Origin of the sequence: Aestuariibaculum marinum (genome assembly GCF_014596975.1) — a bacterium.
Lineage (GTDB): Bacteria > Bacteroidota > Bacteroidia > Flavobacteriales > Flavobacteriaceae > Aestuariibaculum > Aestuariibaculum marinum.
Genome location: NZ_JACVXD010000010.1, coordinates 57,672 through 105,868 on the forward strand (window position 1 = coordinate 57,672; position 48,197 = coordinate 105,868).

Consider the following 48,197-nt stretch of genomic DNA (forward strand, 5'->3'; position numbering starts at 1 on the left):
ATTCATTTTATGAGCGAAGGCCGAAGTGACGATTTTCAAAAACACTTTTGCGGAACGCATTTTTTCAATCCGGCTCGATATTTAAAACTTTTTGAAATCATCCCAGGGCCTAAAACATCTAACGAGGTTTTAGAATTCCTAAATGGCTATGGCGAACAGTTTCTGGGAAAAACCTCTGTAGTTGCTAAAGACACACCTGCATTTATTGGAAATCGAATTGGAATTTTCGGCATTCAGAGTTTATTCCATCAGGTGAAAGAATTAGGTTTAACCATAGAAGAAATCGACAAATTAACGGGGCCGGTAATTGGAAGGCCTAAATCAGCAACCTTCCGTACGGTTGATGTGGTAGGTTTAGACACCTTAGTACACGTTGCTAATGGCATTTATGAAAACTGCCCAAATGATGAAGCTCATGAGCTTTTCAAACTTCCGGATTTCATCAATACCATGATGGAAAACAAATGGCTGGGTAGCAAAACAGGACAAGGGTTTTATAAAAAAATAAAAAATGAAGATGGCTCAAGTGAAATACTATCGCTTGACCTCGACACTTTAGAATACCGTAAAAAGAAATCGGCTAAGTTCGCTACACTGGAACTTACCAAAACTATAGATAAGGTTATCGATCGCTTTTCGGTTTTAGTTAACGGAAAAGATAAAGCGGGCGCTTTTTACCGTAAAAACTTTGCGGCTATGTTTGCCTATGTTTCTAATCGTATTCCTGAAATATCAGACGAGCTCTATAAGATAGATGATGCCATGAAAGCCGGCTTCGGCTGGGAGCATGGCCCGTTTCAAATCTGGGATGCTATTGGTGTAGAAAAAGGTATCTATATCATGAAATCCGAAGGTTTAGAACCTGCGTCTTGGGTTAATGAGATGCTCACATCAGGAAATACATCATTTTATTCCGTTAAAGAAGGAGCGACGTATTTCTATAATATTTCAAGCAAATCTCAGGAAAAAGTTCCGGGACAAGATGCCTTTATCATATTAGATAACATTAGAAAGTCGAATGAAGTCTTCAAAAACACTGGTGTTGTCATTGAAGATTTAGGCGATGGCATTCTTAATTGTGAATTCCAATCTAAAATGAACACAATTGGAGGCGATGTCCTCGCCGGTTTAAACAAAGCCATTGATATTGCTGAAAAAGATTTCGATGGACTCGTTATCGGAAACCAAGGTGCAAATTTCTCAGTTGGCGCTAATATTGGCATGATTTTCATGATGGCTGTCGAACAGGAATATGACGAATTAAATGCGGCTATTAAGTATTTTCAAGATACCATGATGCGTATGCGCTACTCAGCTATCCCAACCATTTCAGCGCCTCACGGCATGACACTTGGTGGTGGTTGTGAACTATCAATGCATGTGGATAAAGTTGTGGCTGCGGCCGAAACCTATATCGGTTTAGTTGAATTTGGCGTTGGTGTGATTCCGGGTGGTGGCGGTTCTAAAGAAATGGCTCTGAGAGCTTCAGATTCTTTCAGAAAAGGTGATGTGGAATTAAACACATTACAGGAATATTTCTTAACCATTGGTATGGCTAAAGTATCAACATCGGCTTACGAAGCCTTCGATTTAGGCGTGCTTCAACCAGGAAAAGATATTGTTGTGGTAAACAAAGACCGACAAATAGCAACAGCAAAAGCTCACGCCAGACTACTAGCGGATGCCGGCTACACACAACCTATAAAACGCAAGGATGTTAAGGTTCTTGGTAAACAAGCCTTGGGTATGTTTTTAGTCGGTACCGATGCTATGGAAGCTTCGAGATACATTAGTGAACATGACCATAAAATAGCTAACAAATTAGCCTATGTAATGGCTGGTGGCGATTTAAGTGAACCAACTCTGGTCAGCGAACAGTACTTATTGGATTTAGAACGGGAAGCCTTCTTAAGTTTATGTACCGAACGTAAAACTTTAGAACGTATTCAACACATGCTAAAAACAGGTAAACCATTAAGAAACTAAACTAAAATGAAACAAGCATATATAGTAAAAGCATATAGAACGGCGGTTGGAAAAGCCCCTAAAGGTGCATTCCGCTTTAAACGAACCGATGAATTGGCTGCTGAAACCATTCAGTATATGATGAAGGAATTACCACAACTTGACAAATCCCGTATTGATGATGTTATTGTAGGTAATGCCATGCCTGAAGGGTCTCAAGGACTTAATATGGCCCGATTCATTTCTTTAATCGGTTTGAATAGTGTGGATGTTCCTGGTGTTACCGTTAACCGATTTTGCGCATCTGGTATTGAGACCATCGGCATTGCAACAGCTAAAATTCAAGCCGGAATGGCCGACTGCATTATTGCCGGTGGTGCAGAAAGTATGAGTGCCGTGCCTATGACAGGCTTTAAACCAGAACTAAATTACGATACCGTTAAAGCTGGTCACCCAGATTATTACTGGGGCATGGGAAATACAGCCGAAGCTGTTGCTAATCAATTTAAAGTGTCTCGTGAAGATCAGGATGAATTCGCCTACAATTCACATATGAAAGCTCTAAAAGCTCAAGCTGAAAACCGTTTTCAGGATCAAATTGTACCAATCGAAGTGCAACAAACATATATCGACGACAACGGTAAAAAAGCAACAAAAAGCTATACAGTTACAAAAGACGAAGGACCTCGTGCAGGAACCAATTTAGAAGCTTTAGCAAAATTACGTCCTGTATTTGCTGCCGGCGGAAGCGTTACAGCAGGTAACTCTTCTCAAATGAGTGATGGTGCGGCCTTTGTTATGATCATGAGTGAAGCTATGGTTAAAGAGTTAAATCTTGAACCTATTGCGCGTTTGGTAAATTATGCAGCTGCAGGTGTAGAACCGCGCATTATGGGTATTGGTCCTGTAAAAGCGATTCCAAAAGTGTTAAAGCAGGCTGGTTTAAAACAAGACGATTTAGAACTTATTGAATTAAACGAAGCTTTTGCATCACAATCTATTGCAGTCATTAGAGAATTAAATCTCAACCCAGATATTGTCAATGTAAACGGAGGCGCCATTGCGCTTGGTCATCCATTAGGCTGCACCGGAACCAAACTTTCGGTTCAACTATTTGATGAAATGCGGAAACGTAATATGACTGGTAAATACGGCGCAGTAACCATGTGTGTCGGCACAGGTCAAGGTGCCTGTGGAATTTTCGAATTTTTAAACTAAAAAGAACTTAATACGATTTATTATGGAATCTACTAAACAAGATATCATTCGGGGCGGACAATTTTTGGTAAAAGAAACCAACTGTGAGGATGTGTTTACGCCCGAAGATTTTAACGAGGAACAACGCATGATGAAAGATGCGGTTACCGAGTTTGTCGATCGTGAACTTTGGCCTAACAAACCGCGTTTTGAAGCCAAAGATTATGCTTTAACTGAATCCTGCATGCAAAAAGCTGCCGAAATGGGATTCTTAAGCATATCGGTTCCTGAAGAATACGGTGGTATGGGCATGGGCTTTGTAGACACCATGTTAGTCTGCGATTACATTTCAGGTGCTACAGGTTCCTTTAGTACAGCCTATGGTGCACATACAGGTATTGGAACGATGCCCATTTTATTATATGGCACCGAAGAACAAAAACAAAAATATGTTCCTAAATTAGCTTCTGGTGAATGGTTCGGATCGTATTGTTTAACAGAACCAGGTGCTGGTAGTGATGCCAACTCTGGAAAAACCACCGCTACCCTTTCAGAAGATGGAAAAAGCTATAAAATTAACGGTCAGAAAATGTGGATTTCCAACGCCGGATTCTGTAGTTTAATGATTGTTTTTGCCCGAATTGAAGACGATAAATACATCACTGGATTCATTGTAGAATACGATCCAGAAAACCCAAATGGTATTACCATGGGCGAAGAAGAACATAAATTAGGAATTCGGGCTTCATCAACACGACAAGTATTTTTTAATGATACTGTAGTTCCCGTTGAGAATATGTTATCCGAAAGAGGGAACGGATTCAAAATTGCTATGAATGCCCTAAACGTAGGTCGCATTAAATTAGCAGCAGCCTGTTTAGATGCACAACGTCGCACCATCACCGAATCGGTCAAATATGCAAACGAGCGCATTCAGTTTAAAACGCCTATTTCAAGTTTTGGGGCCATGCGACAAAAAATTGCTGAAATGGCAACCAACTGCTGGGTAGGAGAAGCGGCAAGTTATCGTGCAGCAAAAAATATTGAAGACCGTATTGAAATACGAAAAGCTGAAGGTAAAGACACACATCAAGAAGCAGAATTGAAAGGTGTTGAAGAATACGCCATTGAATGTTCTATTTTAAAAGTAGCGGTTTCAGAGTTTATTCAACATTGTACCGACGAAGGCATTCAGATTTTTGGGGGCATGGGATTCTCTGAAGATACGCCTATCGAATCGGCTTGGCGAGATGCCAGAATTTCAAGAATTTACGAAGGAACCAACGAAATCAACCGGATGCTTTGCGTAGGTATGTTGATAAAAAAAGCAATGAAAGGCCATGTTGATGTACTCGGTCCTGCTATGGCGGTTAAAGATGAACTTATGAGTATTCCTTCGTTTGAATCTCCAGACTATTCAGCTTTATTTTCAGAAGAGAAAAACATCATTAAAAATCTTAAGAAACTGTTCTTAATGGTGGCTGGAGCTACACTTCAAAAATATGGCGAAGACATCGATAAACATCAACAACTCATGTTGGCAGCCTCCGATATTTTAATTCAAATTTACCTAGCGGAGTCAGCTATTCTACGTGCCGAAAAAATGGCTAATAAAGACGGTGAAGACAAAGCTAAAGAACAAATAGCGATGGCCAAACTGAATTTATTTCATGCCATCGATGTGATTGAAACCGCAGGTAAACACTCCATTATTTCAATTTCAACCGGCGATGAACAACGCATGATGCTAATGGGACTTAAACGTTACATAAAATACGTCAATATGCCTAATATCATCGAATTAAGAAACGTCATTGCCGATAAAGTAATTACTGAAAACAAGTACTGTTTTTAAAAATATCTCGTGACTAATTCAATTTATAAAGGCGTTTCAATGTAATTATTGAGACGCTTTTATTATTTTAAGTATTTTAGTAAAAATTAAAACTTATGAAATTATTCTACTTCATCTTAATACTTTCGTGCTCATCATTTTCACACGCCCAAGAGGAAATTGTATTAGAACCAAAATTAGAAAATATAGCCTGGATTTCTGGTAACTGGAAAGGTGAAGCTTTCGGTGGAAAAACAGAAGAAAACTGGAGCTTACCATCTGGAGATTCCATGATGGCAGTATTTAAATTAATAAATGATGATAAAGTTTCATTTTACGAAATTGAAATCATCCGCCAATTAGAAAACACCTTAGTGCTTCAACTCAAACACTTTTCCAACGATTTAAAAGGTTGGGAAACTAAAGACGAAACCATTGATTTTCCGTTAATAAAAATCACATCTACAAAAGCCATTTTTGAAGGCATGACTTTCGAAAAAATTAATGATAATGAAATGAATGTTTATGTAGATATAAAAGACAAAAAAGGAAAGGTTGAAACAGTAAAATTCAATTACAAAAAATAATCCCTATGAAATTTACACCTTTGTTTGTAATCCTAACACTCTCTCTATCCGGTTACTCTCAAACCAATCAAAAAATCTATGACATTATCGATGCTATTTCTGCCGAACGTATTGAAAAGGACATTGAAACTTTAGTGAATTTTGGAACACGAAACACCTTTAGTGATACCATTTCAAATACCAGAGGTATTGGTGCTGCGAGACGATGGATCAAACAGGAATTTGAAAATATTTCCAAAGGTTGTGATGACTGCTTAGAAGTGTTCTATCAAAAAGATTATGTGACCAAAGCGGGTAATAGTCGTGTGCCACATGATGCTTGGGTTGTTAATGTGATAGCCATACAAAAAGGAACCAAATACCCAAACAGCTATATTATTATGAGCGGGGATATCGATTCACGTGCCAGTGACACTATGGATTTTACAACCGATGCTCCTGGTGCTAACGATAACGCTTCTGGAATGGCAGGAACCATTGAAGCCGCAAGAGTATTATCTAAATACAAATTCGAACACAGCATTGTGTACGTTGGTCTTTCCGGTGAAGAACAGGGATTATTTGGAGGCAAAGGTTTAGCCAATTTTGCCCAAGAACACAACTGGAATATCGTTGGCGTTTTTAACAACGATATGATTGGAAATATTAAAGGGGTTGATGGGGTTATTGATAACCGAACCTTTAGGGTTTTCTCAGAACCCGTTCCTGCCAACGAACCTGAAAAAACCAGAAAACTGCGACGCTTTTATGGTGGTGAAGTTGATGGCAACTCACGTCAGTTGGCGCGATACATTCACAAAACAACCAAAACCTATATGCCTGAAATGAACCCGATGATGATTTACAGGTTAGACCGCTTTGGTCGTGGAGGTCACCATCGTCCGTTTAACGACTTAGGATTTCCTGCCATTCGCATTATGGAGGCTCATGAAAATTACACGCAACAACATCAGGATGTTCGCGAAGAAAACGGCATAAAATACGGCGATGTTTTAGAACATGTAAATTTTGAATACGCAAAAAAACTAACCGCGGTTAACGCTATTAATATGGCAAGTTTAGCTTCAGCGCCTCCTGCCCCTATTGAAGTTGCTATAGGTGGCATTGTTGAAGCCTCGGCAAAATTAAAATGGAGTAAAGTTGAGGGGGCCAAAGGTTATAAAATATATTGGCGCGACACCACCTCTCCTACCTGGGATTACAGTCGATACGTCGGTGATATTTCTGAATTCACCTTAGAAGGCGTTGTGATTGACAATTATTTCTTTGGCGTTTCAGCAGTTAATAAAGATGGCTTTGAAAGTGTAGTCACATTTCCCAATAGTATCATTAGAAATTAACAAAGCTTTAGTAAGCTTTTAAATCTGTTTTTAATTAATTTACGGTTTAAACATAAACTAATGAACACCCGTTTTTTACTATTTTCAATATCCTTTTTAGCTTTATCGTTTTCGGCGAAAGCCCAGTTAATGACCGATAAAACTGTATTCACACAACAAGACACGCTTCGTGGTAGTATTACGTCTGAGCGCGTTTGGTGGGATTTAACCTACTACCATTTAGCTGTGGAAATCGCTCCTGATCAAAAGTTTATTTCCGGAAAAAACACGATTCAATATAAGGTTTTAAATCAGCAGTCGGTCATGCAAATCGACTTACAAGAACCGTTAAAAATCACCAAGGTGACTCAAAATGGAAAACCTTTAAAAGTCGAACATAACGGCAACGCACATTTTGTTACCTTAAAACAAAAGCAAACTGTGGGAACCACAAAAAACATAGAAGTATATTACGAAGGACATCCTAAAGTCGCGGTTAAAGCACCTTGGGATGGTGGTTTTTCATGGAAAAAGGACAAACACGGCAATCCGTTTGTAGCAACCTCTTGTCAAGGTTTGGGAGCTAGTGTTTGGTGGCCATGTAAAGACCATATGTACGATGAAGTTGATAGCATGGATATAAGTGTAACCGTTCCAAAAGGATTAATAGATGTCTCAAACGGACAATTTGCAGGTAAAACAGAAAATGAAAAAACAACCACTTACAATTGGACAGTAAAAAACCCAATCAACAACTACGGTGTTAATGCCAATGTTGGCGATTACGTGCATTTCTCTGAAATCTACCAAGGTGAAAAGGGACCTTTAAATATGGATTACTATGTCCTTAAAGATCATTTAGAAAAAGCCAAAGAACAATTCAAACAAGCCCCTAAAATGATGAAGGCTTTTGAATATTGGTTTGGGCCTTATCCGTTTTACGAAGATGGTTTTAAAATTGTTGAAACGCCTTATTTAGGTATGGAACACCAAAGTTCGGTAACCTATGGAAATGGATTTAAAAACGGTTACTTAGGACGTGATCTTTCTGGAACAGGCTGGGGATTAAAATTCGATTTTATTATTATTCATGAATCGGGTCATGAATGGTTTGCGAATAACATTACTTACAAAGACGCAGCCGATATGTGGATTCATGAAAGCTTTACAAACTACTCTGAGTCACTGTATTTAGAATATTACTTTGGAAAAGAGGCCGCTTCAGAATACGTTATCGGCATCAGAAAAAATATTTTAAACGACAAACCTATTATCGGACCATACAATGTAAATAAAGAAGGCTCTGGCGATATGTACTATAAAGGCGCTAATATGATTCATACGCTTCGCCAATTGATTGAAGATGACGAAAAATTCCGCGATATTTTGCGCGGTATGAATGAAACCTTTTATCATCAAACCGTAACAACGCAACAAATCGAAAATTACATCAGCAAACAAACCGGTTACGATTTACAGGAGTTTTTCGATCAATACCTGAGAACAACAAAAATTCCAACACTAGAATATTCTGTTAGCGACAAAGAGCTTAAATTCCGTTGGACGAATATTATTGAAAAATTCGATATGCCAGTACGTGTTTCTCTTAACGGAAACGACCAATGGATTTACCCAAAAGCAGAATGGAAAACAATAAAACTAGATGATTCTGAAAACATCTTTAAGGTCGATCCTAACTTTTATATCGAAACCAAAAAACTATAAACGATATGTTGTCTGAGCTTTACTTTAAAACGGATAAGGAATGGCGCAACTGGCTTCATGAAAATCATAATACAGCATCTGGTATTTATTTAATTTTTTTCAAGGTAAACCATGAAAAGGATAGCATGCGATGGGAAGAGGCTGTTAAAGTAGCGCTATGTTATGGCTGGATTGATTCTACAGTTAAGAGTTTAGGCGATGGCAAACGCCGACAATATTTTACGCCTAGAAACCCTAAAAGTGTTTGGAGTGCGGTCAATAAAAAATATATTGAATCATTACTTGCTGAGGGTTTAATGCACAAAAGTGGTCTAGAAACCATTGAAAAAGCTAAAGAAAATGGCAGTTGGTCGGCATTGGACGATGTTGAAAACGGCATTATCCCTGATGATTTACAGATGGCATTCAACGATAATTTAGAAGCCTACAATAATTACCTCAATTTTGCGCCTTCCTACAGAAAGAGTTATTTATACTGGCTGAATCAAGCCAAACGTGAAGAGACAAGAAAAAAGCGCATAACTGAAATCATTCAATTATGCGCTGACAATATAAAATCTAGAGGCTCTTACTAAACCATATTAATTAATAAATACTGGATTCTGCCGAACGCTGATTAATAGAGCTATTAAATATTGATAAAATACGTTTTGCTATTCCTGTCCATCCAAAATTACGACGTGCAAAACGCGCCCCTTCAACCGATAATTCGTTTCGCAATTTAGGGTATAATAACGGCATCGACATCATTGCTCCAAATTCTACCGGACGATGCGGATCGGCAAATAACGCCTGATTACCAAAATCAATTAAATCGTATAATCCGCCATGAACAGTAACCACACTTGGTGTACCACACGCCATAGCTTCAATAGCTACCATTCCGAAGGGTTCATAACGCGATGGCATTGCAAAAATATTCGCTGAGCGATATACATTGGCTAAATCTTCGTCGGCTACGTAACTTTTCCAGGTAATTTTATCTAATATCCCTAATTCTCCTGCCAGTTTTTTAAGTCCTGCAACCCCTTTATCATCTTGCTTTGAGTTATCTCCTCCAATGGCTGCCACAAGTCGGGCTTCCGGACAGAGTTCAAAAACAGTAGGTAATGACTGAATTAATAAATCATACCCCTTGTTATGAGCCATACGCCCTAAAGCCAAAATATCGGTTGGCTGAATATCGTACTTCACTCTTATCTTATCGTTTTCTTTAGATGGTACCGGGAAGAATCTATTCTCATCAATTCCTGGAGGAATCATACCACAATTACGTGGCAACACATCGTATTGTTGTGTTAATAAATCGACTTGCGGTAAGGTGGTTGCAATAACATAATTACACATTTGATATACGAAATACTCCTTTCGAATACGTTCTTTAAAACGATATTTCTTTTCCATGTCCTCTTCCTCCATATCACTTCCCATGGTATGCTGTTTCCACCAACCTAAAGAGTGTGGCGTATGCACATGACAAATACCTAATTCTTCAGCAATTTTTTGTCCTGCCCAACCAGCATCCCAGTAATGGGTATATACCACATCATACTTTTTTCTTTCTTTTTTAATTGCCGCAAGACAGTTAGTCACAAACTTTTTGAGGTGATCGTGCATATCTTCCTTTCTAATGAATTTTTTACCACCAAAAGGAATACGCCATACACTGTAATTCTCATCGACGTGATCATATTCTGGTTGATCTTCAAATTGTCGGGTTACCAAATCTACCTTTTTTCCTAATCGACTAAAACGTTCTGCGAGCTCTAAAACATAAACTACTTGTCCTCCGGTATCAGGCTTTCCTAATTCGGCATTAGCACCAACGTATCCGTGCAAAGAGATCATTAAAATTGACTTCATATTTTTATATTTTAGTTATTAAATTACTTTTAAATCGTTACAAGCAGAAATGTACTGTGCTGCAGACCAAGCCTGATATGCCTTACCCATAGCCTTACCTGATGTACCATGAGCCCACTCAGTAAACTCCCATTCTTCGGTAAGCCCTTGTTTGTTAATTAAGGCGAGCTTGTATAATTCTGAAATAGCTACTTCGCGTAAGCCCAACTTATTCACAAACTTCACCCAGAACCCACCAACGAAAGGCCAGATACCTCCATTATGATAGTGATGTGGCAGGTTTAAAAGATTTACTGTATAATATGGTCTCCAATCCGGATCTCCCGGTGTTACTACTGGATACACATTTCGAATAGGGAACGGATCGTTCACCCCAACTCCCAAAATAAATTTGAAGGTTTGATGCGCTTTTTCGGCATCTACTGTTCCGTGAAGAAAAGCTAAAACATTTCCAAATACATCACAGCGCCAGCTAAAATCGAACGGTGTGGTTTGAGCTATTAAATAAGAGGTATCTCCAAGTGTAAACTGACGTTCGGCAAACGATACCGACTGAAATAATTTCTGTTGTGTAGACGGCCAGAAGTTTTGAAGAATTTCCTTTTTAATAACCTGAGACCATCTGATATATTCTCCGGCTTCCTCATAATCACCGAGCATTTCAAGCATACGTCCGTAGCATACATTGGCACGATACCATAAAATTTCGTCGTACAAAATGTTATAACTTCCGCCGAATAAATCGGTCCAGTCTCCTGCCTCAGGAATCTCCAGTAAAGCATCATTATTACTATCGTGCGCACCAAGCCAACGCATGGTTTCTTTAATATCTGAAATATACTTACGAAGAAAATCGATATCCTTCGTGACATTGACATATTCGTAAAAAGCAATCACGACCCAAATACCGCTATCGATAGAACAAATACCTCCTACCCCAGAATAATCGGCTACATTATCTTTAATGCGAACGTTTGATGGAATTTGTCCGTTACGTGAAATATGCTCGAAAAGCGTTACTAAAGTTTGCCTTTGACATTTATGAATCTCTTCATCATGAATAAGTGATAAAGACCCAATAACGGTAATTGCACCATCACGAGCCCAGACACTGTGATAATTTTCATCGGTACCACTAGGGACATTATCTTTTATAGAACAGGCTGAAAATCCGAGCGGCGTTATATTCTTCTTTAACGCAATAATGGCTTTATCATAGCCTTCACGGATTAGTTCTAATTTTTCCTTGTCGTCATCTTCAGCAATATGACTCAACTCCTGCTGAATAAAATAATCATCTGTATGATCTTCTTCTAAGCAGGTTTTTGCTTCTTCAGGTAAGACTTTATAATAAATTAGACCTTCTACAACTCCATTTCCATGGTCTCCTTCAGAATGATAAACCTGTCTGTATTTAGTAAACTTATACAGTTCTTCATGGGCATTTGCAACCACAATACCACGAATACCTTTCATATTAAACATAGCCGAATCATTACCGCTATCACCAGCAACCAAAACATTTTCTGGTGTTAAATCTAATTTAGAAAGTAACCATTGTAGCGCATTGCCTTTATTCGCCCATTTTGGTAATACATCCAAAAATTTATTTCCGGAATACACAATATTCACCAACATGTTAGCTTTTGCAAAATCAGCTTCAATACTTTCAATGAGTTCATCATTAGCATCGTGAAAAAAGTAGCTTCGTTTGTAAGAATGTTGAAATTTTGCAGGCTGATCACTAATAGGATGGTCTATACTTTGAATTAGCTTTTCTACAGCATCTAAATCCCAACCTTCATCTAATACATCATTAAATTCTTTAACAACACACCCTTTGTTGCAATCGTAAATAAGCGTTCCAACTCCTCCAATAATATAGTCTGGTTTCGGGAGTACTCCCTTTTTAATAAGCCGAAGTACATCATCAATTAACCGCCCTGTATTATAGGTGAGTATAATACCTTCGGGTTTATATTTTTTCCAGATTTTTTTAAAATTACTTTTAAGTGTGTGAAATTCTATTAATGTGTTATCAATATCGAAAGAAAGGAGCTTGATAGGACTCTCATCTGTAAGGTTTGTTTCCATATTAAGAAATTCTGAAGCGTTTTATTTGTTTTTATTTAAAAAACCACGAAAAACACATGGTTTTTGCTTAATATACGCAAAAAATCACGAAAAACTGCCCAAAAAAGTTCTTTAGAAAACCTGTCGAATAATTTTTTATTGGAATAAAAAAAATTGGTGGTTTAAAATACAGATTTGAAAATTAAACCACCATATACCATGAATATGAAAATGAGAAAAACGGTATTAAATACCACTTATAAAACTGCCGTACGGATCTTTAAATTGCATGCCTTCGGTGAAACGATGCTTACTTAACTGGTTAAATTCGGCAAGTCCCCAAAGCACAAATTCTTTTACGAAATAGCTGTCTGTTTGATCTAAATTTGGCTGATATTTCCCTAATAAATCGTTTAGAGGACTCACTCCTTCTAGCAGACTTTTATATTCTTTATCTCTTAAACTATCTAATAATTCAAAACCATCCTTCTGATTAAAAAACCATGAAATGATATCATCGTATGGTGTTTCTTCTTCTTGCTTCTTTAATTTTTCAATTTTCGGGAAGTATTGAACAAACAAACTTTTAACAGCTTCTCCTATTAAATTATAAGCCACCACAGCAGCTCCTTCCTGCTCACCTTCATAAACCAACTCTACTTTTCCTGTAATAGAAGGAATGACTCCAAGAAAATCTGATAAACGCACCGTTGTTGTTTCATCTCCTGCAAACAGTGCTCGGCGTTCTGCTGTGCTTAACAAATTCTCTAACGCCGTAATACTTAAACGTGCACTCACGCCACTTTTGGCATCTATATAATCACTTTTACGAGCTTCAAAAACAATTTGTTCTAATAAATCGCGGGCTAAATCCGGTACGACAACAGTTTCCTTTTGGCTTTCTACCAGTTTGGCTTCCTGCTCTGTAATTTGACGAGCCGTCTCGATATTTACCGGGTAATGTGTTAAAATTTGAGAACCTATTCTATCTTTTAATGGGGTAACAATACTCCCCCTGTTAGTGTAATCTTCAGGATTGGCAGTAAAGACAAACTGAATATCTAAAGGTAAGCGCAATTTAAATCCACGTATTTGAATATCACCTTCCTGCAATATATTGAATAAAGCCACCTGAATTCTGGCTTGTAAGTCTGGCAACTCGTTAATTACAAAAATAGAACGGTTAGCACGAGGAATCATACCGTAATGAATAACTCGATCGTCGGCATAGCTCAACTTTAGGTTTGCTGCTTTAATCGGATCAACATCTCCTACAATATCGGCCACAGTCACATCTGGAGTAGCTAATTTTTCAGCAAAACGCTCACTTCGGTGCTGCCATGCTATGGGAGTCGCATCACCTTTTTCTTTAATCAATTCCGTGGCATATCTTGAAATAGGCTGAAACGGATCGTCGTTAATCTCGGAACCTTCAACATAAGGAATATACTCATCTAACAAATTCAACATTAAACGCGCTAAACGCGTTTTGGCTTGCCCGCGTAATCCTAAAAGGTTGATATTATGACGCGATAGAATAGCGCGCTCCAATTCAGGAATAACGGTGTTTTCATAACCATGTACTCCTTCAAAAGTTGTTTCCTTCTTTTTTATTTTCTGAACCAGATTATCACGTAACTCATCTTTTATCGATTTACTTGTATAACCTGAAGCTTTTAATTCACCTAATGTTTTTATATTTTCAATATTCATAAGCTATCCTCTAATTCTTTTTTTTCTATTGGTTTCGTAATCTTCAAAAATCATCTCCCCTAGACCTTTAATACCTGTATAAAAGGCTTTGCCTTGATTAGCATAAGTAAACTCCCTAACAAACTGCATCAGGTAATTATCTTTAGCAATCATAAACGTGGTGATAGGTATGTGCAGACGACGGGCTTGCTGTGCCATAGCGTAACATTTATTAACGATGTTAGGGTTTAACCCAAAACTATCCTTAAAATACTCACCATTAGACAACCGCAAACAACTAGGCTTACCATCGGTAATCATAAAGATTTGTTTGTTGGTGTTACGTTTTCTTCGAAGTAAATCCATCGCTAATTGTAACCCGGCTACGGTATTGGTATGATATGGTCCGACTTTTAAATAGGGCAAATCTTTAATTTCAATTTGCCAGGCATCGTTACCAAATACTAAAATATCCAAAGTGTCTTTTGGGTAACGCGTAGTAATGAGTTCGGCTAAAGCCATCGCCACCTTTTTTGCCGGCGTAATACGATCTTCACCATATAATATCATACTATGGCTAATATCGATCATAAGTACCGTACTCATTTGCGATTTATGGAGCGTTTCTTCAACAACCAAATCACTTTCCGATAGGGTAAAATCTGAAATGCCATGGTTGATTTGAGCATTTCGTAAACTCTCGGTCATGGACACCTTATCGAGAGCATCTCCAAATTGGTAGCCTCGAAAATCGCCGGTATGCTCATCTCCAATACCTAAACCTTTGCTTCTGTGATTTCCTTGACCACTCCGTTTAATTTTCCCGAAGATTTGATCTAAAGCCTGCTGTCTTATGGCACGTTCGGTTTTAGCAGTTATAGCCATACCGCCATTACCATCAGGGTCTATTTCTTCACGAATAAATCCTTTTTTAATAAGGTCTTCAATAAAATCGTCAATAGTGTATTCGGGCGTTGTTAGCTTATATTCCTTATCAAGCTCGCGCAACCAATCAATCGCTTCATCAAAATCGCCGGAGGTATGTGTAATTAATTCTTTGAAAATTTCGAATAATGTTTCAAATGGCGATTGAGACGGCGCTTGGTACGACTTAAAAACAAAACCCTTTCTTGTAGTAATATCTTGTTTCATAGCTGTATAAAAATACTATAATTTTACACAACAAACATGATATATCAATTAGAAATATCTATGGCACATAGAGGAATGTTGATAGATTCTATTCTACGCGCTTCAATCCTTCTAAATCTTCAATCTTGATTTTTTTACCTGATGTAGAAATTAAGCCTTGTTTTTTAAACTGAGATAATACGCGAATAGCAGACTCTACTGCCGTACCAACAATATTAGCATAATCCTCTCGAGATAAAATTACACTTAAAGTTTTATCTGGATTAGTACCGAAACTTTCATACAAATACACCAAAGTTTCTGCTAAACGCTGACGTACGGATTTTTGAGCCATATTGACAATAATATCATCGGCTTGTCTTAAATCGTTAGCCATATCTTTTAATACATCTAAGGTAAAATTGGTGTTTTTTTGAAGATCACTAATTATTTCAGATTTTGGAATAAAGCACACTTCCATATCGTTTAAGGCCACCGCACTTAAATTAGCCGTTTCTTCGGTTACCAACGAACGTTGCCCTAATAAATCACCTTTAACTACCAACTTAACAATTTGATCTTTACCGTTAGCACTTAATTTTGATAATTTACAGACCCCATCGCGAATACAAAAAACGCCATTTACCACATCGCCTTCTTCAAAAATAACTTCTCCCTTTTTGATGACTTTTGAGGTTTTACAACCAGAAATACGCACCAATTCGTCTTTGGTAAGCGATTTTAAAGAATTAAACTGCTTAACAATACACTGTTCACATTTACTCATACCAGAAATTTCTAAGTCGTGTAAAATTATGAAAAATCATGATAAAAGTCATATATTGTAAGGAGTTCTTTTGAGAATTTTGTTACAGGTATAAAAATGAGCAAATTGTATGGATCAAGAACATTGTTTCCACTGCGGTGATATTTGTGAATCTCAAACAATCACATTCAACGACAAAACCTTCTGTTGTAATGGATGTAAAACCGTATATGAAATTTTTTCTGAGAACGACTTAACCTGTTATTATGACTTACAGGCTGCACCGGGTGCAACACCTAAAGACATTGAGGGTAAATATGATTTCTTAATGCAGGAAAACATTATTGAAAAACTCACCGAATTTAATGACGGAAAAACCCAGATTGCGACACTTTACATTCCACATATTCATTGTAGTTCCTGCATTTGGATTCTTGAAAATCTCAATAAACTAAACCCGGGTATTTCTGCGTCTCAAGTGAATTTCGGCAAAAAAAATGTGCGGGTTACCTATAATTCTGAGATTACTTCTTTAAAGGAAGTTGTAATTCTTTTAAGCAGTATTGGCTATGAACCGTACATCTCACTCGATGATTTTAAAACGGGCAAAGCTCAGGTTAACCGCTCGCTAATCTATAAGTTAGGCATCGCAGGTTTTGCTTTTGGGAACGTCATGTTTTTATCTTTTCCCGAATATTTTGAAGTGGGTGAATACTGGTTAGAACAATACAAACACTTGTTTCGATGGCTCATGTTTTCCTTTTCTTTACCGGTAGTATTTTATGCAGGGCAAGACTATTTTATTTCAGCATATAAAGGCTTACGCAAAGGACTTTTAAATATAGATGTCCCAATAGCCTTGGGTATAGCAGTCCTTTTTATCCGTAGCACCATCGATATCATTTTCGATTTAGGTTCAGGATTTTTCGATAGTTTAACAGGGTTAATATTCTTTTTATTACTTGGAAAATTTTTCCAGCAAAAAACCTATTCATTCTTATCCTTTGAGCGTGATTATAAATCCTATTTCCCTATTGCTATTACCAAAATAGAAAACGGAATTGAAACGCCAATACAGGTCTACGACATTAAACAAGGTGACCGATTACTGATAAGAAACCAGGAATTAATTCCGGCCGATGGTATTTTAATTAATGGTAACGCCCAAATTGATTACAGCTTTGTCACTGGTGAATCGAAAACCATAAGTAAAGATTCTGGGGATAAACTTTTTGCCGGAGGTAAACAAACTGCGGGACTTATAGAAATGGAAGCTTTAAAATCGGTAGAGCAAAGTTACCTAACGCAATTATGGAGTCATGATGTCTTTAACACAAATAAAGAAGATCATTTTACAACCTTAACAAATGCTATTAGTAAGCGCTTTACTATTGCAGTGCTAACTATTGCTATTTTGGCAACCACCTATTGGTTGTTTGTTGATGCTTCTAAAGCCATGAATGTATTTACCGCAGTCCTTATTATTGCATGCCCTTGTGCTATTGCTTTAGCCGCGCCGTTTACTTTTGGAAATCTGCTTCGCATTTTTGGGAAGCTGAAATTCTACGTAAAAAACGCTTCGGTTATTGAACAATTAGCCGAAATAAATACAGTTATTTTTGATAAAACAGGAACCATAACATCTAATGAAAAAAGTATAGCCACGTATGAAGGTGATGTATTATCGACTTCCGAAGAAATTCTTTTAAAAAACACGCTTCGTGGTTCTAATCACCCATTAAGCAGGTCGCTTTACGATATTCTTGATGAACATCATATTATTTCCTTAAATCATTTTGAAGAACATTTAGGAAAAGGTATTGAGGCCTCTTACCAAAACGATAATATCAGAGTGGGCTCTGCTAGTTTTGTTGGTGGTAGCGAGACTTCGGTATTAAACACTTCTGTACATATTAGTACCAATAATAAATACAAAGGAAAATATACCTTTTACAATAGCTACCGAAAAGGCTTATCTAAATTATTCAATAATCTAAAAAAAGAATATGATTTAGTCATTCTTTCGGGTGATAATGCCGGTGAACAGGAAAACCTAAAAAAGCTTCTGCCAGCAAAAACCAAATTGATTTTCAACCAAAAACCAGACGATAAACTCGAATACATAAAATACCATCAAACCGAAGGCGCCAAAGTTCTTATGGTTGGTGATGGGTTAAACGATGCCGGAGCTTTAGCACAAAGTAATGTGGGGATTGCTCTCTCTGAAAATGTAAACGTCTTCTCCCCGGCTTGCGATGCCATTTTAGACGCTTCAAAATTTAATCAACTATACAATTTTATTAAAGCCTCTAAACAGGCAATAACTATAATTAAGTGGAGTTTTTTACTTTCTTTTATTTACAACAGTATCGGACTCTACTTTGCAGTAACCGGCCAATTAGCCCCGGTTATTGCAGCGATATTAATGCCATTAAGTTCTATTAGTGTCGTGGTATTTACCACGATTGCTACAAATTTTATAGGTAAGAGAATAAAATAACGGTTAATTCCTTAAACATGACAAAAGTCATGTTTTAAGAGGTTTTGCCCGGTTAACTTTGAACCGTAACTTCAAATAGGTATGAGTGTTATATATATGTTATTAGGAATTAGCATCGGGGTGGCTATTGTCTTCTTCGTTGCTTTTATTGTTGCTGTTAAAAAAGGACAGTACGATGATGATTACACCCCTTCGGTACGCATGCTTTTTGAAGACGAACTAGTAAAAGACCAATCGAAAACAACCATTAAAAACGAAAAGACCAATTAATTACTATGGAAGTACAACAATTTTACTACGACAACAAGATTGTTAAAAAATTCTTATTTGCGACCATGCTTTGGGGAGTTGTAGGAATGCTTGTAGGCTTGCTCTTAGCCTTTTTATTTTTGTTTCCAAACATGACCGACGGAATTCCGTGGTTAAGCTTTGGACGACTAAGACCCTTACACACCAACGCTGTTATTTTTGCCTTTGTAGGTAACGCCATTTTTGCCGGTGTGTATTATTCCTCACAACGCCTTTTAAAAACCAGAATGTTTAGCGATTTGCTTAGTAACATCAACTTCTGGGGCTGGCAATTAATTATTGTGGCAGCAGCAATCTCTTTACCTTTAGGATTCACAACATCAAAAGAATACGCCGAACTGGAATGGCCTATAGATATTGCTATTGCCTTAATCTGGGTTGCCTTTGGAGTGAACTTAATTGGTACTATTTTAAAACGTCGTCAACGTCACTTATATGTTGCTATCTGGTTTTATTTAGCAACCTTTGTTACTGTAGCAGTACTTCATATTTTTAATAATATCGAAATTCCGGTGAGTGGTATGAAAAGTTACTCGGTTTACGCCGGTGTTCAGGATGCCTTAGTGCAATGGTGGTACGGACATAATGCCGTAGCTTTCTTCCTAACTACACCGTTTTTAGGGTTGATGTATTACTTTGTACCAAAAGCTGCAAACCGACCAATCTATTCATACCGATTATCGATTATCCACTTCTGGTCTTTAATATTCATTTATATCTGGGCAGGCCCTCACCACTTACTTTACACGGCTCTACCTGAGTGGGCACAAAACCTAGGTGTTGCCTTCTCTGTGATGTTATTAATGCCATCTTGGGGTGGTATGATTAATGGATTACTAACACTGCGTGGTGCCTGGGATAAAGTCCGCGTTGACCCGGTTTTAAAATTCATGGTGGTAGCACTTACCGGTTATGGTATGGCCACCTTCGAGGGGCCTATGTTATCCCTTAAAAATGTGAATGCCATTGGACACTTTACCGATTGGATTATCGCTCACGTACACGTTGGTGCCCTGGCATGGAACGGATTTCTTGCCTTTGGTATGATTTACTGGTTAGTACCAAGATTATTTAAAACACAATTATACTCTATAAAATTAGCCAATGCACACTTCTGGGTAGGTACTTTAGGGATCATTATGTATGCCTTACCGATGTACGTTGCCGGATTTACTCAGGCGAGTATGTGGAAACAGTTTAACCCCGACGGATCCTTAGTTTACGGTAACTTTCTGGAAACCGTAACCGAAATCATCCCAATGTACTGGATGCGTGCTATTGGAGGTTCGTTATACATCTTCGGAATGTTTATCCTGGCCTACAACATCATTACAACTATTAAAAGATCTAAAAATGTCGTAACCGACGAATTAGCTGAAGCCCCTGCTCTAGAGCGTGTTTCTAAGCACCGAGTTGCAGGTGAAGGATGGCACACATGGTTAGAACGTAAACCAATTAAATTAACCATTTATGCAACCATTGCCATTTTAATTGGTGGTATTGTACAAATTGTTCCTACTATAATGGTGGAGTCTAACATCCCAACCTTAACCAGTGTTAAACCCTATACACCTTTGGAATTAGAAGGACGTGATATTTACATCCGCGAAGGTTGTGTGGGCTGTCACTCCCAAATGGTCCGTCCGTTTAGAAGTGAAGTAGAACGCTATGGCGAATACTCTAAAGCCGGAGAATTTGTTTACGACCATCCGTTCTTATGGGGTAGTAAACGTACCGGACCTGATTTACACCGTGTTGGAGGCAAATATTCAGATAACTGGCACTTAAATCACTTGTATGATCCTCAAAGCACCTCTTCTGGATCTATCATGCCGGCTTACCAGTGGTTAGTTAAAAATGAGCTGGACAAATCGAAAACAGAAGACAAAATGCGCGCTATGGTTAGCTTAGGCGTTCCATATACCGAAGAGGAAATTATCAATGCACAACAGCATATGTTAGATCAGGGAACTCAAATTGAGAAAAACCTGTATACCGATCCTGATTTTGCAACAACTTACGAAGCTGACAAAAAAGCTGGTGGAGCAGATTTTGTTGAAATGCGTAATCGTGAAATTGTAGCCGTTATTGCCTACCTACAGCGCTTAGGAACCGATATTAAGGTTAAAGATTCCGAAATGTCTTCAACTAATAACTAAACGTCATGATGAAATTTATAAAAAACCATATGGAGACCATTACCGGGGTGGAGATCTACCCCATCATCTCCCTGCTTATCTTTTTTATCTTTTTTGTAGTGCTATTCTGGTGGGTTGTAACTGCTAAAAAAGATTATATAAAAACTGTTAGTCACCTGCCACTAGAAAACCAAAACGACCAAACATTATGAGACAATCTTTCCCTTCATGGCTAAGAGTTCCAATTATATTCTTTGCAATATTCTTCTTAGCAGAATATCTTATCGATTCCGGCGATAAACCGGCTTTTGTAGAATATCCGCTTTTAGCATTATTCTTACTGCTTATTCTATTCATTCTAATTGCAATGGAAGGCATTGTAAGTTCAATGAAATCTATACTTTATCACAGTTTAGACGAAGAAGCCAAAGCGCGTTTTGATGCCGAAAAACAAACATCATCAAAATTCATCCAATGGATTAAAAAGACCTACAAAGCACTTGCAGGAACCAAACCCATTGAACAAGAACATGAAATTATTCTGGACCACAATTACGATGGTATACAAGAGTTAGATAACGACTTACCACCTTGGTGGTTATACGGCTTCTATGCCTCTATTGTTTTTGCCGCTATTTATTTATTACGTTTCCACGTATTTAATGGCGAAGGACAATACGAAGAATTAAATACCGAATATGCCGAGGCGCAAAAAGCGATAGAAGAATACAAAAAAACAGCTAAAGACTTAGTAGATTTTAATACCGTTGAATTATTAACCGATGCTTCAGATTTAAGTAACGGTAAAAAGATATTCGATGCCAACTGTGTGGCTTGCCATAAAGCTGATGGTGGTGGTGGTATCGGACCAAACTTAACCGACGAATACTGGATTCTTGGCGGTGGTATTAAAAATGTATTTAAAACCATTTCTGAAGGTGGCCGTGATGGAAAAGGTATGATTGCCTGGTCTAAAAACGGATTAAAACCATCAGAAATCGCACAGGTATCAAGCTATGTTTTAAGCTTTCAGGGCACAACCCCTGCCGAGCCTAAAGCTGCTGAAGGAGAAATTTGGAACGACGAAAACTAAAACGTTAAACACCTAACAAAAAACCTAAAACCAAAACAACTTGGAAGCACCAAATAACGAATCGTTTAGAGATAGTATTGGCACCATGACCAGCGAAGGGAAGCGTGCCTGGGTGTACCCTAAAAAACCTAACGGCAAACTATACGAGTACCGCAAGATAACAAGCTACGTATTGCTGGCCTTTTTGTTTGCCGCTCCGTTTATTAAGGTCCAAGGAAATCAATTTTTGATGTTTAATGTTTTAGAACGTCGTTTCAATATTTTCGGTTTTCCATTCTGGCCACAGGATTTCTATTTGTTCGTTTTGTCCATGATTATAGGTGTCGTGTTCATCACCTTATTCACTGTGGCATTCGGGCGCGTGTTTTGCGGTTGGGTTTGTCCGCAAACCATATTTATGGAAATGGTCTTCAGACGTATTGAATACTGGATTGAAGGCGATCGTAATAAACAACGCAGGTTGGATAACCAAGAATGGAATTCCGAAAAAATAAGAAAGCGTAGCTTAAAATGGTTCATCTTTTTAGTCATCTCATTTCTTATTGCCAACATCTTTTTAGCCTATTTAATTGGCAGTGATAAACTATTACAATACATAGGAGAAAGCCCGTTTAATCATTTAAGCACACTTATTCCACTTATTATTTTCACTGGGGTATTCTACTTTGTTTTTGCCTGGTTTAGAGAGCAGGTTTGTATTATAGCTTGCCCTTACGGAAGATTACAAAGCGTACTTCTCGATAATAAATCGATAGTCGTGGCGTACGACCATAAGCGTGGCGAAGGCGAAAATGGCAGAAAGAAATTCAGAAAAAACGAAGACCGTCAGGCTTTAGGTCACGGCGATTGTATAGACTGTTTACAGTGCGTTCACGTCTGTCCTACCGGAATTGATATTCGTAACGGTACGCAGTTAGAATGTGTAAACTGTACCGCTTGCATAGACGAGTGCGACCACATTATGGAAAGCATCAACCTACCTAAAGGGTTAATTCGTTATGCCAGTGAAGACGAAATAGAAAAGAAACAAAAATTTAAACTTACTGCCCGAATGAAGGGCTATATCGCTGTTTTAACTATTTTAATAGGCGTATTTACAGGGCTTCTGCTTCTTCGAAATGAAGTTGAAGCTACTGTACTGCGTTTACCTGGACAGCTTTACGAACGTAAAGGCGAACATGTTATAAGTAATATTTTCACCTACAAACTGGTTAACAAAACAGTTAAAGAAATAGAGCATGTTAACTTTAAACTCAGAACGTTTAAAGGGGACATAAAACTGGTTTCGGCCAGCGACAATTTTAAAGTACCTAAACAAGGTATAGCCGAAGGCACTTTATTTATAGAGATTAACCAAAGTGAATTGTCTGGCGATAAAAACAAACTAACTATAGATGTTTATAGCGGCGATGAGCTTATTGAAACAACGAGTGTAAACTTTCTAGGACCTAGAAGTTATAATTAAAAAATTAAGACGAATGAAATTCAATTGGGGAACAGGCATAATCTTAGCCTTTGTGGGCTTTATAAGCTTTATCATGTATTTTATCATAACCATGAGTGTTGATAAAAAATATGATCACGATTTAGTAACTGAAGATTATTACGGGCAGGAACTGGAGTTTCAAAACGACATAAATAAAGAAAATAACGCTAAAAATTTAGCTCAAAATATAACTTACGACATATCGACAGAGGGGTTGATTATTAAATTTCCTAGTGACCTAGATTACACGAAAGTTACAGGCACAGTGTTCCTATACAGACCATCTAATAAACAATTCGACTTTGAAACGCCTATTTCATTGTCAAACTACAATTTGCTCATACCTGACAAACGTTTATTGGATGGTCGCTGGAACATTAAAGTTGATTGGAAATATAACGAAAAATCTTATCTCTATAAAAAAGAAATTGTATACTAATGCTTTGGTCGGCAATCATATTCGGTATTTTAGGAAGCTTCCACTGTGTTGGTATGTGTGGTCCTATTGCCTTTATGTTGCCTGTAGACCGTAGCAACTCTATTAAAAAAGTTGCTCAAATTTTCTCCTATCATATCGGACGTCTACTTGCTTATAGTATTATAGGCTTTCTTTTCGGTTTAATAGGAAAAAGCTTTTATCTGTTTGGCGTACAACAACAATTATCAATTGCTATTGGTGTTTTAATGATTGTAGCCATTCTTATTCCTACCAAACTATTTAATAAATACAATGCTTCAAAACCTATTTATAAAGGTGTTAATAAAGTTAAATCGGCTTTAGGAAAAGCCCTGAAAAAGAAAACAGCCGACACCTTTTTAACCATTGGTTTCCTTAACGGATTTTTGCCTTGCGGTTTGGTTTATATGGCGGTATTCGCTGCCATTACTATGTCATCGGCGCTTCAAAGTAGTTTATATATGATGTTGTTTGGTTTAGGTACTATTCCACTTATGACCTCTGCCATCTATCTTGGTAAGTTTTTAAACAGTAATATCAAGCAACGTATACAAAAAGCCGTTCCTGTGTTCGTAGTGATTATAGGACTATTATTTATTCTGCGTGGTTTAGGTTTAGGCATTCCTTACCTATCCCCTAGCCCTGTTATGGAGCTTGCCACCAGTTCTATAGATTGCCATTAACAATCCTTATTCAAAATTGTAACCAACTGATTTTAATCATTTTTCACCTACTAGGTATTCTGTAATTTTAAACATGGTAAATTCTTGTGTTGAAAGATGAATGTTCCCTGAATCGACTTTACTCGATAATCGAGATTTAATTATTTTTGAAGTTTACTTCTAAATAAACCTTTTAACCTTATTATCACCTCTAGAGCTTTGCTCTAAGGTAGATTTCTATAAACGCATTAATGAGCCCGCCAGATTAAAAACCAATAAAACTAATGCTCATGGAAACTTTAGATTTACAAAAATGCGAGTACATTTTACACAACAATTACGTTGGTCATTTGGCCTATATTTACAATAACCGACCTTTTGTGGTACCCATTACATACCTATACAATAAAGACCGCATTATAATTGGATATTCAGGTGAAGGTCATAAAATTCAAGCCTTACGGTTGAATCCTAATGTGGCTTTAGAAGTTTCTGAAATCGATGCGATAGACAAATGGAAATCGGTTGTAGTTCACGGTACTTACGAAGAACTTTCTGGTAGTGGTGCTAAAGCTATGTTACATGAATTTTCGTTAGGTGTAAAAGAAGTGATACTAAATAACGAAGGACGTGATTTAGATTATATTCAGGAATTTTCGGCTAAGGTAGAAGAAGATTCGCCTGTTATTTACGCCATAAAAGTCGACGAAATAACAGGCAAACTCAGAATATAGTCACCACTGATAAATAACAAATTCTAAACAGTCATTGAAAACAACTGGGTGTCTGGTTGTTTTCGTTGTAATAGCACATCAAAAGCCATACATACATTTCTAACAAAAGGTTTGCCTTTTGATGTTACAACAATACTGCTCTTCTTAATTTCTATTAACCCATCGCGTTCCATTTCTGCCAGACGACTTAAAGCCTGGGGTAATTCTTCAAAATATAAAGTATCATCTGCCCAACTGGTTTCAAACTGACACATCAGGTTTAAAATATGTTTACGGATGATTAAGTCTTCAGTATTTAAAATATGTCCGCGATATACGGGAATACTATTTTCTTTTAATAATTGATAATACGCCTCAAGGCTTTTTTCATTTTGTGCAAACCCGTACCAGCTATCACTAATAGACGAAACTCCTAAGCCTATCATGGCTTGTGTTTTTGATGAGGTGTACCCCATAAAATTACGGTGCAATTTACCGTTAATCATGGATGCGTAAAGGGTGTCTGTTGGTAAAGCAAAATGGTCCATCCCTATTTCGTGATAGCCGATATTGGTAAGCAATTGTTTTCCTAATTGATATTGTTCGCGTTTCAGTTCTGCCGAAGGCAAATCTTCATCGTTAAATCCGCGTTGTCCGTTTCCTTTTATCCAAGGCACATGGGCGTAACTGTAAAACGCCAAACGGTCGGGCAATAAAGCCTGCGTTTTTAAAATGGTTTCTTTAACGTGGTCTAAAGTTTGAAACGGCAAACCAAAAATAATATCATGACCTACCGAAGTATAGCCCACTTCTCTAGCTAATTCGGTAGCCCGTTTTACATGTTCGAAAGGTTGAATTCTATGAATCGCTTTTTGCACGGTTTCATTATAATCCTGAACACCATAACTCACGCGTCGAAATCCTACATTGTATAAAGCTTGCAAATGCTCTCGGGTTGTGTTATTCGGATGGCCTTCAAAACTAAACTCATAATGTTCTGCAACCTCAGCGTGTTTTAAAATTCCTTTTATTAAATAAGTTAAATGTTCAGGAGAGAAAAAGGTTGGTGTGCCACCACCCAAGTGAATTTCTTTAATTACCGGTTTTTCATCAAACAACTCCAAATATAATCTCCATTCTTTTAAAACCGCATTAATATAATCAGGTTCAACGCTGTGTTGTTTTGTAATTCTCTTATTGCAACCACAAAATGTACATAAACTTTCACAAAACGGTAAATGTATATACAAACTCAAGCCTTCGGTACTATTACTCGCTTGAAATGACTGCACTAAGGACGATTTCCAGTTTTTTAAAGAAAACGTATCCTGATTCCAGTAAGGTACCGTTGGGTAACTTGTATACCTTGGTCCGGCTACATTATATTTATTGGTTAGTTGTTTTAACATAGTTGTTTTTAAAATTCAAAAGTATCCTTATTCTTTTGTTAAAAACATGATATATGTCATGTATAAACATATGCAATTAGTATATTAGTGCTAAATTTCACATCAAAAAAAATTCTGATTACATGAAAAAAATAAGTTACCTGATTATTGTTTTGGCTTTAAGCATTGTAGCCTGTAAAGACAATAAAAAAGAAACAACAACCGAAGGCAACATGGAAGTTGCTGCAAGCGAAAAATTTGTAGCTAAACCAGAAGCAACTTCTGTTAAATGGACCGCTTACAAAACAACCGATAAATTACCTGTTGGTGGTGAGTTTACGGTTTTAAAATTCGATGAAAAGTCTGGAGCTACAGCCGAAGAAGCTTTAAACAATTTAAACTTTTCAATTCCGGTTAGTAGCTTATTCACCAAAGATCCTTCCAGAGATGCTAAATTAAAAGAATCGTTTTTTGGGGCTATGCTGGATACCGACCTTATAAACGGAACTATTAAAGTGGCTAACGGTAACTACGTAGCTACCTTAACCATGAACGGGGTGACTAAAGATTTACCGCTTACTGTTGAAATTACCGATGAACGTCGTGTAAAAATGACCGGAACCATGAATTTAGCTGACTGGGATGCCCTTGGCGCTCTTGAGAGCTTAAACAAAGTATGTTTCGATTTACATACGGGACCCGATGGTGTAAGCAAAACCTGGGAAGACGTTGCTATTGAAGTAAGTACTTATCTTCGTAAGAATTAACCTTATAAACGAAAACATTTTTATACAAAAAGCTACTTTTTTAAGTAGCTTTTTCTTTTTAATTCCTTATTTTTCGGAAACTTAATCAACTATATGGAATTAGAAACCCTAATTGAAAACTTCAAGCAGAAGGACGAAAAAGCGTTCGAAACTCTGTACAATATGTATAGTGAAAGCATGCAAGGTGTTATCTACAATATTGTTCGCGATAAAGATATAGCAGAAGAAGTTATGCAGGATGTATTTATTAAAGCCTGGCATAATGCAAGCAGTTATTCTTCTGAAAAAGGCCGTTTTTTTACCTGGATTTTAAATATTGCCAGAAATGCAGCGATCGATAAAACACGATCTAAAGCATTTAAGAAAACCAAACAAAACCTTGATGCCGATTTTTTCGTAGATATTCTTGAAAGCAGCGACAGCTTAGATAGTTCAACCGACGCCATTGGAATCAAAAAATTCGTAAAAAAACTAAAAGAAAAATGCAAGGCAGTTATTGAACTCCTCTATTTTAAAGGTTTCACACAAGTTGAAGCTTCCGAAGTTCTCGATATGCCCGTGGGAACTATAAAAACCCGAAACCGAAACTGCATTAAAGAATTAAGAAACATGGTATTAGAATAAGATGGATATACAAGCTTACATAGAATCTGGAATTTTAGAGCTATATGTAGCTGGTGCACTTTCTGAAAAGGAAAATAAAGAAGTGTACAATCTCATGCTACAATATCCTGAAATATTACAAGAAGTATTAGACATTGAAAGCGCAGTAATTAAACTTACGGCATCAGTGTCTCCAGTAAAAAATAACGACAAAATTTTACAGGCTATAAAAGCCCATTTAGGATTAAACGGAACCGACAGTAAAGTTATATCTATGCCAAGATACAACTGGGTAACCTACACGGGTTGGGCTGCATCGGTAATTCTAGCTATAGGTCTATTCTGGACGGTAACTCAAAACAAGCAGTTACAATCCGATATTCAGATAAGTAAAACACAACAGGAATTATTAGAAACCCAAATTGCCAATGCCAATAGCAGTCTGGAAGAAGCTAATACTTTAATTTCTGTTTTGAGAGATAATAACATAACCAAAATACCTTTAGCCGGTCAAGGTAATTTTGCCAGCACCTATGCTAATGTGTATTGGGATAAATCTAACGATCGTATTTATTTAGATGCGCAAGGCTTACCAGAACCTCCTGAAGGTAAAGTCTATCAGGTTTGGTCTTTAACTTTAAGTCCATTAACACCTACTAGCTTAGGGACTATCGACGATTTTATAACAGACGACAATAAAATATTTGAAATTGAAAACGCCAATGCAAGTGAGGCCTTTGGTATTACTTTAGAGCCAGCAGGCGGAAGTGAAACCCCAACTATGGAATTCCTTTATACACTTGGTGTAGTTAATGCGAGTTAATTAACAAACTAATAATTAAATTCTTAAAAAATATCCTCTAGCGCTTTTAGGGGATATTTTTTTATCCACTAAATTCTAATAACCTTATTAAAAGCTTTAAAAATTGATTTTTTAGAGGTTTGGTTCGATATTCCTTCGGGAATTGTTCAGGTTTTCTTCGTAAAATAAGGGTTTTACCGAATAATTCCCGAAGGAATATCGAATCTGTATCGAAGGAAGCCTAAAAACGGACTGAACATCTTCCAAACAAAATGATTAATTTGATTACTCTGAAAATATCAGAAAGGCTTATTTTACACATAATTAAACTATTGTATTTTTCATAAATTCCTGTAATGTCACGCAACCATCTTTTACTATTTGCATCTAAACCATAAAGCCTCGACATGACATTACGAATTTTACTATTTCCGGTATTACTCCTTTTAGTTGGTTGCGATACAAAATCTGATGATCCTATTACAGCCGACGAATCATTACTTATAGGAACATGGAAACATACCCAATCTTACATTAGTTCAGGTGGCCCTCAATATTGGGTAGATCAGGAAAACGGAAAAGTTTTTGAGTTTTTTGAAACCGGTATATTTTCTTCAGATATGTTTGCTGAATGTTCAATTGGAGATTTTTCTATAGAAGAGCATCAATTAATATTAAAATATAACTGCCCGAACTTTACTAGCGAAACCGAAAATGATGATGGCTTTATTACCTACACCTTAGAGTTCTATTCTAATTATTTTATCCTTATTCCGACAAGTGGACCAGTTTGTATAGAAGGTTGTAGCTTTAAATATGAAAAGCAAAACTAAATTCATGCTTTTTAAACCTAAATAAAACTCGTATTCCTTTAACTCTTACTTTCAATTATTTTACTTTTGCTCTAAGTAAAACATTATAAAAACACGAGATGTGTAATCAGTTACACATCAATAAATAAAGAAAATGAGTATGAAAAATTCTAATTTTTCAAGACAAGAAGAAAATAATAATGTGTGGTTAACCAGGCAAGACACGAGCAATTTTAATATAACAGATTATGGAGTAACACCAACTGTCTTTAACACCGAAGCTGAGGTTGGTCAGGCCATGTTAAATGAATTATACAAAACAGCTGAAGCTAAAGAAGGAGATATTAACATCGCGTTACTTGGTGGTAGAGGCGCACAACAATTACATCGTTTACTTGGGGAATTAGCAGAATCTGGCGAACAAGATGCTTTATTAGCGCGATTGAATGTATTCACTCAGGATGCTTTAGCCCCTATGGGCATGGCAAATGGCCTTAGTTTTGTTCGTGATTTTGAGCGTATTTTAGGTGATGCTTTTTTCAAAAAAATTAAAAGCTTCACCCCTATGCAAACAGACACTAATGACTTAGAATCTGCTCTTATAGATTACCTAACAAAACTTGAAGAACTAGGCGGATTAGACATCTTTTTTATTGGTCATGGTCCAGAAGAAAATCAGGCTTCACATCTAGCATACATTAAACCGTTCTCGGGAGCGCAGCAGCATCATGTTGCTGGAATTATTCCTATTTCTAATAGTATTTTAGAACATCATATTAGCAAATTTAAAGCCGGCGGAAGTGTTGTAAGTGAAAGCGATGAGACAGAATGTCGCTCATCACAATACATTCTAACCTTAGGCCCGGCAGCTATTTTACAAGCTAAAAAAGTGGTACAGTCTGTTGTTGATGCCGACTCTGCCCCTGCTAAAATTCAGACTTATGCTAACGTGCTGAATACAAAAATAAGTTCAAATCCTTTAGAAGCTAAGGAGCAATTAAACGCAAACCCCGGCTTATGGATTAGATTACACGCTAATGCAAAATCGTTTGTGTTATCTAATTTAGGCGTTTAAATTAACAAGAATTCTCAATAAATTTCAAGCCTGTTTCTATCTAGAAACAGGCTTTTTTAATAGAAAATAGTATATTCACACCCAAAATTATTGTGTTCGTGCACAGGATTAAAACAAAACCTAAAATTTTATAATGAACATACCTTTAAAAAAATCGTATTTAATTTTAACCTTTTTATCTACATTTTGCCTATCTGTCTTTTCCTTTGCACAGAAAAAGCAACCAAATATTATCGTCTTTCTGGTAGACGATATGGGGTTAATGGATACTTCTGTTCCATTTTTAGTAGACGCAAATGGTCAACCTAAAAAATATCCGTTAAACGACTACTATATTACACCTAATATGGAAAAGTTAGCCAAACAGGGTATTCGTTTTACAAACTTTTATGCGCATTCGGTGTGTTCTCCAACACGTGCATCCATACTAACAGGTCAAAACTCTGCTCGCCATGGCACAACAAACTGGATTCATTTAGAACATAATAACAAAAACAAATATGGTCCGTCAGATTGGAATTGGGAAGGTTTAAACAGTTCTTCTATTACCTTACCGCGCTTATTACAATCAAAAGGTTATAAAACAATTCATGTTGGAAAAGCTCATTTTGGACCTAATGGCTACGATGGTGAAAATCCAATTAATTTAGGCTTCGATGTAAATGTTGGTGGCTGTGGTGCCGGACACCCTGGGAGTTATTATGGTCGTGATGGCTATGGCAATCTCAACGGACAAAAATCTCGAGCTGTACCTGGGTTAGAAAAATATTGGAAGGACGACATCTTTTTAACAGAAGCTCTTACCAGAGAGGCTAATAATAAAATTACAGATGCTCATAAAGAGGGAAAACCTTTCTTCCTATACATGGCCCATTATGCTGTTCATCAACCATTTCAATCTGACCCTCGTTTTGCAGAGCATTATAAAAACTCAGGTAAAGATGAAAAAGCTCAGGCATATGCCACTTTAATTGAAGGTATGGATAAATCTTTAGGAGATATCATCGCGCATGTAAAAGATTTAGGCTTAGGAGAAAATACACTTATCTTGTTATTAGGAGATAATGGGTCTGATGCACCGCTTCCTATAACTAACGACTACAGTAGCTCTGAACCCTTACGAGGTAAAAAAGCGATGCACTGGGAAGGCGGTATGCGTGTGCCATTCATTGCTTCTTGGGCTACACCGAATAACAAAATTAAACTTCAAAAGGATTTAAAAATTTCTCAAAATCAAATAGAAAATCAAATGGGAACAATCTTAGACCTATTCCCTACCATTTGTAATTTAACAGATATCGATATACCAGAATCTTATAGTTTAGATGGCTTCAACTTACAAAAACAACTAAAAGGTAAAACGAATAAAAAACGTGATAACACTTTTCTTAATCACTTTCCTCACGACCATAGAACTCCTTACTTTACAAGTTTTGTAAAAGATAATTGGAAAGTTGTTTACCATTTTCAAATTGAAGGCTCACCAAAATATGAGTTATATAATTTAACTAACGATCCGTTTGAAGCTACTAACCTAGCTAATTCTAATCTGGAACAACTAAAAATTATGATGAACCTTTTACAGGAAGATATGAATGAAAAACAAGCGCTTTATCCTGAAAAAGACGAACAATTTTTAAAAATTATTCAACCTTAAGAAAAAACAAGTCCTCATAAAAAAAGCCTTGAAACCTTATAAGTTTTTAGGCTTTTTTTTATGCTTGAAACGAAAAATATTGAAAATATATTTCCTCTATTTTTATATTAATCGTAATATTGCAATAAAACAATTAATATGGGTTTAGCTAAAACTGAAATATTTACCGATTCGCAAAATGAAATTGCCTTATTTGCTAAGGCCTTCGGTCATCCGGCTCGTGTTGCCATTCTACAGCACTTATTTAAAATTAACACTTGTGTGTGCGGTGATTTGGTAGACGAGATTGGTTTAGCACAACCTACCATTTCGCAACATTTAAAGGAATTAAAACATTTAGGATTAATTAAAGGTTCGGTTGAAGGTACCAGCGTATGCTATTGCATCAATCCAGAAGTATGGACTAAAATGAAAGTTGTAATGACCGAGTTTTTAGATCAGGATTTACCAAAAACATCCTGTTGTTAACCCTAAAACACAAAATTAAAATCATTGTATTATGAAACTATCAGAAGTAAAATCAGCACTGCAAAGTTTAGAAACCATCGCGTTTCAACTACCCAATGGCGACTTAGTACCAAGTCATTTTCACGTAACTGAAATTGGAAAAATAAGCAAAACGTTTATCGACTGTGGCGGAACTGTAAGACATGAAAATATTGTGAATTTTCAATTGTGGAATGCTAACGATTACGACCACCGTTTACATCCTGAAAAATTATTACACATTATTGAGCTTTCAGAAAACACCTTGAATATTGAAGACGCTGAAATTGAGGTAGAATATCAGGGAGACACCATTGGTAAATTCGGATTGGATTTCGATGGCACTTCATTTTTACTAACCAACAAACAAACCGATTGTTTAGCAAAAGACAATTGTGGTATTCCTGCAGAAAAACCAAAAGTAAAATTATCAGAATTACAAGCAGCAAACACTTGTGTTCCGGGAAGCGGTTGTTGTTAATTTACACATATTAAGAGATTATTTTTAAAACATGGCATTATACCAAAACATTGAACAAACGTTACTAAACTTACCTACCGATACTGTAAGTGATGAACGTAAAACAACATTACAACCGTTAATAGACTTTATCCAGGAGAAAGTTTCGACTCAAAAAGAAGTACGTTTAAATTTTATCTGCACACACAACTCCAGACGCAGTCATTTATCCCAGGTTTGGGCACAAACAATCGCTCATCATTTTAATATAAAACAAGTATTCTGTTATTCTGGCGGAACCGAAGCTACAGCCTTATTTCCTATGGCTGCTGAAACCTTAAAAAATACAGGTTTCAATATTCAAACAATTGCTGAAGGCAACAACCCCATTTATAGTATTAAATATGCTGAAGACGAACATTCGGTTATTGGCTTTTCTAAAACTTACGATGATGCGTTTAATCCGCAATCTGAATTCGCTGCGATTATGACTTGCTCGTCTGCCGATAAAGGTTGTCCTATAATTTTAGGAGCAGAAAAGCGTATCCCAATTACTTTTGAAGACCCAAAAGCGTTCGACAACACACCGCAACAAGCGGAGAAATACAACGAACGTAGTCTTCAAATTGCTACCGAATTATTCTATGTTTTTTCACAAATTAAAGCGTAATTATGGCTACAAAAAAATTAAATTTTTTAGATAGAAACCTAACGCTATGGATTTTTATTGCCATGGCCTTAGGTGTTGGTTTAGGCTATTTTTTTCCTAAGTTTCCAGATATTATCAACGCGATGAGTAGCGGTACAACGAATATTCCTATTGCTATAGGATTAATTTTAATGATGTACCCGCCATTGGCAAAAGTAAACTACAGCTTATTACCTGCCGTATTTAAAAACACAAAAATTCTTTCGGTATCACTAATTCTAAACTGGATTATTGGTCCGGTTTTAATGTTCATTCTAGCCATTACCTTTTTAAAAGATTACCCCGAATATATGGTGGGTTTAATTTTAATAGGGCTAGCGCGATGTATTGCTATGGTTTTGGTTTGGAACGATTTAGCCGAAGGTAGTAGCGAATACGGCGCCGGTTTAGTAGCTCTTAACAGTATTTTCCAAGTCTTTGCCTATAGTTTTTATGCATGGATATTTATTACAATCTTGCCTCCTTACTTTGGCTTCGAAGGTGCTATTGTTGATATTTCTATAGGAACCATAGCTGAAAGTGTTGCGATTTACTTAGGTATTCCATTTGCAATGGGTATTTTAAGCCGACAGATTTTAGTAAGATTAAAAGGTGAAGAATGGTACACAAAAACATTCATTCCAACAATTTCTCCACTAACGTTAATTGCATTATTATTTACTATTATCGTGATGTTCTCTTTGAAAGGTGAACTCATTGTTGAAATCCCAATGGATGTGTTAATCATTGCTGTCCCATTATTGATATACTTTGCCTTAATGTTTATTATTGGCTTTTTCTTTACCAAAGCCATGGGTGGCACTTACGATAAAACCGCTTCGGTAGCCTTTACAGCTGCTGGAAACAATTTTGAATTAGCCATTGCTGTTGCTATTGCCGTTTTCGGATTAAATTCCGGACAGGCTTTTGCTGGCGTTATTGGGCCTTTAGTTGAAGTTCCTGCATTAATTTTGTTAGTACGCGTATCGTTCTGGTTGCGTAAAAAATACTTTGTAAACGCGGTAAATTAGCATTTATATAAAATAAAAGCGGCTCAACCACGAGCCGCTTTCCCTAACAAAAAACCCAAAAAACCAAATAGGACAACCAATCCTACCGGTCCCTTGAAAATCAATTTTCCTTTTTCATCTGTTAGTATTTATTATTTTTATAATAGTCAGATGTAATTTGCCAATAATCTAGGTCGATTTAAAAGATTTATCATGGCTCATTTCATAATTATTAACTCTTTGTTCCTTTTGTTAGCTGCTATTAATCAACTCTCGAAGGATTCTCTTTTCTGTATACTATCACTCTCTTCCTTCAGTTGTATTTGTTAGTAAGACACCCTTACTTTATTTTACCCTACCCTAGGTTTTAAAATTTATAAGAAATCGTTCCTTTTATAAAAAATGGCGTTCCTGGCGTAAAGTGAATTTCTTCAACAGGAGCCGCTTCATTAAACAATCTCGATTCGGTAGCAAACTGTGTTTCATTCCACTCGGTATCGAATAGGTTTTCTACAATCACTCCTACTGTAACTTTATTAAACGTATAATTCGCGTTAAAATCGGTTACAAAATAACCTTTGGCTACAATACTGTTATCTTCATTTGCTGGTCGGTCATCAACATATCTATAGCGTAATCCTCCCGAAAACCCATCCAAATTATCTACCGCCAGGCCACCTGCCAAAGTAAAATCCGGTGCTAAAGGAATATAGTTTTCTCCTTCCGGATCTTCAGTACTTCTGGCGTGTGTTACAGTAGCATCAGAATCAAAATACAACCAATCGGTTAACTGGTAACGCAATCCTAAATCGGCACCATAACGCTCCGTTTTTCCACTTGGTTCAACAATTCCGGCATCGCCCACATAAACAAACTCTTGTTCTAAAAACAAATACCATAATGCTGAATTCACAATTAACTTTGGAAACGGTTTCCAAACACTTCCCAAATCGGCGCCATACGAACGTGGCAAAATATCTTTCCCCATCTGACTTACTACCACGCGCGTGTCGTTCGAGTGAAATCCTAATCCCGATTTTAAATACACTTGTAAATTGGTTAAAGCATCATAATAGAAATTTAGTTTAGGACTTACAATGGTTTTGGTTTCGGCCTGTGTGCCATAAGTATCTTGTAGCTCATCATTATACATGAACTTAAAATAATCCAGACGTAAAGACGGGGCTATTTTCAACTTCCCAAAATCGAATTGTGCATTGGTAAACAGCCCCATATTGGTTTGATTTAAATCCCCCAATTGTATTTGTTCTAGAGTCGTCTTTCTATTAAGGGTATGCGACAATTCAATATCATTAACTATATCGTGACGTAAACTAACTCCCGATGTCATGGTTAGTTCTAAATCTCCCAACAAGATTTCCTGACTTAAAGCGGTGTTAAATCCGAATATATGACGATCTTCCTTTTGCTTGATTTGATCGCCATTTACAGGGTCTTCTAAAAAGAAAGTGAAATTAGAATATAATTCAAATCCGTAATGCGAGTAAAACGCATTGCTCTTCAGCATAGAATTATCGGAGATATGCTTATTAAATTCCACATTAAAATTAGTACGTTCGGTAGTTCCTCCTTCGGTATCATCGATAGCTCCAAAACGAGAAATGCTTCCATCATCGACAGCGCGCTGCGGAATTTGCCCTGAAGCATCCCAACGACTCGTAAAGTGCGATAAGGTAACCGATACCTTATCGTTGTTCGGCGAATAGCTGGTAAATTTCCCAAACAGATTTAATCTGTTAAAATTTTGTGGTGACTCGTAAGGTCCATCAGTAGCGATATACTCGGTAGCGATATAGGCATTTTTATCGGCATCATGTTCCAGTAAATTGAACATTCCTAATGTTCGTAAGGTATTAAAATCGCCAATGGTTAAACCAACTGAACTTTCTTTTAAATAATCTTTAGTTGAAAAATCCACATATCCTGCTGTGGCAAAATCACCACGTTCGGCATAATACGCCCCTTTTCCAAAATCTATCTTGTTTACAGTTTCCGGAATCACAAAGTGTAAATCGCTATACCCCTGACCATGCGCGTGCGATACCATATTTACCGGCATTCCATCGACTGATAGTGAAATATCGGTACCATGATCAATATCGAAACCACGTAAGAAGATCTGTTCGGCCTTTCCTCCGCCGGCATGTTGTCCGATTATTAAACCCGGAACTTTTCTCAATATTTCCTGAGACGAGTTTACCGGGTTTGTTTTTAAATCTAATCGGGAAATGGTACTCACCGGATTTACAGTTTCGTTAATGACTAATTCACTTAACTGAAAGGACTTTTCCTCTAGGGCAATAATTTGTTTATTTTGAAAACTAGTACCATCGATTATAAGGAACTTATTCTTAAATCCTAAAAGTCCAATTTTCAATGAATCGCCCACAGAGCAATTATCTAGTACAAACAGACCATTTTCTAAAGAATGGGCATGGCTTTTAGAGTTTAAATTATAGATATAAGCAGCCTCCAATGGTTGTTTCGCTTTATTAACCACAACACCTCTAATTTGTTGTGAAAAACTAAGCTTTGTACACATTATGGCTGAAAATAGCATCATAAGTTTTAATACGTTCATGATTGTTTTTGAATTAAATATTTTTAACATCTTTCTCGGTCAACGGACCTAATTCAAAAATACTTTCCAGCAAATCCTTTTTCAAGATTTTTGCTTCTTTTAACTTATTATTAGCTTTATATACTTCAGCCATATGTAGTAGTGTTTGGGGCTCATATGTTTGGTTCGCGACATGTTCTTTCATGATTTTCAAGGCTTTTCTTTTGAAGCCTTGTTTATAATAAGCCCAGGCTAGTAAACCATACGATTGTGGTGTTGGTCTATTAGTAACTTCGGTTTCTGCAATAGCTAAAGCTTCATTTAAATTTTCATTTATATCGGTGTAGAGTATAACGTTGTAAGTGTTATACATATCACCATACAGCGGATTGTTTACTGCCATTTTGTAAGATTCCAGTTCTTTTTTATACAGTCCTGAATCTTTCTTAAATTTTGCTATTTCTGCTTTTAACAGGTAATAATCTGGTGCATGATACGTTTGCGAAACCGTGTTTAAAATACGAAGTGCTTCATCTGGATTTTTTTCATAAGAGTATACAATCCATGCAATGCCGCGTTTGGCATAGGCATCATTCGGACTTAATTCTAAAGCTTTTAAAAAATGATTGTACGAGGCTTCTATATTTCCACTATGTCCATAAAAATCTGCAAGATTGGTGTAAATCCACTGCTTTGAAACAGCAATATTAGACTCTTCAGCCTTGACTTTGGCTTGTTCCAAATATTTGATTGCAGCATGTAAATTGCCACGGTGATCTGACCATTTCGCTACCCGAATGAGATAATCGAAATCGGCATCATTACTAAACTCATCCAAATAACTTTTTGCTAAATCGTAATTTCCCAATTCTAAATGCACATCAAACAGCATTTTTTGAGTACCCTCTAGTTTATCGCCAATAGTTTCTGCTTTTTCCAGTAGTATTAAAGCCTCCTTAAACTTATGCTGAGATATATAATTGGCTGCAAGTCCTTTTAAATATGAGGTGTTCGAATAATTAGTTTTTATATTTAGATTCTGGTAGACATTTTGGGCATCTTTAAGATATTCTATTTCTCCTGTTATACCGAATAGCTGACTATTTGCCAAAGCTATTTTTGACAAATAAGGAAATTGATTTGGGGTACGATCAAGCTTCTCTTTCCAAAACTTTAAATCATTTAAAGCTTCTTGTTTAGCTGTTTCATTAGTGGTTTCTAAGTAAACATTATACTCCTGAGGATTTGTTACTTTTTTAGATATAGTTGTACAGCTTGTTACAGATACAAGCAAGCAAAACAGGGTAATACATTGTAGGTTCATTGTATTTGTTTTTAAGGTTATTGTTTGTTAGAGAAACTCAGAAACAAAGAACTTACTCTTTGTTTCTGAATTAATTATAAGCTTCTACCATGGTGAAGCCAGATATGGAAATGAGGCTAAAAAAGGCTTGTCATTGGCATCAACATTATCATCTGATAATCCTGGGTTCTCTGAAAAATCTTCCCCCCCGAAGATTAATAACAGTTCTACCGTAATTACGTCATCTGATAAATTTCTACCTGTCAACACATTAGTTCCATCATAAAAAGTAGTGGTTCCATCAAGAGACACATTCAACACATCTGTAGCTAATACACTTGTAAACGTGGCAGCATCTAACCCTAATGCGTTGGTATCTCCTGCATTAGCAAAAGCAGGGCTTAACCCTTCTAAATTTGCTTGAAACATACTTTGAAATGATGCGTTTTGCATAGATGGTACCGTGACATTAAACATATCTTTACTTGATGGTGACACAAAAACAGTATTTACTGCTGGTCTTCCCATCTGATCTTCCTGCATGTAGGTTCCTGCTAAATTCGGAAGTCCGTTTTCCATTTTCATATCATCGTCGTCACTACAATTGAATGCTACTAAAGGCATTACTAAAAGTGCTAGAAATAGTTTTATATTTTTCATAATTGTCAGTATTTCGTTTTTTAAGTTTTTTATTGCTTTCTTTTTGATTCCACCCAGGTGTTAATAGTTCCGCTACCACCTATTTGACTTTTCGGCACTTCAACTACAACAGACATTACATTGGTTCCTGCGAAAGTATCGGAAGCCATACCGTCTGGTAAAAAAGCGCCTTCTTCCATACCGTCTCCATCGTCATCACCTGGCGTTACGATTTGTACATAGCGGGCAAAATCCATAAAAAACGGATCGTCTCTTGGTCCTGCGAACACTTTAACTCCGTTTTTCATCCCCATCATGGCATCAGATCCATACGGTGTAATATTAGCTACAGCAGCGTTATACACTTCGTTTGTACCCACCATACTGTTTAACCCTGTTTGCATTGGCATTTTAGGTCCGATAACATACATTTTACCATCCTTAGGAATTGCCTGAATGACATAATCTTCAACATAATCGTTATCACTATCAATGTTGAATTCAATCATAACACTTTCATCAAAACTTGCCGATGCTGTGTTTGCCGGACTTAATAAGCCCTGAACATTGGCTACAAATACCAGGTTGTTGGTATCTTCTCCTTGAAAGGCATAAAAATCTGTAATGTCGCTAGAGCCACCCTGCACGGACGGTGCATCGATGTGGTCGGCTGCAACAACAAAGTAACTAGCTACTGCTACTACTCCAATTCCTAATACTGTTTTTAACTTTTTCATACGTTTATTAATTAGTTATTTACTCGGTTCTCATGCATACCTACGCAAAAAAGAAAAACCTGGTTTTGTTAAAATTTTGTTAAAGAAAATAATTGCAAAATATTCCTTGAAAACATTACATTTACACGAACAAAACCACAAGCCATGAATCCGTCTGCAAATGGTTGGATAAAAAAATTACTTAGAGAAGTTGAGGCAACACCTGAATTTCTTAACCTCAGCGATAAAACCTTTTATGCCGCTTTAAGAGATTGCGGCTTTATTTATGGAAGTAATTTAGATGTGGTTTTAAACATCCTTCCTAAAGAAGATCTGATAGAAGAAGAGCTTTGTAAAATAAACCATTGTTTAGCATTACTGCACACCCACCACAACGCCACGACCGAAACTCCTTTTGTTGAAAGCGTTATTGATTTTTATACTGAAATAAGCGAAAGAAAAACTTCGTTTTTTGAAGATTTATTAGGCGGAAAAAAATCGAACGAACAATTAGAAAAATTAATACACAAGCGTATTCAGATTGATGCTAATATCATCACAAAAAATTTTAACTACTTCATTATAAATGCGCTCTTATATATAGATGTGCTGGCTTATGATAATTATTTACGAGAGCAAACCATTTCAACGTCTTACATAAAAAACCTTGAAGCCTCTATTGAATGTGTCTCGTTAGATGTTTTAAACACAAAAGAAGACAAGAATGCATATGATGAAAGTTTAATTCGGTTAATTGAATCCTCTCTTCGTTTTCAGGACCACACGCATATTACTTACGAAGACGCCATTTCGAATATTAAAACACCTTTAGAAAAGCAATATATATTAGATTTGGCTTGTATGGCCGCTTGGACTGATAAAACGATTGATAGTACTGAAAAACGGTTTCTAATTCAATTAGGGCGAGATTTCAAAATTGAAACGCAACTCATAAAACAATCTTTAGAAACGGTTAACAGTTTTTATACCACAAACAAAGAGAATATTGCCGTTTTAGGCTCTAAGAATATTGTTCAGAGTTTTTATAATAACTCGAGCAAAATGGTAAAAAAATTGATTACCAGAAACAGCAAACGCCTATATAAAGAGTTAAAGGACAGTAAAGAACTTATGGTGCTTTTAACCCAATCGACTGTGAGAGACTTAACCGGAGAAGAACAAAAGAAAGTTCAGGACCAATTACTGGATATTTTTAAGTCTATACCAAGTCTGGCTATTTTTTTACTTCCGGGTGGTGCTATACTATTGCCTTTAGTAGTAAAATTTATACCTAAACTCCTGCCTTCTGCTTTTGATGAAAATCGCATTGATGAAGATTAAGTTTTAAGATTCCAACCACTCTTTAAAATCCTTAACCCGCTCACGAGCCACAATAACTTCATCGTCTTTATAACTATTCAATTTTATTTGCAATCGCGAGTTGGTATAGCTTACCATATCTTTTATGGCATTAATATTCACAAAAAATTTTCGATTAATTCTGAAAAATAGTTGAGGCTCTAATTCACTTTCTAAACTTTCCAAAGTGTTATCTAACAAATAATTCCTACCATCTTTGGTATGAATATAAGACCCTTTATTTTCGCTGTAAATACATTCTATATCATCGACTGCAATCAATTTTAAATGTTGTCCCACTTTTACAAAAAATCGCTTTTTATACTCCCGGTCTATTGGGTTAACCAGTAACTTTTTAATATCATTAAAATCTAGAGACACCGATTGCTGTTGTGGTAAACGCTCTTTGTATTTCTCTACAGCAACTTGCAAATCGTCTTCATCAATAGGTTTTAATAAATAATCGATACTGTTAAGTTTAAACGCCTGAAGCGCATATTCGTCGTAAGCCGTGGTAAATATTACAGCACTTTTAATAGGTATTGTTTCAAAAATTTCAAAGGACAAACCATCACTCAACTGAATGTCTAAAAATATTAAATCGGGATGCGTATTGGCCTCAAACCAGTTTAAAGATTCCTCTACCGAATGCAACATGGTGCTCACTTCAATATTCAGCTTTTCCAACATCCGTTTTAATCGGCGCGCCGATGGCTTCTCATCTTCTATAATAATAACGTGCATATATAAAATCCTTATTCTATTAAAATATTAAACCACTAGTTCTTATACCAGAACAACTATTCCCAACGATTAATTTTCTCTTTTTCAAGAAATGCCTTTATTTTACGTGCCTCCCAATCTTTCTTAAAAAGAATTTTTCCTTTAAATACATACCAGCCATGAATACTAATAAAAACAGTCCAAGCTACGAGCACAATGATATTAAACCAAAAGAAAAAATCTTTATATGGCCCTGACATGATGTACAAATTATATCCCAAAAGAGCTGCAAGAATTAAATACCCAACCAAATGAATGTAAAATATTTTTAAATTATATATCTTTTTTTGAGCTTTCAAGAATGCATCTTGAGTTAGTTTATCGCTGTTCATGGTTATCTAAATTTATGTTTTCTTTTTCCATGTACTCGGCAATCTTACGTTCTTCCCATTTTTTACCAAAAATAAAATTAACTCCATAAACACTTAAAAAATGAAATAACAAACCAATGCCCCAAAACAAGGGGGTTGCAAAAGTGCCAAAACTAAACAACTCTCCTCCATTAGAAACAATAAGAATAATTATAAAAAGATTCACAATAATATAACTTGCCAAGTGCCAGTAAAACCCTAATATTTTTTTCACCTTTTGTTTAGCCCGCAAGTAAGCATCCTCGCGGTAAAACCGTTCGTCTGAACCTTCGTTTTTATAAGATTCTAAATCGTAATTTCTCATAATAGTTTTTAATTAAATTATTTCCATCGGGTATTTTCTTCCTCACGCATAAATTGATCTATTTTTCGTTTCTCCCAGTTGCGACCTAAAAACTGATCGTTCACAAAAACTCTAAACGCTTGAATAACCAGACCTATCCCCCAACCAAACATAGGAAACCAAAACCACTGAAAACCCCAGGAAGTCTTATAGTTTACAAATATTAAAAACGGAATTACTAAAAAATAAGATAACAGACTATAATAAAAGCCTTTAAGTTCGTCTACATGATTACGTGCTCTTACATAAGCATCGTCTAATGATTGATTTGATTGTGTTCTCATAACTGATATTTGTTTGGTAAGCATTGGAATTGCGACTTCAAAACGGTTTGCTTCCTGATTGATGTTTATTTTTCTTGACGTTAACAGCTTATAACGCTGCATAATATTATTTAAACCAACGCCACTACTTTTCTTTACAATTTGCTTTGGCTGTAAATTATTTTCTACCACCAAAGTATTACCGTCTTCATAAATTTTAATATGCAACGGTTTTGCAGGCGTAACCATATTGTGTTTTACAGCGTTTTCAAGTAGTAATTGCAGCGATAACGGCACTACTTTGCTTTCCGGATTAGTAACCTGCTCAGGGATTGCAAATACAATACTATCTTCAAATCGCATTTTTAATAAAGACATATAGGTCTTTGCAAAATTGAGCTCCTCTTCTACAAGCACCAACTCTTTATTTTTTTGTTCTAAAACGTACCGGTATACTTTAGACAAACCAGATGTAAATTTCTGAGCATTTTCAGGATTTTCATCAATTAAACTAGTCAATACATTTAAACTGTTGAATAAAAAATGTGGATCTAACTGATTTTTTAAAGCATCAAATTTTGCACTTGCCGTACCCGCAATAACCTTCTGTTCTTTAATTCGGTTTTGCTGATATCGGTTATAGAAATAGATAAGATGAAAAATAACAACAATAATCAAGGTTATGATTAATCCGAAGCCATAATATTGAATTCGTTCGTGGTTTAAAAATTCCTGAAACGAATTGCCATTGTACCAAACCGATGTTCCTGCACGCAATACAAACAATCCGGAAAGGGTTACCACAACAGATCCTAGAATGCCCAAAATAATACGTTTAACAGATTCGGTAGATTTCCACTTTAAAGTTTCAAGATAACTGAAGAACAATAAATTAGAATATCCTAAAACAAATGAATACAGTTGATAGAATGCAAAGCTTATCAATGCTACTTTTACACTTACAAACTGCAACCCGTTTTCAAGTATATTGCCCACTAAAAAAACAGCGCATCCTATAAAAAATGTAATGATTATATTTTTGAATCCTTTGGTCATATTAAGTTCTAAATTGCTATACTCGTTATCTTCGATATTATTACTCCTTAAATTTAGTAAAAGGAATCATAACCGTTCTAACTACAGCTCAAATTTGCGACCTTAATAAGGGGTTCCGAAAAATGTTTTACCGAACTGTCATTTTTAACTGCTGAATTGTGATAAGTGAACTATTAAGAACAAAAAAAGCCAATGAATACTGATGCAGCAATATTCATTGACTTTATTCATTACCGTTAAACCCAACGGTAATTATACTACATTACCCTTATGTTATTGTGTAGCACTATATTTAAAAACAATCGGTACTGCATAGTTTACTTTTACAGGTTTACCGCGTTGTTTTCCAGGTTTCATTTTAGGTAATAAGCTAACGATACGTTCAGCTTCTTTTTCTAAAATTTTATCAGGGCCTCTTGATCTAATACTGGTTACATAACCTTTTTCATCAATAATGAATACTACCGTTACACGTCCACCAATAGCTAAATCAAGAGCTGCTTCTGGATAATGAAAATTATTTTTTACGTGTTCTAACATTTTAGAATTAAAACATCTCACAGTTGCTGCTTTAGATTTTCCTTCACATCCAGGAAAAACGGGTACGTTTTCTATAACTGAAAATGGTACTTCGGCCACTTCTTCTACTTCGGTAACAGCAACATCAGAAACGCCTAAGTCTGTATCGCCATATTCGACAATAGCATCTGTTTGAGTTACTTCAGTACTTTCAAAAACAGTTTCTTCTATAATTTCTTCATCCTCCACAATTTCAACACTTTCTGTTACAATAGCAGGAGGTGGTGGCGGTGGCGGTAAGGTTTGGGTAAATTGCACAATAGGAATTTCTTCCTCGGTTTGGGCCTGCATATTTACATAACCTATATCAACATCTTCTGTTTCATAGGTTCTATATTCTAAAGCTTGCCAAGACAAAAATAGCATGATATTAAGACCGATAGCAAAATATAAACTGCTGTTTCTGCCAATTTCTACATCGGGATTTTTTTTAGGTAACATAGCTGTTTATTTATAGTAGTAAAATTAACCTTTAAGCTCGATTTCTACTATGATATTTGTCATGTTTCAATTGATAAATTCTTGTCGTGAATGTCACTAAAAACAGATATATTATTGGTGGATTTTAGCTTGCAATTTTTCAATTAAAGCAATTGTTTTAACAAGAAATAAACGATTTACCTTTTATTTCCGTTAGATTTACAAACATTTTTAACTTAATAAATACGCTCACGTTTGAAAATCTCTTATACGATTGAAGAAATTAACGACCTATTAAAAGGTGAACTTGTAGGACACACCACTCATAAAATTGATAGTCCTGAACAACTACAACATGCTAAAACCAATCAAATCACATTTATTGGTAGTTCTAAATACATAAAACATTGGTCAGATTCTAAAGCCTGTGCTGCCATTGTCAATAACAATTTAACAGTAGAAGCAGGAGATAACCGAGCTTTAATTAAAGTAAAAAACGCCGATTTAGCAATGGCTAAATTACTGGAATTATTCAATCCGAAACCACCAGTTATGGAACATGACATCCATCCAACAGCTGTAATTCATAAGAGTGCTAAAATTGGTAATGGCTGTAAAATCGGTGCCAATTGCTATGTTGGAAAAGATGTTATTTTAAAAGATTACGTTACATTATATCCCAACGTTTGTGTTTTTGACGATACTACGATTGGAAGTCATACCGTAATTTGGTCTGGAACCGTAATTCGTGAACGCTGTATTATAGGTAGCCATTGTATTTTTCATACCAATGTAAGCATTGGTGCTGATGGATTTGGCTACAGACCCAGTGATGATGGGGCTGGGTTAACTAAAATACCACAAATTGGTAATGTAATTATCGGAGATTATGTAGAAATAGGTGCCAATTCCTGCGTAGATCGTGCCAAGTTTAGTTCTACAATTATTGGTGATGGTTGTAAAATAGATAATCTGGTACAAATCGCGCATAACAGTGTTATGGGACGTTCTTGCATTATGGCAGGGCATAGCGGATTAGCAGGATCGGTTACACTTGGAGATGGTGTTATTATTGGAGGAAGTGCCTCTATAAAAGACCATACTACTATACATTCCGGGGCAACTGTAGGTGCCGGTTCCGGTGTGATGAACGATGTTGAAACAGGCAAAACCGTTTTAGGCTATCCGGCTCAAGACGCCAGAGACACCCTTAAACAGTGGGTCGCTTTAAAACGCTTGACGAAATAGTAAACAATAAAAAATGGAGTTGATTACAGCTCCATTTTTTGTCTTCTCAATAATACTTTAGCATAATCCCGGCTTTCTTTATCTCCATAATCACGGTAAGCTCGCTGTGCCCATTGTAAGGCTGAATCGGTGTCTCCCAAAACTTCATAGGATACCGCAATATTTAAAGCAGCTCTTCCTGCCGATTTACTTCTTGGATTTTCCTCCACAATACGTTTCCAGACAGCAATGGCATCATTCCATTTAGCGACCTCTGCCGAGCGCCACCCAGCACTGAATAAGTCTTTATCACGTCCTTTTCCTTTTTTATACATGTCTCGTTTTACACGATAATAACTTGGCAAAAACCTATTGATATAATCAAATCCGGCGGCATAGGCTGTTTCACTTAAGGCATTCATTGGCGGCATCCCATTAACTAAATCGAAATTCATGTAGTGGGTTTGTTGAAACTGGTCGATAATGGTTTTAGTATATGGGTCGTACAACCTCCAGTAACTTCGAACATTTACGCGAGCACCGGTTGGAATTCTGGCACTTGGTTTTCCTGTGGTAATTACCGCATTAACCTGATCGACCACTGCCGAACGAATTAAATCGGAATTAGAATCGAAGTTTTCCAACACCAATAGCACATCGGCATTCGACTTTTCACATATTTGGGATACCTTATCCCATGGCAATAAATCGGGCGTGGTTCGTGTCCCTGTACCGTAAAGACGTAGCGTGTCTGGCATAATAATTTGAACATGACTCTTGTTGTGAATGCCATCGTACACACCTTTCATAGCCTCGTCTGATGCAATTCTGTCTGATCCCATCACTTCTCCTGTGGTGATGGCCTCCATGGTTTCTGCGTTTTTATCTTCAACCTTTGTTAACGAACGGTTTACCAGAACCACATTCGACACATTCTCAGGTAGAATAACCACTGGTTCCTGCGGATAATTTAAATACACATAGCCTGAAGTGCCACAAGATGTCAAGCTCAAACCAAGTATTCCTAATAATAAAAAGTAGATGTTTTTCATGTCTTTTGGGTTTAAGTTTCTCAGATAAAAACAAGAAACATGCCATTTATATTTTAACGTCCTGTTTTACCGATTGCTATATTACTAATATTTTTGGTTTTAGCTTTTATTGGTTTCAAATTAGGGTCTAAAACCCTGCAATTTCATTGCAGCACTTTAGTGATATAAAAATTATATCTTTATGATATGTCAGAATATCAGCGAAGAGGATCTCATACAGTTAGTCATTTGAGTTGTCATATAGTTT

Annotated in this window: 44 protein-coding genes (1 of these 44 only partly in view); 28 read left to right on the forward strand and 16 right to left on the reverse strand. The window is 36.5% G+C overall.

The genetic code is table 11. The features are described from left to right. The 7 genes from ICJ85_RS13920 to ICJ85_RS13950 form a co-directional block, all read left to right on the forward strand. On the forward strand, window positions 1-1,986 hold the 3' portion of the coding sequence (locus tag ICJ85_RS13920) for a 3-hydroxyacyl-CoA dehydrogenase/enoyl-CoA hydratase family protein (protein ID WP_188224405.1). 423 nt of this gene lie to the left of the window's left edge; only the last 1,986 of its 2,409 coding nucleotides appear in the window; its start codon lies beyond the left edge, outside the window; the stop codon is at window positions 1,984-1,986. A gap of 6 nt (window positions 1,987-1,992) precedes the next feature. Then, a complete protein-coding gene (locus ICJ85_RS13925) occupies window positions 1,993-3,183 on the forward strand; it encodes an acetyl-CoA C-acyltransferase (protein ID WP_188224406.1) in 1,191 nt (396 codons plus the stop codon). A gap of 22 nt (window positions 3,184-3,205) precedes the next feature. After that, window positions 3,206-5,017 (forward strand): acyl-CoA dehydrogenase family protein, encoded by a 1,812-nt coding sequence (locus ICJ85_RS13930; RefSeq protein WP_188224407.1) that lies wholly within the window; start codon window positions 3,206-3,208, stop codon window positions 5,015-5,017. 95 nt (window positions 5,018-5,112) lie between these two features. Then, window positions 5,113-5,583, forward strand: coding sequence for a DUF6265 family protein (locus ICJ85_RS13935; protein ID WP_188224408.1), 471 nt, complete (start codon window positions 5,113-5,115; stop codon window positions 5,581-5,583). A 5-nt stretch (window positions 5,584-5,588) separates the two neighbouring features. After that, window positions 5,589-6,923, forward strand: coding sequence for a M28 family peptidase (locus tag ICJ85_RS13940; protein WP_188224409.1), 1,335 nt, complete (start codon window positions 5,589-5,591; stop codon window positions 6,921-6,923). Between the two features lie 60 nt (window positions 6,924-6,983). Next, window positions 6,984-8,627 carry a M1 family metallopeptidase gene (locus tag ICJ85_RS13945; protein ID WP_188224410.1) on the forward strand — a complete coding sequence of 548 codons (1,644 nt, stop codon included), beginning with the start codon at window positions 6,984-6,986 and terminating at the stop codon, window positions 8,625-8,627. Window positions 8,628-8,632: 5 nt separating this feature from the next. Then, window positions 8,633-9,202 carry a YdeI/OmpD-associated family protein gene (locus ICJ85_RS13950; protein ID WP_188224411.1) on the forward strand — a complete coding sequence of 190 codons (570 nt, stop codon included), beginning with the start codon at window positions 8,633-8,635 and terminating at the stop codon, window positions 9,200-9,202. Window positions 9,203-9,212: 10 nt separating this feature from the next. Here ICJ85_RS13950 and ICJ85_RS13955 read toward each other — a convergent pair whose 3' ends face one another. The 5 genes from ICJ85_RS13955 to ICJ85_RS13975 form a co-directional block, all read right to left on the reverse strand. After that, complete coding sequence (locus tag ICJ85_RS13955; RefSeq protein WP_188224412.1) at window positions 9,213-10,490, reverse strand: glycosyltransferase; 1,278 nt, start codon at window positions 10,488-10,490, stop codon at window positions 9,213-9,215. A gap of 18 nt (window positions 10,491-10,508) precedes the next feature. Beyond that, window positions 10,509-12,584 (reverse strand): HAD-IIB family hydrolase, encoded by a 2,076-nt coding sequence (locus ICJ85_RS13960; protein WP_188224413.1) that lies wholly within the window; start codon window positions 12,582-12,584, stop codon window positions 10,509-10,511. A 225-nt stretch (window positions 12,585-12,809) separates the two neighbouring features. Further along, window positions 12,810-14,276, reverse strand: coding sequence for a MoxR family ATPase (locus ICJ85_RS13965; RefSeq protein WP_188224414.1), 1,467 nt, complete (start codon window positions 14,274-14,276; stop codon window positions 12,810-12,812). A 3-nt stretch (window positions 14,277-14,279) separates the two neighbouring features. Then, window positions 14,280-15,407, reverse strand: a complete 1,128-nt coding sequence (locus tag ICJ85_RS13970; protein ID WP_188224415.1) for a vWA domain-containing protein — start codon at window positions 15,405-15,407, stop codon at window positions 14,280-14,282. 88 nt (window positions 15,408-15,495) lie between these two features. After that, a complete protein-coding gene (locus ICJ85_RS13975) occupies window positions 15,496-16,173 on the reverse strand; it encodes a Crp/Fnr family transcriptional regulator (RefSeq protein WP_188224416.1) in 678 nt (225 codons plus the stop codon). 109 nt (window positions 16,174-16,282) lie between these two features. On the opposite strand from ICJ85_RS13975, the gene ICJ85_RS13980 reads away from it, so the two are divergent. The 9 genes from ICJ85_RS13980 (at window position 16,283) to ICJ85_RS14015 (ending at window position 25,531) form a co-directional block, all read left to right on the forward strand. Next, a complete protein-coding gene (locus ICJ85_RS13980) occupies window positions 16,283-18,652 on the forward strand; it encodes a heavy metal translocating P-type ATPase (RefSeq protein ID WP_188224417.1) in 2,370 nt (789 codons plus the stop codon). Between the two features lie 81 nt (window positions 18,653-18,733). Beyond that, complete coding sequence (gene ccoS / locus ICJ85_RS13985; protein ID WP_188224418.1) at window positions 18,734-18,922, forward strand: cbb3-type cytochrome oxidase assembly protein CcoS; 189 nt, start codon at window positions 18,734-18,736, stop codon at window positions 18,920-18,922. Window positions 18,923-18,927: 5 nt separating this feature from the next. Then, on the forward strand, window positions 18,928-21,120 hold the full coding sequence (ccoN, locus tag ICJ85_RS13990; protein WP_188224419.1) for a cytochrome-c oxidase, cbb3-type subunit I: 2,193 nt from the start codon (window positions 18,928-18,930) through the stop codon (window positions 21,118-21,120). A 5-nt stretch (window positions 21,121-21,125) separates the two neighbouring features. Next, window positions 21,126-21,311: a CcoQ/FixQ family Cbb3-type cytochrome c oxidase assembly chaperone gene (locus ICJ85_RS16595; RefSeq protein ID WP_241739553.1), complete on the forward strand. Its 186-nt coding sequence runs from the start codon at window positions 21,126-21,128 to the stop codon at window positions 21,309-21,311. Beyond that, complete coding sequence (locus ICJ85_RS13995; protein WP_188224420.1) at window positions 21,308-22,192, forward strand: cbb3-type cytochrome c oxidase N-terminal domain-containing protein; 885 nt, start codon at window positions 21,308-21,310, stop codon at window positions 22,190-22,192. The genes ICJ85_RS16595 and ICJ85_RS13995 overlap by 4 nt, the downstream gene beginning before the upstream one ends. 40 nt (window positions 22,193-22,232) lie before the next feature. Next, complete coding sequence (gene ccoG / locus ICJ85_RS14000) at window positions 22,233-23,657, forward strand: cytochrome c oxidase accessory protein CcoG (RefSeq protein ID WP_188224421.1); 1,425 nt, start codon at window positions 22,233-22,235, stop codon at window positions 23,655-23,657. A gap of 13 nt (window positions 23,658-23,670) precedes the next feature. Beyond that, complete coding sequence (locus tag ICJ85_RS14005) at window positions 23,671-24,117, forward strand: FixH family protein (RefSeq protein ID WP_188224422.1); 447 nt, start codon at window positions 23,671-23,673, stop codon at window positions 24,115-24,117. After that, on the forward strand, window positions 24,117-24,818 hold the full coding sequence (locus tag ICJ85_RS14010) for a sulfite exporter TauE/SafE family protein (protein ID WP_188224423.1): 702 nt from the start codon (window positions 24,117-24,119) through the stop codon (window positions 24,816-24,818). Before ICJ85_RS14005 ends, ICJ85_RS14010 begins: the two co-directional genes overlap by 1 nt. 269 nt (window positions 24,819-25,087) lie before the next feature. Beyond that, window positions 25,088-25,531 carry a pyridoxamine 5'-phosphate oxidase family protein gene (locus ICJ85_RS14015; RefSeq protein WP_241739554.1) on the forward strand — a complete coding sequence of 148 codons (444 nt, stop codon included), beginning with the start codon at window positions 25,088-25,090 and terminating at the stop codon, window positions 25,529-25,531. 23 nt (window positions 25,532-25,554) lie between these two features. On the opposite strand, the gene hemN is transcribed toward ICJ85_RS14015, so the two are convergent. Next, the gene (gene hemN, locus ICJ85_RS14020; protein WP_188224425.1) at window positions 25,555-26,919 is read right to left on the reverse strand and encodes an oxygen-independent coproporphyrinogen III oxidase; all 1,365 of its coding nucleotides are present in this window, start codon (window positions 26,917-26,919) and stop codon (window positions 25,555-25,557) included. Between the two features lie 122 nt (window positions 26,920-27,041). Between hemN and ICJ85_RS14025 the strand changes: the two genes are divergently transcribed. The 10 genes from ICJ85_RS14025 to arsB all read left to right on the forward strand — a co-directional run bounded on the left by ICJ85_RS14025 (window position 27,042) and on the right by arsB (window position 35,279). After that, window positions 27,042-27,665, forward strand: coding sequence for a YceI family protein (locus ICJ85_RS14025; RefSeq protein ID WP_188224426.1), 624 nt, complete (start codon window positions 27,042-27,044; stop codon window positions 27,663-27,665). A 93-nt stretch (window positions 27,666-27,758) separates the two neighbouring features. Next, the gene (locus ICJ85_RS14030; RefSeq protein WP_188224427.1) at window positions 27,759-28,289 is read left to right on the forward strand and encodes an RNA polymerase sigma factor; all 531 of its coding nucleotides are present in this window, start codon (window positions 27,759-27,761) and stop codon (window positions 28,287-28,289) included. Between the two features lies 1 nt (window position 28,290). Continuing rightward, window positions 28,291-29,091 (forward strand): anti-sigma factor, encoded by an 801-nt coding sequence (locus ICJ85_RS14035; protein ID WP_188224428.1) that lies wholly within the window; start codon window positions 28,291-28,293, stop codon window positions 29,089-29,091. Between the two features lie 386 nt (window positions 29,092-29,477). Beyond that, window positions 29,478-29,903: a hypothetical protein gene (locus ICJ85_RS14040; protein WP_188224429.1), complete on the forward strand. Its 426-nt coding sequence runs from the start codon at window positions 29,478-29,480 to the stop codon at window positions 29,901-29,903. 139 nt (window positions 29,904-30,042) lie between these two features. Beyond that, the gene (locus ICJ85_RS14045; RefSeq protein ID WP_206688045.1) at window positions 30,043-30,957 is read left to right on the forward strand and encodes a hypothetical protein; all 915 of its coding nucleotides are present in this window, start codon (window positions 30,043-30,045) and stop codon (window positions 30,955-30,957) included. A 133-nt stretch (window positions 30,958-31,090) separates the two neighbouring features. After that, window positions 31,091-32,614: a sulfatase gene (locus ICJ85_RS14050; RefSeq protein WP_188224431.1), complete on the forward strand. Its 1,524-nt coding sequence runs from the start codon at window positions 31,091-31,093 to the stop codon at window positions 32,612-32,614. A gap of 138 nt (window positions 32,615-32,752) precedes the next feature. Further along, window positions 32,753-33,082 (forward strand): ArsR/SmtB family transcription factor, encoded by a 330-nt coding sequence (locus ICJ85_RS14055; RefSeq protein ID WP_188224432.1) that lies wholly within the window; start codon window positions 32,753-32,755, stop codon window positions 33,080-33,082. A gap of 31 nt (window positions 33,083-33,113) precedes the next feature. After that, on the forward strand, window positions 33,114-33,581 hold the full coding sequence (locus tag ICJ85_RS14060) for a DUF6428 family protein (protein WP_188224433.1): 468 nt from the start codon (window positions 33,114-33,116) through the stop codon (window positions 33,579-33,581). 31 nt (window positions 33,582-33,612) lie between these two features. Then, window positions 33,613-34,230: an arsenate-mycothiol transferase ArsC gene (locus tag ICJ85_RS14065; RefSeq protein ID WP_188224434.1), complete on the forward strand. Its 618-nt coding sequence runs from the start codon at window positions 33,613-33,615 to the stop codon at window positions 34,228-34,230. A 2-nt stretch (window positions 34,231-34,232) separates the two neighbouring features. Next, the gene (arsB, locus tag ICJ85_RS14070) at window positions 34,233-35,279 is read left to right on the forward strand and encodes an ACR3 family arsenite efflux transporter (protein ID WP_188224435.1); all 1,047 of its coding nucleotides are present in this window, start codon (window positions 34,233-34,235) and stop codon (window positions 35,277-35,279) included. 346 nt (window positions 35,280-35,625) lie between these two features. Here arsB and ICJ85_RS14075 read toward each other — a convergent pair whose 3' ends face one another. The 4 genes from ICJ85_RS14075 to ICJ85_RS16670 form a co-directional block, all read right to left on the reverse strand. Beyond that, window positions 35,626-37,860, reverse strand: a complete 2,235-nt coding sequence (locus ICJ85_RS14075) for a TonB-dependent receptor (protein WP_188224436.1) — start codon at window positions 37,858-37,860, stop codon at window positions 35,626-35,628. A 13-nt stretch (window positions 37,861-37,873) separates the two neighbouring features. Further along, window positions 37,874-39,163, reverse strand: a complete 1,290-nt coding sequence (locus ICJ85_RS14080) for a tetratricopeptide repeat protein (RefSeq protein WP_188224437.1) — start codon at window positions 39,161-39,163, stop codon at window positions 37,874-37,876. Between the two features lie 84 nt (window positions 39,164-39,247). After that, window positions 39,248-39,802: a DUF4331 family protein gene (locus tag ICJ85_RS16665; RefSeq protein WP_188224438.1), complete on the reverse strand. Its 555-nt coding sequence runs from the start codon at window positions 39,800-39,802 to the stop codon at window positions 39,248-39,250. A gap of 29 nt (window positions 39,803-39,831) precedes the next feature. Further along, the gene (locus ICJ85_RS16670) at window positions 39,832-40,518 is read right to left on the reverse strand and encodes a DUF4331 family protein (protein WP_188224439.1); all 687 of its coding nucleotides are present in this window, start codon (window positions 40,516-40,518) and stop codon (window positions 39,832-39,834) included. Window positions 40,519-40,662: 144 nt separating this feature from the next. Here ICJ85_RS16670 and ICJ85_RS14095 point away from each other — a divergent pair, with 144 nt between their 5' ends. Next, window positions 40,663-41,838 carry an LETM1-related biofilm-associated protein gene (locus tag ICJ85_RS14095; protein ID WP_188224440.1) on the forward strand — a complete coding sequence of 392 codons (1,176 nt, stop codon included), beginning with the start codon at window positions 40,663-40,665 and terminating at the stop codon, window positions 41,836-41,838. 3 nt (window positions 41,839-41,841) lie between these two features. Here ICJ85_RS14095 and ICJ85_RS14100 read toward each other — a convergent pair whose 3' ends face one another. From ICJ85_RS14100 to ICJ85_RS14120, 5 genes are all read right to left on the reverse strand, one after another. Next, window positions 41,842-42,600: a LytR/AlgR family response regulator transcription factor gene (locus ICJ85_RS14100; RefSeq protein WP_188224441.1), complete on the reverse strand. Its 759-nt coding sequence runs from the start codon at window positions 42,598-42,600 to the stop codon at window positions 41,842-41,844. Window positions 42,601-42,656: 56 nt separating this feature from the next. Then, the gene (locus tag ICJ85_RS14105) at window positions 42,657-42,971 is read right to left on the reverse strand and encodes a 2TM domain-containing protein (protein WP_188224442.1); all 315 of its coding nucleotides are present in this window, start codon (window positions 42,969-42,971) and stop codon (window positions 42,657-42,659) included. Beyond that, entirely contained in the window at window positions 42,958-43,314 is a 357-nt protein-coding gene (locus ICJ85_RS14110) for a 2TM domain-containing protein (RefSeq protein WP_188224443.1), read from the reverse strand. Before ICJ85_RS14110 ends, ICJ85_RS14105 begins: the two co-directional genes overlap by 14 nt. A 17-nt stretch (window positions 43,315-43,331) precedes the next feature. Continuing rightward, window positions 43,332-44,672 (reverse strand): 2TM domain-containing protein, encoded by a 1,341-nt coding sequence (locus tag ICJ85_RS14115; protein WP_188224444.1) that lies wholly within the window; start codon window positions 44,670-44,672, stop codon window positions 43,332-43,334. A gap of 273 nt (window positions 44,673-44,945) precedes the next feature. Continuing rightward, window positions 44,946-45,692 carry an energy transducer TonB gene (locus ICJ85_RS14120; protein WP_188224445.1) on the reverse strand — a complete coding sequence of 249 codons (747 nt, stop codon included), beginning with the start codon at window positions 45,690-45,692 and terminating at the stop codon, window positions 44,946-44,948. 234 nt (window positions 45,693-45,926) lie between these two features. Between ICJ85_RS14120 and lpxD the strand changes: the two genes are divergently transcribed. Continuing rightward, a complete protein-coding gene (gene lpxD, locus ICJ85_RS14125) occupies window positions 45,927-46,919 on the forward strand; it encodes a UDP-3-O-(3-hydroxymyristoyl)glucosamine N-acyltransferase (protein WP_194420857.1) in 993 nt (330 codons plus the stop codon). 23 nt (window positions 46,920-46,942) lie between these two features. Here the strand turns inward: lpxD and ICJ85_RS14130 are convergent, their stop codons facing one another. Continuing rightward, entirely contained in the window at window positions 46,943-47,950 is a 1,008-nt protein-coding gene (locus ICJ85_RS14130; protein WP_188224446.1) for a DUF6340 family protein, read from the reverse strand. Window positions 47,951-48,197: the final 247 nt, after the last annotated feature.

Coding starts and splice junctions, on each gene's coding strand:
- ICJ85_RS14115 (WP_188224444.1), bottom strand. CDS start 44,672: ATGACCAAAGGATTCAAAAATATAATCATTACATTTTTTATAGGATGC.
- ICJ85_RS14095 (WP_188224440.1), top strand. CDS start 40,663: ATGAATCCGTCTGCAAATGGTTGGATAAAAAAATTACTTAGAGAAGTT.
- ICJ85_RS13960 (WP_188224413.1), bottom strand. CDS start 12,584: ATGGAAACAAACCTTACAGATGAGAGTCCTATCAAGCTCCTTTCTTTC.
- ICJ85_RS14100 (WP_188224441.1), bottom strand. CDS start 42,600: ATGCACGTTATTATTATAGAAGATGAGAAGCCATCGGCGCGCCGATTA.
- ICJ85_RS14025 (WP_188224426.1), top strand. CDS start 27,042: ATGAAAAAAATAAGTTACCTGATTATTGTTTTGGCTTTAAGCATTGTA.
- ICJ85_RS13935 (WP_188224408.1), top strand. CDS start 5,113: ATGAAATTATTCTACTTCATCTTAATACTTTCGTGCTCATCATTTTCA.
- ICJ85_RS14110 (WP_188224443.1), bottom strand. CDS start 43,314: ATGAGAAATTACGATTTAGAATCTTATAAAAACGAAGGTTCAGACGAA.
- ICJ85_RS14050 (WP_188224431.1), top strand. CDS start 31,091: ATGAACATACCTTTAAAAAAATCGTATTTAATTTTAACCTTTTTATCT.
- ccoN (WP_188224419.1), top strand. CDS start 18,928: ATGGAAGTACAACAATTTTACTACGACAACAAGATTGTTAAAAAATTC.
- ICJ85_RS13980 (WP_188224417.1), top strand. CDS start 16,283: ATGGATCAAGAACATTGTTTCCACTGCGGTGATATTTGTGAATCTCAA.
- ICJ85_RS14080 (WP_188224437.1), bottom strand. CDS start 39,163: ATGAACCTACAATGTATTACCCTGTTTTGCTTGCTTGTATCTGTAACA.
- ICJ85_RS13950 (WP_188224411.1), top strand. CDS start 8,633: ATGTTGTCTGAGCTTTACTTTAAAACGGATAAGGAATGGCGCAACTGG.
- ICJ85_RS14065 (WP_188224434.1), top strand. CDS start 33,613: ATGGCATTATACCAAAACATTGAACAAACGTTACTAAACTTACCTACC.
- ICJ85_RS14105 (WP_188224442.1), bottom strand. CDS start 42,971: ATGAACAGCGATAAACTAACTCAAGATGCATTCTTGAAAGCTCAAAAA.
- ICJ85_RS14130 (WP_188224446.1), bottom strand. CDS start 47,950: ATGAAAAACATCTACTTTTTATTATTAGGAATACTTGGTTTGAGCTTG.
- ICJ85_RS14075 (WP_188224436.1), bottom strand. CDS start 37,860: ATGAACGTATTAAAACTTATGATGCTATTTTCAGCCATAATGTGTACA.
- ICJ85_RS13955 (WP_188224412.1), bottom strand. CDS start 10,490: ATGAAGTCAATTTTAATGATCTCTTTGCACGGATACGTTGGTGCTAAT.
- hemN (WP_188224425.1), bottom strand. CDS start 26,919: ATGTTAAAACAACTAACCAATAAATATAATGTAGCCGGACCAAGGTAT.
- ICJ85_RS16670 (WP_188224439.1), bottom strand. CDS start 40,518: ATGAAAAAGTTAAAAACAGTATTAGGAATTGGAGTAGTAGCAGTAGCT.
- ICJ85_RS13940 (WP_188224409.1), top strand. CDS start 5,589: ATGAAATTTACACCTTTGTTTGTAATCCTAACACTCTCTCTATCCGGT.
- ICJ85_RS14015 (WP_241739554.1), top strand. CDS start 25,088: ATGGAAACTTTAGATTTACAAAAATGCGAGTACATTTTACACAACAAT.
- ICJ85_RS13930 (WP_188224407.1), top strand. CDS start 3,206: ATGGAATCTACTAAACAAGATATCATTCGGGGCGGACAATTTTTGGTA.
- ICJ85_RS13995 (WP_188224420.1), top strand. CDS start 21,308: ATGAGACAATCTTTCCCTTCATGGCTAAGAGTTCCAATTATATTCTTT.
- ICJ85_RS16665 (WP_188224438.1), bottom strand. CDS start 39,802: ATGAAAAATATAAAACTATTTCTAGCACTTTTAGTAATGCCTTTAGTA.
- ICJ85_RS14010 (WP_188224423.1), top strand. CDS start 24,117: ATGCTTTGGTCGGCAATCATATTCGGTATTTTAGGAAGCTTCCACTGT.
- ICJ85_RS16595 (WP_241739553.1), top strand. CDS start 21,126: ATGATGAAATTTATAAAAAACCATATGGAGACCATTACCGGGGTGGAG.
- ICJ85_RS13945 (WP_188224410.1), top strand. CDS start 6,984: ATGAACACCCGTTTTTTACTATTTTCAATATCCTTTTTAGCTTTATCG.
- ICJ85_RS14035 (WP_188224428.1), top strand. CDS start 28,291: ATGGATATACAAGCTTACATAGAATCTGGAATTTTAGAGCTATATGTA.
- ICJ85_RS14120 (WP_188224445.1), bottom strand. CDS start 45,692: ATGTTACCTAAAAAAAATCCCGATGTAGAAATTGGCAGAAACAGCAGT.
- ICJ85_RS13975 (WP_188224416.1), bottom strand. CDS start 16,173: ATGAGTAAATGTGAACAGTGTATTGTTAAGCAGTTTAATTCTTTAAAA.
- ICJ85_RS14060 (WP_188224433.1), top strand. CDS start 33,114: ATGAAACTATCAGAAGTAAAATCAGCACTGCAAAGTTTAGAAACCATC.
- ICJ85_RS13925 (WP_188224406.1), top strand. CDS start 1,993: ATGAAACAAGCATATATAGTAAAAGCATATAGAACGGCGGTTGGAAAA.
- ICJ85_RS14055 (WP_188224432.1), top strand. CDS start 32,753: ATGGGTTTAGCTAAAACTGAAATATTTACCGATTCGCAAAATGAAATT.
- arsB (WP_188224435.1), top strand. CDS start 34,233: ATGGCTACAAAAAAATTAAATTTTTTAGATAGAAACCTAACGCTATGG.
- ICJ85_RS14040 (WP_188224429.1), top strand. CDS start 29,478: ATGACATTACGAATTTTACTATTTCCGGTATTACTCCTTTTAGTTGGT.
- ICJ85_RS13970 (WP_188224415.1), bottom strand. CDS start 15,407: ATGAAACAAGATATTACTACAAGAAAGGGTTTTGTTTTTAAGTCGTAC.
- ICJ85_RS14045 (WP_206688045.1), top strand. CDS start 30,043: ATGAAAAATTCTAATTTTTCAAGACAAGAAGAAAATAATAATGTGTGG.
- ICJ85_RS13965 (WP_188224414.1), bottom strand. CDS start 14,276: ATGAATATTGAAAATATAAAAACATTAGGTGAATTAAAAGCTTCAGGT.
- ccoS (WP_188224418.1), top strand. CDS start 18,734: ATGAGTGTTATATATATGTTATTAGGAATTAGCATCGGGGTGGCTATT.
- ICJ85_RS14005 (WP_188224422.1), top strand. CDS start 23,671: ATGAAATTCAATTGGGGAACAGGCATAATCTTAGCCTTTGTGGGCTTT.
- ICJ85_RS14030 (WP_188224427.1), top strand. CDS start 27,759: ATGGAATTAGAAACCCTAATTGAAAACTTCAAGCAGAAGGACGAAAAA.